Source organism: Chromobacterium subtsugae (genome assembly GCF_001676875.1).
In the GTDB taxonomy this organism is placed as follows: domain Bacteria; phylum Pseudomonadota; class Gammaproteobacteria; order Burkholderiales; family Chromobacteriaceae; genus Chromobacterium; species Chromobacterium subtsugae.
Map to the genome: position 1 here is coordinate 57,672 of NZ_JYKA01000012.1, position 56,388 is coordinate 114,059.

Consider the following 56,388-nt stretch of genomic DNA (forward strand, 5'->3'; position numbering starts at 1 on the left):
CTTCTGGCTCAGCACCGCCATCGGCGTGTCGTCGCCCATCGAGCCCACCGCCTCCTGGCCGTCCTCGGCCAGCACGCGCAGGATCTGGTCGCGCTCCTCGCGGCTGAAGTTGAACATCTTCTGCAGCCGCGCCAACTCATCCTTGGACAGCGGCTCGACGCCGGCGTCGTCCTCTATCGACAGCTCCAGGTACTTGGCGCTGTCCTTGATCCACTGCCGATAGGGTTTGGCGCTTTTCAGCTGGGCGTCTATCTCTTCCGGCAGCAGCAATTCGCCGTTGGCCAGGTCGGCGCCGAACAGTTGGCCCGGCTTGACCCGGCCCTTCTTCACCACGTCCTGCGCGCGGTAGTCCCACACGCCCACTTCGGAGGCGATGGTGAGAATATTGTCCTTGGTCAGCACCCAGCGCGCCGGGCGCAGGCCGTTGCGGTCCAGCATGCAGGCGGCGTAGCGGCCGTCGGTCAGCACGATGCCAGCCGGACCGTCCCAGGGCTCCATATGCATCGAGTTGAATTCGTAGAAGGCGCGCAGGTCCTTGTCGGTGCTATCGACGTTCTGCCAGGCCGGCGGCACCAACAGGCGCAAGGCGCGGAACAGCGGGATGCCGCCCATCAGCAAGCCTTCCAGCATATTGTCCAGGCTCATCGAGTCCGAACCGTCGGTCTGGACGATGGGCCGCACCGCGTCCATGTCCAGATGCGGCGAAGCCATGATGCGCTCGCGCGCGCGCGCCCAGTTGCGGTTGCCCTGCACGGTGTTGATCTCGCCGTTGTGGGCGAGGAAGCGGAACGGCTGCGCCAGCTTCCATTGCGGCCAGGTGTTGGTGGAGAAGCGCTGGTGGAACACCGCCAGGCTGGACTCGAAGCGCGGGTCGGCGAGATCGGGGAAAAACACTGCCAGGTGATCCGGCGTCACCAAGCCTTTATAGGAGATGGTATGCGGCGACAGCGTGGGCAGATAGAAATGCGGGTCGTCCTGGCGGTTGGCCTTCTCCGCCAGCCGGCGGCCCATGTAGAGCCGACGCTGGAAAGCCAGCTCGTCCATGCCGAACGGACAGTTCACGAACACCTGGACGATGGCCGGCAGCGACGCCAGCGCCGCCTCGCCGCAGGCGCTCACGTCGGTGGGCACCACGCGGAAACCGGCCACTTCCAGTTGCTGAGCTTCCAGCTGTTCGCGCAGACGCGCCAGGCTGCGTTCGCCCAGCGCCCGCTCCGGGTGGTGGAACACCAGGCCCGCGGCGTACACTGACTTCAGCGCGATGCCGGCCTCCAGGGCCACCTCGCGCAAAAAGCCGTCCGGTTTCTTGAACAGCAGGCCGCAGCCGTCGCCAGACTTGCCGTCCGCGGCCACCGCGCCGCGGTGGGTCAGCTTGGCCAGCGAGGAAATGGCGGTGGCCACCAGCCAGTGGCTGGGCTTGTCGTCCAGTTGGGCGATCAGGCCGAAGCCGCAGCTGTCCTGCTCGAACTCCGGTTTATACAATGTGCCTTGCAGGCGGCTCTGTCTGTCCATTTCTCTGCCCATTTATACTTTGTAGTGATGGCTTCGATTCTAAGGGCAAGATCGCGACAGCCGCAACCGCGTTTGGCGCAGCGCAACAAGCATTCAATTTCAACCACTTAATCAACAATTGATTGATTTTAAATGTAATTTCACTACCAAAAAACAGCTGCATTCTTGATTTTTTGAGACGTGAATTTTCAAAAAAACGACAGTCAATCAGGTCTGAAAGCAGATACAAACTGGTATTTTTCGCAATATTTTGTATTTTGTCAGACAAAATTCGAAAATAAAATGAACCACGACGACGCCTCCGCATCCACGCTGCAATTCGTCCGCCAACTGGCCGAACAGGCCTTGTCCCGCTCCGCCGGCGCGCCGCTGATCGGCGGAAACCAGGTGGATTTGCTGTACGACAGCGCCGACAACTTCCCGGCCTGGGAAAACGCCATCGCCGCCAGCCAGGATTCGGTGTTCATCGAAATGTATATTTTCGCCAATGACCAATTTGGCGGAAAAATCAGAAATATCCTGATAGATAAAGCCAAGCAAGGCATCCAAATTTGCCTGCTCTACGACTGGCTGGGCAGCTGGCGCGCGCATCTGTCGAGTTTTTTCAAGCCCTTGCACGAAGCCGGCGCCGAGGTGCGCGCCTATCATCCGCCCAGCCTGGGCGGCGGACTGAGCCTCCTGGGACGCAACCACCGCAAGATGATCATCGTCGACCGCCGGCTGCTGTTCGTGTCCGGCCTGTGCATCAGCGACAGCTGGCGCGGCCGGCCGGACAAGGGGCTGGCTCCCTGGCGCGACACCGGCCTGGCGCTGCGCGGCCCTTTGCTCGCGCCGGCGCTGGCCGCCTTCGCCGACAGCTGGGCCAGCTGCGGCGCCGCGCTGGACAACCGCTGGCTGCAACCGCTGGCGGTGAAAGCCGAAGGCGGCGCGGCGGCGGCGCGGCTGATCGCCACCACGCCGTCCACCGCCAAGATGATGCGGCTGGACCTGCTGGTCGCCAGCTTCGCCCGCCGCACGCTGTGGCTGACCGACGCCTACTTCATGGCCACCAGCCTGTATCTGTCGGCGCTGAAGCAGGCGGCGCGCGACGGCGTCGACGTGCGCCTCTTGGTGCCGCGCTCCAGCGACATCCGCTGGATCGCCGCCGTTTCGCGCACCCAGTACCGACCGCTGCTGGAAGCCGGGGTGCGGGTGTTCGAATGGAACGGGCCGATGATCCACGCCAAGACCGCCGTCGCCGACGGCCGCTGGGCGCGCATCGGCTCCACCAACCTCAATCTGTCCAGCTGGCTGGTCAACCGCGAGCTGGACATCGCGCTGGAAGACGAGGGCTTGGCCGGCGAGCTGGCGGAGCGCTTCCTGCGGGATCTGGAGCAATCCACCGAAATCGTGCTGCGCCAGGAGCGCCGCCGGCCGGTGCCGCGGCCGGTGGGCAAGCCGGAAAAACGCCCCCGCGGCACGCCCAAGGAGATGGCGCTCAGCGGCGCCAGCGCCGCCGCCCGCCAGGCGATACGCATCGGCGACGCGCTGGGCGCGGTGGTGCACGGCAGCCGCATGGTGGAAAGCAGCGAGGCGCCGGCCTTCCTCAGCATAGGCTTGGCCTTGTGCCTGCTGGCGCTGGCGATAGGTTATTTCCCTTGGCTGGCGGCCGCGCCGCTCACCCTGCTGCTGGGCATAGGCGGCCTGGGGGTGGTATTCCGCGCCATCGGCCTGTACCTGGCCAAGCGGAGAAAAAAACAACAGTCCGCGCCGCGCGCCGGCACAGATCAAACGCAATCGCCGCCGCCGCCCGACTGCCAATGAAAACAGCCGCTTACCCGACCAGAGGATCGCCGCGGCGGGCAGCCGCCCCGCTTCGGCAAGCGGCTAATTGGTCACACCCCGAAGTTTTTTGCGCATCCGGCCATGCTGCATAACAACATGACAGGCAAAAGGTCTACAATGCGCGCTTCTTGGGATGTTCTCCAGGCCGGCTGACGTGAAGCGACCTACGGTCGCCATGTACGGACCGCGGCGCAAAGCGACCCGTTTTATTCGCGCCTCAAGGCCAGCCTCCAGGGCGGCGGCGAAGACCCGTTCTTCAGCCCGTGCGTACAGAATCTGCGCCCCACGCGCACCGAGTGACGCTGCAGCGATGCAGGCCGCCAGGTGACGCCACCCGGCCCCGCCGCAGTGTCCGAGTTAACAGCAACAAGGACTCAGGTATGCGTTTTCATTTCCCCATCGTGATCATCGACGAGGATTTCCGCTCGGAAAACACCAGCGGCTCCGGCATCCGCGAACTGGCCGCCGCCATGGAGGCGGAAGGCATGAGCGTGATCGGCTACACCAGCTACGGCGACCTCACCTCTTTCGCCCAGCAGCAAAGCCGCGCCGCCGGCTTCATCCTGTCGATAGACGATGAAGAATTCCAGACCGAGGACTCGGCCCAAGAGTCGCTGGGCAATCTGTACGGCTTCGTCGCCGAGATCCGCCGCCGCAACCCGGACATCCCGGTCTACCTGTACGGCGAAACCCGCACCGCGCGCCACATCCCCAACGACATCCTGCGCGAGCTGCACGGCTTCATCCACATGCACGAGGACACGCCGGAGTTCGTCGCCCGCCACATCATCCGCGAAGCCAAGAGCTACCTGGACAACCTGGCGCCGCCGTTCTTCCGCGCGCTGGTCGACTACGCGCATGACGGCTCCTACTCCTGGCACTGCCCCGGCCACTCCGGCGGCGTCGCCTTCCTGAAGAGCCCGGTCGGCCAGATGTTCCACCAGTTCTTCGGCGAAAACATGCTGCGCGCCGACGTCTGCAACGCGGTGGACGAGCTGGGCCAGCTGCTGGACCACACCGGCCCGATCGCGGCCTCCGAGCGCAACGCCGCCCGCATCTTCAACGCCGACCACCTGTTCTTCGTCACCAACGGCACCTCGACCTCGAACAAGATCGTCTGGCACAGCTGCGTCGCCGCCGGCGACATCGTGCTGGTGGACCGCAACTGCCACAAGTCCAATCTGCACGCCATCATCATGACCGGCGCCATCCCGGTGTTCCTGATGCCGACGCGCAACCACTACGGCATCATCGGCCCGATTCCGAAGTCCGAATTCCAGCCGGACACCATCAAGAAGAAGATCCTGGCCAACCCGTTCGCGCGCGAGATGCTGGAAAAGCACCCCAACCGCAAGCCGCGCATCCTGACGCTGACCCAATCCACCTACGACGGCATCCTCTACAACGTCGAGGAGATCAAGGGCCTGCTGGACGGCGAGGTGGACACCCTGCACTTCGACGAAGCCTGGCTGCCGCACGCCTGCTTCCATGACTTCTACCGCGACTTCCACGCCATCGGCGAAGGCCGTCCGCGCTGCGAAGACAGCCTGGTGTTCTCCACCCAATCCACCCACAAGCTGTTGGCCGGCATCAGCCAGGCCTCGCAAATCCTGGTGCAGGACCCGCAGAACCGCCAGCTGGACACCGCCTGGTTCAACGAGGCTTACCTGATGCACACCTCGACCAGCCCGCAATACTCGATCATCGCCAGCTGCGACGTGGCGGCCGCGATGATGGAGCAGCCGGGCGGCCAGTCGCTGGTGGAAGAGTCGCTGGTGGAGGCGATGGAATTCCGCCGCGCGATGCGCAAGGTGGACGAGGAATACGGCCGCGATTGGTGGTTCAGCGTATGGGGCCCGGACAACCTGTCCGACGACGGCATCTGCGACCAGACCGACTGGACGCTGCGCCCGAACGAGCGCTGGCACGGCTTCGCCGGCATCGAGGACGGCTTCAACATGCTGGACCCGATCAAGGCCACCGTGCTGACCCCGGGCCTGGACGTGGACGGCAGCTTCGAGGAAATGGGCATCCCGGCCGCCATCGTCACCAAGTACCTGACCGAGCACGGCGTGGTGGTGGAAAAGACTGGCCTGTACAGCTTCTTCATCATGTTCACCATCGGCATCACCAAAGGCCGCTGGAACACGCTGATCTCGCTGCTGCAGCAGTTCAAGGACGATTTCGACAAGAACCAGCCGATGTGGCGCGTGATGCCGGAGTTCATCGCCAAATACCCGCAATACGAGCGTGTCGGCTTGCAAGACCTGTGCCAGCGCATCCACGGCTTGTACGCCAAGCACGACGTGGCGCGGCTGACCACCGACATCTACCTGTCCGACATGGAGCCGGCGATGCGCCCGGCCGACGCCTTCGCCAAGATGGCGCACCGCGAGATCGAACGGGTGCCGGTGGACCAGTTGGAAGGCCGCGTCACCGCGGTGCTGCTGACTCCGTATCCGCCGGGCATCCCGCTACTGATCCCGGGCGAGCGCTTCAACAAGACCATCGTCGACTACCTGCGCTTCGCCCAGGCCTTCAACCGCGAGCTGCCGGGCTTCGAAACCGACGTCCACGGCCTGGTGGCGGTGGAAGTGCAAGACCGCAAGGTTTACTGCGTCGACTGCGTCAAGCAATAAGGCTGCGGCGAGAAACGACCAAGGCGGGAGCGATCCCGCCTTTTTTCATGCCCGCTACAGCCGCACGCGCCAGGTGTTGCGGCCGCCGGCCTTGGCCTGGTACAGCGCCTCGTCGGCCCTGGCCAGCGCCGCCATCAGGTCGTCGCCGCCGCGCAGCAGGGTCATGCCGGCCGAACAGGTATAGGTAAAGGCCGGCGCCTCGGCCAACGGCCGCGAGGCCTGCACCTCGATCAAGATCGCCTGCAGCAGCGCCTCCGCCTGCTCCAGGCCGCTGCCCGGGGCCAGCAGCAGAAACTCCTCGCCGCCGAGCCTGCCCAGGCTGTCGTGCGGCTTCAGCAGCGGCTGCAGCCGGTGCGCGAAATCGCGCAGCACCGCGTCGCCGGCCAGATGGCCCTGCACGTCGTTGATCAATTTGAAATGGTCCAGGTCCAGGATGGCAATGGCTGCCGCTTGGCAGGCGCCATGGCCAAACTGCGCCAGCATGCCTTCCAGTTGCTGCAGGATGTGGCCGCGGTTGCCCAGGCCGGTCAAAGGGTCGGTCAGCGCCGCGCGCTGCGCCAGGTCGCGCGCCTGCCTCAGCTCACGCTCGCCGACGCGCAGGTCGGTGATATCGCTGCCGACGCACAGCATCCAGCCGCCCGGCTGGGTGGTTTCGGTCATCCAGATCCAGCGGCCGTCGGCCAGGTCGGTCTCGAAGGCGCGAAACGGCAGCTTGGCGCGCCGCGATTTCGCCGAAGCGAGCCAAGCTTCGAAGTCCCGGGTCTGGATCAAGGTGCCGCGGCCGTTGCGGTAATTGCGCCGCATCAGCTCCACCCAGCAAATGCGCTCGTCCGGCGCCACATCCAGCGCGGCGCAGAAGGCCGGATTGGCGTAACGCAGGCCATCGCGTTCGTCGAACAGGGCGATCAGCAACGGGCTGTCCAGCTGCAACGACAGCAGGCGGGCGGCGATGTCTTGGTCTTCATCGGCAGGCTTCATACACTGGCATCCGGCAATACCCGGGCCGGCGCGGCGCGGCCCGCCGCCGCCCGTTGCGGACGGCGCTCATAAGCCATGGTAGCGCAAAACCGCGGCGGCTAACGGCGCGCGCCGGCGCGCAAGCGCTGGATGATGAAGTAGGTCCACGCCAGCGTCGCGGCGCCGATCAGCAGCAGCACCGCGGCTGCGACGAATGTCCCTCCCAGCAACAGCAGCAGCGCCGCCAGCGTCAATATCAGGCCAAGCAGGCCCAGCAACGCCGCAGCCAGCCATCCCAACGCCGCCGGCAGCGGCGTCTGCGCCGACTGCGACTGCTGCCCTACCCGTTTGCGCGTGTCGCGATACGCCTCAATCGTCGGCAGCCGACCCAGCAACACGGCCAGCGCGCCCGGCAACAGAGCCAGGACCAGCAGCAGCGCCTTGACGCCGTAAGCGCCATTGCCGGACAAGCCTTGCAGCAGCAAACCGCCGAACAGCCCGTACAGGAACAAACCCCAAGCCAGGGTACTCAACGGCCGCCGCGTCGCCAAGGGCAGCAGCAAGAGCAGCGCGGCGATCAGCAAGGCCGCCTCCAGCATATAGCTGGCCCAGCCATGCAGATGCACGCCAGGCCCATGTTTGCCGGGCACGTAGAAATCGCGTTGCCAGCAGCTGAAACCGGCGTAGCCAGCCGTGGCGGCGGCCAGCAATGCCCGCTTCGCCTTGTCCTGCGGCGTCAGCGCCGGCTCGCGCCGTTCGATTTCTTCCATATCGCCCCCAAGCTCAACGCTGGCCGGCCGCCAGCAAGCGCAGCGCCAACCCGCCGAACACCGTCGCCAGCAGGTATTGCGGCCAGCGCCCCGCGCCCTGGCCCGACAAGGCCCTGCCCATCCTGCTGCTGGCGACGATCACCAGCGCGTTGACGGCAAAACCCACCGCGTTCAGCACCGTGGCCAACAGCATGATCTGCAGCGCCACCGGGCCGGCCTGCGGCTGCACGAACTGCGGAAACAGCGCCAGCACGAACAGCGCCATCTTGGGATTGAGCAGATTGGTGGTCAGCCCCTGCAGCGCGATGCGCGCCAGCGGCCGGCCGGGTTCGGCGGAGCCGGCCGCGCGCAGCACGCTCTTGCTCTTCAAGGTGGTCCAGGCCAGGTACAGCAAATAGGCGGCGCCGGCGATGCGCACCGCGTCATAGGCCATCGGCACCAGCATGAACAGCTGGGCCAGGCCCAGCGCCGCCAACAGGGCGTGGCAATAGGTGCCGAGCTGAATGCCGAACAGCGTGGCGAAGCCGGCGCGCAGCCCCTGGCCGGCGCTGCGGCTGGCGATCAGCAGCATGTCGGGGCCTGGCGTGGCGGCCAACGCGAGACAGGCGAGGGAGAATAGCAGCAGGGTGGACAAGGTGGGCATGGGCGAGGCTCCGCAATCGGTCACGAAGGCATTCATCATACCGACATCGTCAGGAGTCGAACAACCGTGAGCATACGGTTTGAAACGCATCGCCATTTCCGGCATAGCTATTTGTCCTAACCAGATGGAGCCCACGATGGACTTTCCCACGCTTCGCACCGAACGCCTGACGCTGCGCGAGATCACGCAGCGCGACGCGCCCGCGCTGCTGGCCATCCACGGCGACGCCGATGCGATGCGCTGGTACGGCACCGACCCGATTTCCAGCCTGGAGCAAGCGCGCGCGATGGTGGAGACATTCGCCGGCTGGAGAAGCTTGCCCGCGCCCGGCGTGCGCTGGGGACTGGCGCGCCGGGAGGATGACGCGCTGATCGGCAGCCTCGGCCTGTTCAAATGGAACCGGGGCTGGCGCAGCTGCACGCTGGGCTACGAACTGGCGCGCGCCTGCCAAGGGCAGGGCCTAATGGGCGAGGCGCTGCGCGCCGCGCTGGCCTGGGGCTTCGAGCATATGGAGCTGAACCGGATCGAGGCTCAGGTGCACCCCGACAACCAGGCCTCGCTCACGCTGCTGGAACGGCTTGATTTCAAGGTGGAAGGCCGCGCGCGCCAGGCCGGCTTCTGGCTGGGCCGCCATCAGGACTTGATCACACACTCGCTGTTGCGAGAGGACAGCGCGCTGGCCACCGCGTAACGGCGACGAGCGATCACGATTCGCTTGGCTGGCGGCGTCCCGCCGCGGAGCGTTGCCAGCCTACCAGCCGTTTTCCAGCACGATGTGGCCCGGCGCGTTCTGCCGGGTCATCCGGTAGCCCATTTTCATCAACTGGCGGTGGGTGTCCTCCACCATCTGCGGATTGCCGCACAGCATGAAGCGGCTATGCTCCGGCGACATCTCCACCCCGGCCCGCCGCGCCAGCCGGCCGTCGGCCAGCAATTGCGGGTAGCGGGCGTCCAGCATGTCCGCCGGCGCGTCCCGGGTCACCACCGGCAGGTAGTGCAGCTTGTGGCCGTGCTCGCGCCACAGCGGGTGCTCGCGCAGTTCGGCGATTTCGCGCTGGAACGACAACTCCGCGGCATCGCGCACGCAGTGCGACAGGATGATGCGCTCGAAACGCTGCCAGGCGTCCGGCTGGCGCAATATCGACAGATAGGGCGCGATGCCGGTGCCGGTGGCCAGCAGCCACAGGTCGCGGCCGGCCGGCAGCCTGTCCTCCTGGAAGAAGCCGAGCGCCTTCTTGTCCAGCATCACCTGGCCGCCGGGCGCGAGCTTGGCCAGCAAGGGGCTGAACTGGCCGGCCTCCACCACGATGGAGTAGAACTCCAGATGCTCGTCGTACACCGCCGAACACATCGAATACGCGCGCCACACCTGGCCGCCGTTCGCCAGCGGCAGGCCGAGCCGGGCGAACTGGCCGGCCGCGAAGCGGAAGCCGGCCGGCCGCGTCAGGCGGAAGCTGATCAGCTTGTCGGTCCAGCGCCGCATGTCGAGTATGGTTTCGGTGGTGTATTTTTGTTGGATCTCGGCTTCCAGTTCGGCATTCATCTCAGGGCGACCATTAGTTGAGTGATTTACTCAACAATTATGCGCCGCCGGCTCCTGTCTGCCAAGCCAGTCCGCCAGCTGCGGATGCAGCTCGTCCGCCGCCAGCGCCGTCAAGGCCGCCAGCGGCAAGGGCAGCAGCGCCGCCACCTCCGGGCCGAGACGCCAGCGCGCCGGCAGCGGCGCGTCGAACAATTCGCAGACTTCTCCGTCCAGCTTCATCCGCCCCAAAGGCCTGAGCGGCAGGTCCGCGATGCCCAGTTCCTCCTCCAATTCGCGGGCCGCGGCCGCCGCCGGCGTCTCGCCAGCCTCGATGCCGCCTCCAGCGGCGAAATCCAGCCGCCCCGGATGGCTGTCGTCGTCCCAGGCGCGGCGCTGCCACCAGCATTGGCTATCGTCGCGCAGGAAAATCAGTACACTGGTGGCTGCAACATCCATCTTGTCTCCATGCTGTCGCGCAAAGCGTCACATCCTGCCAGGCGGATGTCATGCAGACAACCACCCGACAAGGAAGCCAGCCATGCCCATCGCCATCGCCCTGCACGGCGGCGCAGGAACCCTGCGCCGCAGCGAAATGGACGCCGCCGCCGAACAAGCTTACCGCGCCGGCCTAGCCCGCGCGCTGGAGGCCGGCCATGCGGTATTGCGCGCCGGCGGCAGCGCGCTCGACGCGGTGTGCGCCAGCGTCTGCGCGCTGGAGGACGATCCGCTGTTCAACGCCGGCCGCGGCTCGGTGTACACGCTGGACGGCAAGCAGGAAATGGAGGCTGCGGTGATGGACGGCAGCCGCCAGGATGCCGGCAGCGTCACCGGCCTTGGCTGCGTGCAAAACCCGGTGCTGCTGGCGCGCGCGGTGATGGAGCGCAGCCCCCATGTGACGCTGGGCTTCGCCGCCGCCGAAGACTTCGCCCGCCGGGAAGGTTTGGACATGCGGCCGCCGGAATACTTCCACACCGACAAGCGCTGGCAAGCGCTGCTGCTGGAGAAAGAGCGGCTGGCCAGCGGCGGCAAGGACGAGGACATTCCCGAAGACCGCAAACACGGCACGGTGGGCGCGGTGGCGCTGGATGACCAGGGCCGCCTGGCCGCCGCCACCTCCACCGGCGGCCGCACCGCCAAGTGGCCGGGCCGCATCGGCGACACGCCGGTGATAGGCGCCGGCACCTGGGCCGACGGCGACTGCGCGGTATCGGCCACCGGCCATGGCGAATACTTCGTCCGCGCCGCCGCCGGCCATGAAATCTCGGCCCGGATCCGCTATCTGGGGGAAACGCTGGAACAAGCCTGCGCCGCGGTGGTGCAAGACGACCTGCCGCGGCTGGGCGGCACCGGCGGGGTAGTGGCGGTGGACAAGAACGGCCGGGTGGCGCTGCCCTTCAATTGCGAAGGCATGTACCGCGCCGCCATCGACGGCCAGGGCCGCGCCACGCTGGCCATCTACCGCGGGGAAGGCTAGCGGTAAGCCGCCTGCCATTCGGCCAGCAGCTGGGCGACCAATTCCGCCGCCGGCAGCTCGCGCGCCAGGGCCACGCCTTCGCCGGCCCACAGCGACATCAGGTCCCGGCGCCCGGCCTGGACCGCGGCGGCGCGCAGCGGGCCGGTCAGCGCGTTGGTCACCGGATAGGCCGGCAACTGGTCCTGCGACTTGGCCATCTCTTCCATGTAGCGGTTGTCCAGCCCGCGCGCCATCCGGCCGGAAAAAGCGCGCGTCAGCCGGGTCGCCCCGCTCTGCGCCGCCGCCAGCGCCTGCTTCCACGGCGCGGAAATGCCGGACTCCGGGCAACGCAGAAAAGCCGTGCCCAGCAAGCAGGCTTGCGCGCCGTGGCGCATCGCGCCGGCGATGTCCTTGCCGTTCATGATGCCGCCGGCGGCCAGCACCGGCACCGGCAGGTTTTGCGCCAGCTCGTACACCAGCGACAACATAGGCCGCAGCGACTGCTCCTGCGGCCCGATGAAGGTGCCGCGGTGGCCGCCCGCCTCGCGCCCTTGCGCGCACACCGCGTCCGCGCCCAGCTGCGCCCAGGCCAGCCCTTCGGCCAGGTTGGTGGCGGTGCCTATCACCTGGATGCCGGCTTGCTTCAACGCCTGCATCCGCGCGGCGTCCAGAATGTCGAAAGTGAAGCTGGCGAAAGCCGGCCGCAACGCCAGCAGCGCGTCGAACTGGCGATCGAACGGCTGGCAGAAACTGGCCGGAACCGATGGCGGCGCCAACCCCAGCTCCGCATGCCACGGCGCCAGCAGCTTCAGCGCCGGCTCCAGCTCGGCCACCGCCGGCGCCGGAGGGGCCTGAACGAACAGATTGACGCCGAACGGCCGGTCGGTCAGGGCGCGGATGCGCGCCGTCTCCTCGCCGATCTGCTCCGGCGACAGCATGGCGCCGGCCAGAAAGCCCAGGCCGCCGGCGCCGGACACCGCCGCCACCAATTGCGGCGTGGTCGCGCCGCCCGCCATCGGCGCCTGTATCACCGGCAGCTTGAGCTGCGACTTCTGCCAGAATGCTGAAGACATCACGCTCTCCTTGTCGCCGGCGCCGCGCCGGCCTGTGGTGTCGGATGTGCCGCCAATCCCGCTGGCCGGGCTCAGTCGCGCAGCGCCTGTTCCAGGTCGGCCAGCAGGTCGTCTATGTCCTCGATGCCTATCGACAGGCGCAAGCCGCCCTCGACGATGCCCAGCGCGGCCTTGTTGTCGGCCGGCATGCTGCCGTGCGACATGGTATAGCTGTGGTTGATCAGCGACTCCACTCCGCCCAGCGACTCCGCCAGCACGAACAGCCGCAGCCGGCTGGCGAAACGGCTGGCGGCCTCGCGGCTGTCGTCTCGCAGGCGGATGCTGATGATGCCGCCGAAACGCTTCATCTGCGTCTTGGCCAGCTCATGGCCCGGGTGGCCGGGCAAGCCCGGATAGAACACCTGGGCGATCCGCTCCTGGCCGCACAGCCAGGCAGCCACTTTTTCCGCATTGTCGCAGTGTCTCTCCATCCGCAAGGCCAGCGTCTTGATGCCGCGCAAGGTCAGGAAGCAGTCCTGCGGCCCCGGCACCGCGCCGGCGGCGTTCTGCACGAAGCGGATATCGTGGTAGAGCTTGTCGTCGCTGACCGCCACCAGCCCCAGCAGCACGTCGGAATGGCCGGCCAGATACTTGGTGGCCGAATGCACGACGATGTCGGCGCCGAGCGACAGCGGCTGCTGCAGGTAAGGCGTGGCGAAGGTATTGTCCACCGCCACCTTGACATCATGGCGATGGGCGATGGCCGACAAGGCCGCGATGTCAACCATGCCCAGCAGCGGATTGGTCGGCGACTCCAGCCACAGCAGGCGCGTCTGCGCAGTGATGGCGGCCTCCAGTTCGGCCGGCTCGCGCAGGTCGGCGAAGGTCACCTTGACGCCAGCCGGCGCCAGCAGCCGCGTCAGCAGCCGGTAGGCGCCGCCGTAGAGGTCGGCCACCGCCACCACCTCGTCGCCCGGTTTCAGGCAGGCCCGCAACACCGCGTCTATCGCCGCCATGCCGCTGGAGAAAGCCAGGCCGTGCTTGGCGTCCTCCAGGCTGGCCAGGCAGCTCTCCAGCGCGCTGCGGGTGGGGTTGCCGCTGCGGGCGTAGACATAAGGCATGCTCTCGCCGATGTGCTCATACGCAAACGCCGATGTCTGGTACAGCGGAGGCATGACCGCCCGGTTGTGATCGGCGCTGTGGTAGCCGACATGGATGGCGCGGGTCGCGAATTTCACAAAAACTCCTCAAAATCATCAACTTGGGCAAATTGCCCGACAATCGAACGCAAACGGCCGGCAAAGCATGCATTTGCCATGACCATTTCATCACAAAGCTAAAACTTCAACGCAATTGCGAACAAATATCAGCAAATTGCTATGATCTTCGCCAAGCCTGCACGGATTTTTACTTTACACCGACGCGCTTTAGGGCTATTTTGCTGCGTTTCGCATTAAAACTAACGTTTGCATGAAGACAAAACGCGTTTTCGACATCCTGTATCACCAGTTGGCCACCCATCCCCGCCAGGATTGCCTGGCCGCCAAATCCGGCAAGGCATGGCGGCAACTGTCCACCACCGAGGTACGGGACACGGTCAACCGCGTCAGTCTGGGCTTGCTTGAGCTGGGCATCGGCCCCGGCGACAAGGTGGCCATCGCAGCCGACAACAGCATCGAATGGGTGCTGGCGGACCTGGCGCTGCAGCAAGTGGGCGCCGTCAGCGTGCCGCTGTATCCCACCATCACCCTCGATGATGCACGCTATATCCTGTCTCATGCCGAGGTCAAGCTGGCTTTTGCCGGCAGTGCTGCATTGCAACGAAAACTGCACGAGGCATTGGGCAAGCTCGCTTGCCCCATTTACGGCCTGGCCGATATCGACGGCGTGCCCTCCTGGCGCGAAATCCGCGATCTGGGCCGCATCGAGCGCATGGCCGAACTGGAAGCGCTGCGCGACGGCATCCGCGCCGACGATGTTTACACCATTATCTACACCTCCGGCACCACCGGCCGTTCCAAAGGCGTGATGCTGTCGCACCGCAATGTGGTCAGCACCGTCACCGCCACCGCCGAATTCACCGGCCTGCCGCATGGCAGCTGCCGCGCGTTGAGCTTCCTGCCGCTGTCGCACATCTTCGAGCGCGCCGGCGTCTACTACTATCTGTACAGCGGCACCGGCATCTACTTCTCCAGCGTGGAGTGCCTGTCGTCGGCGATGGCCGACGTCAAGCCGCACACCTTCAGCGCCGTGCCGCGAGTGCTGGAGAAGGTGCATGAAAAGCTGGTGGCCAAGGCCCGCGACCTGTCCGGCGCCAAGCGCCGCATCTACCTGTGGGCGGTCGCTCGCGCCGAGAATTTCAATCCCAACCGCAAGCTGTCGCCGCTGGAGGCGATCAAGCACGCGCTGGCCGACAAGCTGGTGTACAGCAAATGGCGCGCGGCGATGGGCGGCCAGCTGATCTCGATCAACGTCGGCTCCGCCGCGCTGCAGCCGCGGCTGGCGCGGATGTTCTGGGCCGCCGGCGTGGCCGTGGCCGAGGGCTACGGCATGACCGAGAGCTCGCCGGTGATTTCCGCCAATCCGTTCAACGCCCGCGGCGTGCGCATCGGCAGCGTGGGCCTGCCGCTGCCCGGCGTGGAAGTGCGCCTGGCCGACGACGGCGAAATCCTGGTGCGCGGCGACAACGTGATGGTCGGCTATTACAAGGAAGCGCAGCTGAGCGCGGAAGCGCTGCAGGACGGCTGGCTGCACACCGGCGACATCGGCGTGCTGGAAAACGGCTACCTGCGCATCACCGACCGCAAGAAGGAAATGTTCAAGACCAGCAACGGCAAATACATCGCGCCGCAAGCGCTGGAGAACAAGCTGAAGGAATCGGCCTTCATCGACCAGATCATGGTGGTGGGCGACGGCCAGAAATACGCGGCCGCGCTGATCGTGCCGCTGTACGAAAAGCTGAAGGAATGGTGCAGCGAACACGGCATCGCCTACACCACCGACAGCGAAATGCGCAGCCACCCCAAGATCGTCGATCTGATAGACCGCGAGGTGAAACGTTTCAACCGCTACTTCGGCAGTTGGGAGCACATCAAGAAATTCGCGCTGGTCGACAAGCCCTGGTGCGTGGACGCCGGCGAGCTGGCGCCGACGCTGAAGCTGCGCCGCAAAGTCATCGCCGAGCGCTGCCGCGCGCTGATCGACAATCTGTACGTGCACGCCTGAGCCTGCCGCCAGACGTAAAAAAGCCCCGCGATGCGGGGCTTTTTTCTTGCCGCGCGAACCAGGATCAGCGCCGGTGCGCCAACTCCAGCCTGTCCTCCACCCGGCGCTGGATGCGCTCGAAAGCGGCGCTCAGCAGCCAGTAGATGGCGGCGGCGGCCAGGTACAGCGGCAAGGGCTGGAAGGTCTGGGCGATCACCTCTTTGGTCGCCAGCATCAGCTCGGTGACCGTGATCACCGACACCAGCGAAGTATCCTTGATCAGCGAGATCAGGCTGTTGGACAAGCTGGGCACCGACAAGCGCAGCGCCTGCGGCGCGATGATGTGGCGCATGGTCTGCCACCACGACAGGCCCAGCGAGAACGCGGCGTCCCACTGCCCCTTGGCGACGCCGGCGATGCCGCCGCGCAGGCTTTCCGACAGGTAGGCGGCGACGTTCAGCGTCAGCGCCAGCACCCCCGCCGGCACCGGCTCCAGTTCCAGCCCCACGCCCGGCAGGCCGTAGTAGATGACGAAAATCTGCACCAACAGCGGCGTGCCGCGCATCGCGCTGACGTAGAACGCGGCCAGCTGCGACAGCAGCGGCAGTTTCGCCACCCGCACCATCGCCACCGCAAAGCCCAAGGCCAGCCCCAGCACCATCGCCACCAAGGCGAAGGCCAGCGTGTAGCCCGCGCCCTTCAGCAGCACCGGCAACGCCGACTCGAACAGCGTCATCCAATCGCTCATGCCATCCCTTCCCTGAAAATACTACGCCCCCGCTGCGGCAGGGGCGTCTTCCCATCCTGATTCCAATACAGATTACTTCTTGGCCGCCGCCGGCGCCTTCGACACGTCGATGCCGAACCACTTGACCGAAATCTTCTTGAAGGTGCCGTCGGCCTTCATGCCGGACAGCGCTTGGTCGATGGCCGCCTTGAACTGCGGATTGCCCTTGGCGAACGGAATCGCCATCGTCGCCACTTCGCCGACCGGCGCGCCCGCCTTCAACGGCAGCTTGGCCTGTTTGATGGCGAACGGGATCAGCAGGCTGTCGTTCAGCGCCGCGTCCAGGCGGCCGGTGGCCAGGTCCTGCAGGTATTCCGGCGCGCCCGGGTAGGTTTTCACTTCCACGCCGGCCGCGGCCTTGGCCATGTCGGCGTAGTTGCTGCCCTGGCCGACACCCAGCTTCTTGCCCTTCAGGTCGGCCAGGCCCTTGAAGGCGCGGCTTTCATTCTTGCGCACGATCAGCTGCGCGCTGGAATAGGTGTAAGGCTGGCTGAAGTCGAACACCGCCTTGCGCTGCTCGGTCACGCCCACCTGGTTGACCACGATATCGAACTTGCCGCTTTGCAGGCCGGCCAAGAGGCCGCTCCACTCCGCGGTGGTGAACTCCGGCTTCACCTTCATCCGGCGCGCGATCTCGCTGGCGATCTCGACATCGAAGCCGGTCAGCTGTTGCTTGGCGTCCTTGAAGTTGAACGGCGGGTAGGTTCCCTCCAGCGCGATCTTCAGCGTGCCGCGCTGCTTCACCGCATCCAGCAGATCCGCCGCCAGCGCCTGGCAGCTCAGCCCCGCCAGCAGCAATACCGTCATCAGCTTGCGCATATCAATATAACCCAAAAGAATTTAGAATTGAAAAAATATTGGATGCAAGAATATCAGTAATTCGTGATATCAGACAAGCCTAAATGCGCGACGGTCCGCGCGGCGCCAACCGCGCGGACCGTCGCGACGACACGTCCCCAAACCAGCCTACGCGCCGGCTCTTCTGCTGAAACTCCTGCCGCGGTGCTGCAGCGCGATGACGGCCAATGCGACAAGCAGCAAACCGGCCATGCCGGACAACAGGACAATGATGATCCGTTTCGGCGCCGACTTTTCCAGCGGCGGCGCCGCGGGCAACACCACCTGCACATCCTGCGACGCCACCACCCGGGCAACCTGAAGCTGCTGCTGCAGCTCGCGGATCAGCGCCCGATTGAAGTAAAGATTGCGCAGGGCCAGCATCTGCCCGCTCGGCAACTGCCGTATCACGCGGTTGCTTCCCTCCAGCTCCTTGCGCATTTGCAGGATCGCGCTGCCCAGATTGCTGGACTGGCCGCCCTCGAGCTGCCCTTCCAGTCCTGCGAACCCGCTGATGATGCCGACTGTGGCCATGTCCAGCGACGCTTCGCCGCCCGGCACCCTGGCCGCCACTTCCGCTTCGGCCTGCTTCAGTTGCGCCCGCGCCGCAGCCAGCTTCTCCTGCAGCACATACTGCTTCCGGCCTTGCTCGGTAATATGCGCGTCCAGTATCTGCTGCCTGCTGATCTCCGCCAGGCCGTTGGCCAATTGCGCCGCCAATTCCGGGCTGGCATCGGTCACCGAGACCTCGAGCAGCCCTTCCTTGGTCGGGGAGAGCTTCAGCCGGCTGTTCACCAACTCCAGCTTGGCTTCCCGCGGCGAAGCCGACTGATAATGATCGACCAAAGCAAACTTATCCACCATCCGCTGCAGCACGCCATCGCTCTGCAACACGCTGGCGCCCCCTTGGGCGCCGATCGGCGCGGCGATCGTCAGCAAGGTTCTGGCGGTATACAGATTGGGCATTGCCAGACTCGCGGCCAAGCCCGACAACGCGGACAAACAAAAACCGGCCAGCAAAACTCGCCAATTGCGCGAACCGAACTGGCCGATTTTCAACAAGGCAATTTCGTTTTCTTCACGTTCCACCAGATGATCACCCGCAACGATTCAAACATGTAGTCAAACAAAAGAATGAACGGCGATGGACAGCTGTCGCCCACGGCAGAGCATATAACAAAAGTGGCGGCTCATCGCCACCACTTTTATCTGCCGCTTTAGACGTTGAACAGGAAGTTCATCACGTCGCCATCCTGAACGACGTAGTCCTTGCCCTCGGCCCGCATCTTGCCGGCCTCCTTGGCCTTGGCTTCGCCGCCCAGCGCGATGAAGTCGGCGTAGGCGATGGTTTGCGCGCGAATGAAGCCGCGTTCGAAGTCGGTGTGGATCACGCCGGCCGCCTGCGGCGCGGTATCGCCCACATGGATGGTCCAGGCGCGGACTTCCTTCACCCCGGCGGTGAAGTAGGTCTGCAGGCCCAGCAGCTTGTAGCCGGCGCGGATCAGGCGGTCCAAACCCGGCTCTTCCAGGCCCAGCGTCTCCAGGAATTCGGCTTTGTCGGCGTCGTCCAGCTCGGCGATTTCGGACTCGATGGCCGCGCACAGCGCCACCACCGGCGCGCCTTCGCTGTCGGCCAGCGCTTGCACCCGCTCCAGCAGCGGATTGCCGCTGAAGCCGTCTTCGGCCACATTGGCGACATACATCGCCGGCTTGATGGTGAGCAGGCACAGCGGCTTGATCAGCGTCTTTTCCTCATCGGACAGATCCAGCGAGCGCGCCGGCTTGCCCTGGTCCAGATGCGGCGCCAGCTTTTCCAGCACCTCGATCAGCGCGCGCGCGTCCTTGTCGCCGGACTTGGCCTTCTTGCCTTCGCGCTGCATCGCCTTTTCCACCGCGGACAGGTCGGCCAGCGCCAGCTCGGTCAGGATGGTTTCAATATCGGCGATCGGATCGACCTTGCCGGCGACGTGGACGATATTGTCGTCCTCGAAGCAGCGCACCACGTTGACAATGGCGTCAGTCTCGCGAATGTTGGCCAGGAACTGGTTGCCCAGGCCCTCGCCCTTGGAGGCGCCCGCCACCAGGCCGGCGATATCGACGAATTCGACGATGGCCGGCTGGATCTTCTGCGGATTGATGATCTTGGCCAGTTCAGCCAGGCGCTGGTCCGGCACTTCCACGATGCCGACATTGGGCTCGATGGTGCAGAACGGGTAGTTGGCGGCTTCGATGCCGGCCTTGGTCAGCGCATTGAACAGGGTGGACTTGCCGACATTGGGCAAACCGACGATACCGCATTTCAGACTCATGTCCGCTTCCTTGAATTTCTAAACAGTCAATCCATTATGGCGGCGGCCGCGCGGGCCGCCCGCCCTGATTTCACTTGGCCTCGGTATGCAGGGCCTTCATCGCCTCGGCCATTTTGCCGGCGATCGCGCGCGGCAATTCGCGCAACGATGCCAGGATGGCCTCGTCCAGCGCCTGCTGCTCTTCGCCGCGCGGCTTCTTCAGCACGAAGTTGGCCACTTCGTTGCGGTCGCCGGGATGGCCGATGCCCAGGCGCAGGCGCCAGAATGCCGGCGAGCTCAGACGAGCGGCGATGTCCTTCAGGCCGTTATGGCCGCCATGGCCGCCGCCCTGCTTGAAGCGGGCGGTGCCGGGCTGCAGGTCCAGTTCGTCGTGCACCACCAGGATCTGGTCCGGCAGGATCTTGTAAAACTGCGCCAGCGCCAGCACGGCCTGGCCCGACAGATTCATATAGGTCATCGGCTTCAGCAGCCAGACGTCCTGGCCGTTGATGTCCACCCTGGCGACGTCGCCATGGAATTTGCCTTCGCTGCGCCAGTTGCCCTTGAACTGCCAGCATAATTCGTCCACCAGCCAGAAACCGGCGTTGTGGCGCGTTTTTTCGTATTCGGGGCCCGGGTTGCCCAGGCCGACAATCAGGCGAATGCCGGACATATCGTCATTCCAAATTAAAAAGCCCGCTGCCCGCCACTTGGGCGCACAACGGGCTCTTCACCGTTACCGCCAGGCGGCACGGCAGCAGGGATCACACACGAGTGAAGTCGATGTGCATGACTTGCTGTTTGTACGGGTGCATCTGGAATGCAGCCACTTTGACTTGCTCTTTCTGACCGTCGATGACCAGATCCAGCACGGAGGCGTGGAAGGCTTCGTTCTTCAGAGCGTAGTACATGGTGTTGTGATCCAGCACCAGGGAAACGGCTTCTTTGCCGGCGCCGTAAACCACGGCCGGCACTTGGCCAGCGTGACGCAGGCGGCGGCTCGCACCCGTACCCAGATCAACACGCTTGCTAGCAATCAGTTCAAAAGACATTGTAAAACTCCAGTTTCAGTTAGAAGCACCCGGCCCGCCGCGACCAGCAGGCCAGATGTTTACGGCAGGCAGGCGCCCGTCGCAACCAGTTCCTCATTGAAGAGGTAGGACACCGATTCTTCGTTGTTGATCCTGCGCAGCGTCTCCGCCAGCAGGCCGGCGATCGAAGCCACCCGGATGTTCGGGCAGGCCTTGGCCGCGGCGGTCAACGGGATGGTGTCGGTCACCACCACCATATCGATGTCGGAATTCTTGATGCGGTCCACCGCTTGACCGGAGAAGATCGGGTGGGTCGCATAGGCCAGCACGCGTTGGGCGCCGCGCTCTTTCAGCGCGGAAGCCGCCTTGCACAGCGTGTTGGCGGTGTCGATCATGTCGTCGACGATCAGGCAGGTGCGGCCGGACACGTCGCCGATGATGTTCATCACCTCGGCCACATTGGCCTTGGGGCGACGCTTGTCGATGATCGCCAGATCAGTGTTCAGCGCCTTGGCCACCGCGCGGGCGCGCACCACGCCGCCGACGTCGGGGCTCACCACGATCAGATCGTCGAAGCGCTGGGCGCGGATGTCCTTCAACAGTACCGGCGTCGCGTAGACGTTGTCCACCGGGATGTCGAAAAAGCCCTGGATCTGGTCGGCGTGCAGATCGACGGTCAGCACGCGGTCGATGCCGGCGCTGGTCAGCATATTGGCCACCAGCTTGGCGGAAATCGGCACCCGTGCGGAACGCGGACGACGGTCCTGGCGGGCATAGCCGAAATAGGGAATCGCTGCGGTGATACGACCGGCGGAAGCGCGCTTGAGCGCGTCGGCCATGGTCAGGATTTCCATCAGGTTGTCATTGGTCGGCGCACAGGTGGACTGCAGGATGAAAACGTCGCGGCCGCGCACGTTTTCCAGCAACTCAACCGCCACTTCGCCATCGCTGAACTTGCCGACGTCGGCGCGCCCCAACGAGATATCCAAATGTTTGACTACGTTTTGAGCAAGTTCCGGATTAGCCGTACCGGTAAATACCATCAAACTGTCGTATGCCGCCATGATTCGCTTTGCCTTAGCTGGATAAAGAAAAAGCGTGTAAGGGACTCTTACACGCTTTTTTCATGCTCTCTCTTCATAAGGAGAAAGTCCTGGCTGGGGAGGTAGGGATCGAACCTACGAATGCCGGAATCAAAATCCGGTGCCTTACCACTTGGCGACTCCCCAGTAACCTTATTCAGCGCTGTCGAACAGGGGGTGGACATCGAGTCCTTGCGCTACAAATCCCTGATACTTTTCCGACAACACCCGGTAAACTTTATCGGCTTCGTCTTTCGACTTGAATTCCATGAACACGCAGGCTCCGGAACCAGTCATCAGCGGCGAACCATATTTTCTCAGCTCGCTCAGTACTTCATTCACCGCTGGAAACATGCCTGAAACAACGTTTTGCAGATCGTTTCGTCGCTGCTGCGTTGTTTCGAGGATTCGCATTATGCCGTCGACCCCTACCTCTGTCAACATGCTCTGCGAAAAATTGCGGAATATCGCCGCGGTCGGCACATGAACCTGTGGGTGAATTACCAAATACCAGGCCGGCTGCAAGGCGATCGGCGCCAAAACCTCGCCGACGCCGGTGGCCAGCGCGCTGCGGCCGAAGATGAAAACCGGCACGTCGGCGCCAAGCTGCAGGCTCAGCGCCTGCAGCCGCTCGCGCGGCCAACCCAGCCCCCACAACCGGTTCAGCGCGATCAGCACCGTAGCGGCGTCGGAACTGCCGCCGCCCAAGCCGCCACCCATCGGAATGCGCTTGTCCAGGCGGATGCTGGCGCCCAGCGCGCAGCCGCTCTCGCGCTGCAGCAGCCGCGCGGCGCGGACGGTCAGATCCTGCTCAGCCGGCACGCCGTCGGTGGGCGTCAGCAATTCGATCATGCCGTCGCCGCGCGCGGCGATCTCCAGCGTATCGCCGAAATCGATGAAACGGAACACCGTCTCCAGCAGGTGGTAGCCATCGGCGCGCTTGCCGACCACGTGCAGCAGCAGATTGAGTTTGGCCGGCGCCGGGAACGATTGAAACTGGAACGACATGATCTGAATGATTACCTTTGCAATGCGGAATCGCGCGGCCGGCTAGCGCCAGCTTTGCACCACGACCTTCACTGTCAGCCCTTCGCGCTGCATTTCCACCCGCTTGGGATGGTCGGCCTCGACATCGGCGTCGCGGATGAAGCGGATATGCCAACCCTGCTGCTGTAGATTGCCGTCGGCATCGACGCTGCTGTCGACCCCGGGAGCCGGCAGGCCGCGTATCCACCACACCAGGTTGGACAGCGGCAGCGGCCAGCCCATCACCTGTTGGGTCAGGCTTTCCACGTCGTCGGCCTGCCAGCTCTTGCCATCGGCCAGCAGCGTGACGCCGCCCGGCTCCCGCAGCACCTTGGCCACGGTGTTGCCTAGCGGGGAATTGATCGCCACTTCGTCGCGCGGCGGTTCATGCCGCCAATCGAAGTTGGCGACATGCCCCTTGCCGTCCAGATTGGCCGACAGCCTGCCGCTGACATTGAAAGGCTGATCCGCCGCCGCGGCAGGCGACTGCGGCGGCCGAAACAGCGCCTCGTTGGCGCAGCCGGCCAGCAGCAGCGCCAGCAGCAAGGCCAGGCACCTCGCCATCATAGCTTGACGCCCAGGCGCTGCACGGTCTCGGTCAGCACTTCATGGCCGGGATGCGCCGCCAGCTCCTTGTTCCATAGCGCGCGCGCCTCATCCTGGCGGCCCAGCCGCCACAGCACCTCGCCCAGGTGGGCGGCCACTTCCGGGTCCGGCATCGCCTGGTAGGCCTTGTCCAGATTCTTGCGGGCGGCTTCCAGCCGGCCCAGCTTGAATTGCACCCAGCCCATGCTGTCCAGGATCACCGGATTGTCCGGCTCCGCCTTCAGCGCCTTTTCGATATAGCCGTAAGCTTCCTTGTAGCGGGTGGTGCGGTTGGCCAGCGTGTAGCCCAGCGCATTGAGCGCCTGGGTGTCGTTCGGCTTGTCCTTCAGCACCAAGCGCAGATCGCGCTCGGCGTTGCCGGCATTGCCCAGCAGGTCGGACACCAGCGAGCGCTCGTACAGCAGCTCGCCCGACTTGGGATGGCTCTGCAGGGCCTTGGTCAGCAGCTCGTAAGCCTTGCGCGGCTGCTTGGCGTCGCGCGCCAGCTGCGACTGCAGCAGCGCCAACGACACCCGCTCCTGCTCGGTGCCGCCCAGCTGGCCCAGCCGGCTCAAGGCCTGGTCCAGCTGTCCTTCGCCCGCTTCCAGCAGCGCCAGCCGCGACTGCGCCGGCAGGTATTGCTGGCCCTGCCCGACCTGGCGGTACCAGCCCTCCGCGCGCGCCGCGTCGTGATCGTCTTCGGCGATCTGGCCCAGCGTGTAGCGGACAAAATCCTGGTCCGGGTATTGCTGCGCCAGCGCGCGCTGCAGCCGCTGATCCGCCACCTTCAGGTCGCGCATCTGGTAGGCCAGTAGGCCGGTCGCATACAGCAGGTCCGGATTGTCGGGATGGGTTTTCAGCAGCGCCTCGAAAGCCACCCGCGCCTCGACGAAGCGCTTGGCGCCGACCAGCAGGCGCGGATAGGCCGCCTGCAGCTCCAGGCCGGCGTCCGGGCGGCGCGCCAATTCGCGCCGCAGGAAGTCGGCCGCGCCCGGGATGTCCTGGCGGCGCAGCCGATCCACCTGCCAGGCCACCGGCAGATCCCATTTCGGCGCGATCTGCGCCAGGCGGTCGAACTCGCGGTCCACCGCCTTTTGATCGTTATTATCCGCCGCCGCGGCCAGCACCGCGAAGCGCGCCTCGGGCAGGTCGGGATAGCGGCTGGCCAGGTCGGCCACCAGCTTGTAGGACTCGGCCGAACCGCCGTCCTGGCGGGCGCTCAGCCTGGCCAGCTGCACGAAGATGGCCGGCGCGCGCGCCGGTTCCCTTTGCAGCAGGTCCTCGATCAGCGGCTTGCTTTCGGCCAGCTTGCCGCCGCGCATCAGCGTAATGAACAGCTGCTCGCGCGCCGGCAGCGAATCCGGATCCAGCTGGATCCACAGCGACAAGGCCTCCGCGGCTTCCTTCAACTGGCCGGACAGCAGGCAGAATTCGGCGGCGCGCTGCGCCATCCGCGGATCGCGGGTCTGGCGCGCCAGGTCAAGGTAGGTCAGGCCGGCGGAGCCGGCGCCGCCGCGGCGGGCGGCGACCTCGCCGGCCAGCACGCCGTAAAGGATCTCGGGCGTCAGTTCCTGCTTGGGCAGCTTGGCCTCGTCGGCCTTGGCGGAGGCATCGCCGTCGGCGTTGTCCTGCGCGGCGGCGACAGGCTGGGGCAGCGGCGGCTTGACGCTGGCGCAAGCCGGCAGCAGCAGCGCCAGCAGCAACGGGAGAGTTCGTTTCAGCGGTTTCATTCGCATGGAGTAAGTTGCCTGCTCAAAGCCTGTTGAACGCGTAGAATAGCATGTCCGGTTTTCATCTTTACACCATTTGCGAGCCACGCTTCCCGATGCCAGAACTGCCAGAAGTCGAAACCACCCGCCGCGGCGTGCAATCCCATCTTGAGGGCCGCGCCCTGCGCGGCGCCATAGTGCGCAACGGCAGCCTGCGCTGGCCGGTGCCGCCGGACCTGTCCGCGCGCCTCGCCGGAGAAACCGTGCGGGCGGTCAGCCGCCGCGCCAAATACCTGCTGCTGGAGTGCGACAGCGGCACCTTGCTGATCCACCTGGGCATGTCCGGCAGTCTGCGCATCCTGGCGGCGGACACCCCGGCGCAAAAACATGACCACATCGACCTGCTGTTGGACGGGCAGCTGCTGCGCTACCGCGACCCGCGCCGCTTCGGCGCGGTGCTGTGGCACATCGGCCCGATAGAAACGCATCCGCTGCTGCAAGCGCTGGGGCCGGAGCCGCTGTCCGCCGATTTCGACGGCGCCACCCTCCACCAGGCCATCGGCAAGCGCGGCAGCCCGATCAAGCTGGCGCTGATGGACAACCATGTGGTGGTGGGCGTCGGCAATATCTACGCCAACGAATCGCTGTTCTACGCCGGCATCGCCCCAACCCGCCCGGCCTCCAGCCTCAGCCGCGAAGAATGCGAGCGGCTGGCGGCCGAAATCAAGGCGGTGCTGGCCCGCGCCATCGAGGCTGGCGGCAGCACGCTGCGCGACTTCGTCGACAGCGAAGGCAAGCCCGGCTACTTCCAGCAAAGCTATATGGTGTACAACCGCCAGGAGGAGCCCTGCCGCCAGTGCGGCACGCCGATCCGGCAAATTCGCCAGGGACAGCGCAGCACTTACTATTGCCCACTGTGCCAGCCATGTTAGAGTGGCGGGCTGTCATCTCTCAGACATGAAATCTTAAAATCTTGAAGTCACCCGCCACAACCTCGTTTCCAACCCGCTGCGGCCGCGTATTGCGCCTGCTGAGCCACTTGGCCGTCGGCGTGCTCATCGTCGCCACCCGCTACTCCCGCCTGGCCCAGGCCGAGCGCGCGGTGGTCACCCGCCGCTGGGCGCAGCAGGCGTTGAAGATCCTGGGCGTCAGCATCAAGGTGCAGGGCGTCAATCCGGGCTTTTATCCGCCCAACACCCTGCTGGTGGCCAATCACGTGTCCTGGCTGGACATCGCGGCGCTCAACAGCTGCACGGTGTCGCGCTTCGTCGCCAAGCGCGAGATCCGCAGCTGGCCGCTGATAGGCTGGCTGGCCTATGTCGCCGGCACCCTGTTCATCGATCGCAGCAACCGCCGCGACGCCAGTCGCGTCAACCAGATCCTGGCCGACGCGATGAGCAACGGCGGCTGCATGGCGGTGTTCCCGGAGTCCACCACCTCGGACGGCAGCAGCCTGCTGCCGTTCAAGGCCTCGCTGTTCGAAGCCGCGCTGCTGTCCGGCGGCACGGTGCAGCCGGTGTCGCTGCGCTACCAGCGGCCAGACGGCAGCCTGCTGCTGGAGGCGGCCTATATCGGCCAGATTTCGCTGTTCCAGAGCATAGGCAAGGTGCTGAGCGTGCCGCAGATCGAAGTGGAGATTTGCTACGGCCAGGCGCTGCGCGCCGGCGACGCCGGCCTCGACAACCGCTTCCTGCTGGCCGAACAGGCCCGGCGCGAAGTGGCCCGCGGCCTGCGCATCAGCCTGGAAGACGCGCCGCAGGCCGCCGCGCCGGCGGAAACCAGCCGGGCCTGAGTCAGCGCCCCAGGCGCTGCATCAGGTTCAGGTAAAGGTCGTCAGCCAGGCGGGTGTAGCCCGGCGCGGTGAAGTGCACCAGATCGGGCCGGCCCAGCTGGTGCTGCTGCCACAGCCGCATGCTGCACGGCCCGCCCATCGCCTGCTCCCAATCCCAATACAACAGATGATTGTCGCGCGCCAACTGGCGCTGCGTCTGCTGCACCGCTGCCAGCATCAGCGGACGCTTGGGCCCCGCGCATTCCTGACTGACCGCCCCGCCCTTGCGGCGCGCGGAGTCAGGCGCGCCCAGCAGCAGAATGGCAGCCTGCGGCAGCTGCGCTCGCACCAGGCCGATGGCGCCCTGCAAGGTGGCGCGGTATTCGTCCAGGTCCAATTTGGCGTCGAAAGCCTCGTTGGTGCCGTAGGCCAGGATCACCAGGTCGGCGTCGCGCGCTGCCATCTGCCGGCCCCATATTCCGCCCCAGCGCCGCCATAGCGCCAGTTCGGCGCCATTGCTGCCTACGCTGTCCAGCACCACTCCCGGCGCCAGCTTTTCCAGTTCGAACCCGCCCAGTTCCGGCGCCGGCAGGCTGTCCGCCCGCAGCGTGAACGGCAGCTTCAGCTTCATTTCCACCCGCTGCCAGCCGGCGCCGGCGGCGGCCTGGATGCGCCGCGGCCCATTGCCGTCGTCCACAGTCAGCGATGCCGCGTCGCTTGCCTGGCGCAGCCAGACCCGCACCCGCCACAAGCTATTGTCCGCGGCGCGGGCCTGCACGCTCACCAGCGCGCCCGGACGCTGCGCCGCGCCGATGTAGCCGCCCAGCGGAAAGTCGGGGTCGTCGTCGCGGCGGCTGTTACGCAGGCTCCAGCCCTCGCTGCGCACCAGCCCCAGCGCGTTGCGCTGGCCCGGCACGTTGAGCGGCGGCAGCCAGCCTATGCCGGCGTCGCCGAAACGGGCTTGCAGCCGCGCGCGCAACTCGCCGCTGAGGTAGTCGGCGGCGGTATGCGAATCGCCGAACTGGATGATGCGCACTGGCTGCTGCGCATCAGCCTGCAAGCTCAGGCGCGCCGCCAGCCGGCTCAGGTTGGGTTCGCCGAAATCCTGCACCGGCGCGGCCTGGGCCTGGCCCGCCAGCGCGCCGGCCAGCAGCCAGCCCACAATGAATTTAGCTGTCATTCAAACCTCAATTCCGCCAGGACGCGGCGCGCCAGCAGCAGCTGGCCTTGCCGGGTGAAATGCACGCCGTCGGCGGTGCGCACCGCCACCTCGCCCTGGTCGGGCAATGTCATGAATTTGTTGAAACTGTCGTCGCGGCTGCCCAGCACCTCGCGGGTGGCGATGAAGCGCTGGCCGGCGGCCGCGGCTTCCTCGCGGTACAAGCGGTTCAAGTAGTGCGCGCCGTCGTTCAGCTTGTCCCGGCCCATATTGGGCAGGCCCAGCCACAACACCTTGATCTTGCGTTTATTCGCGCTCGCGTAAATGCTGCGGATGCGCTCGCGGTAACGCTGCTCCCACTCCGGCGAGGCGAAGCGGATGTAATGGCTGCCGCCTACCATGTCCCAAGTATCATTGGCGCCGATGAACATCACCAGCAGCTGTACTTTGGGATTGGCCGTCAATTGCCGCTCTATGGTAGCCGGCCAGTTGAAGAAGTCCGGATAGGTGAGGCCGGTGCTCTGCTTGCTGACGTCTATCGCCTTCACCTGGTGCTGGCGGAACAGCGGCGGCAGCAAATGCAGCGCCACCCCCTGCATCATGGAATCGCCGGCCAGCAACACCGGCAGGCCCGGCTGCAACGCCAGCCGGGGATCCAGCGCCTTGGCGGCGGCGGCCGGCGCCGAAGCCTGCGGCGGCTTCTTGGCGGCAGCGGCAACCGGCGCGGGCGTCTGGGCCAGGCAGCAGGCGTTCAAACGCTCCACCATCCGGCGGTCCCACATGCCCACCTGTTGCTGCAAAGCCACGCTTTGCTGGCGCAGGCCGCCGCCCAATTCGCCGCCCTCGCGCCACGGCGACAGTTCCTCCAGCTTCTCCAGCAGGCTGGGACTATGGAAAGTCTGCCGCCAGTAAGCATTGATGGCGGCCTGTTCCACCCAGAACAGCAGCAGCATGGAGCTGAGCAGGATGACGAGGATGCGGCGGTGCGGATAGGCGGCTAGCATGGCGGACGATCAGAATTGGTAGTAAATGAAGGCGGGAATGCCCGACGGCGCCAGCGAAATCACCAGCAGCGCGCAGGCGCTGAGCAATAGCGGCTTGCCCCACCAGGGCAAGGCCGCCAACTGGACGATGCAGCGTTCGCGCAGCGGCGCCAGCCTGGGCAGCGCCGCCAGCCACAAGGCCAGCAGCAACAGCAGGCCCGGCGCGTTCAGCGTCAGCGTCTGGCCGGTGCCAGCCATCGCGCGCAGAAAGTCCATCGCCTCATCCAGCGACTGGGCGCGGAAGAACACCCAGGCCAGGCAGACGTAGTGGAAGGTGATCAGCCGCGCCAGCCACGGCCAGCGCTGGCTGACGCCGTCGCGCCGCCACAGTTTGTCGCCGATGTTCAGCCCCACCACGCCCAGGCCATGCATCGCCCCCCACGCCAGATACTTCAGGCTGGCGCCGTGCCACAGGCCGGACAACAGCATCGCCGCCAGCAGATTCGCCTGGCCGCGGGCGAAGCCGCCACGGTTCCCGCCCAGCGGAATATAGATGTAGTCGCGGATCCAGCTGGACAGCGAAATATGCCAGCGCCGCCAGAAATCGCGCAGGTTGAGCGCCAGGTAGGGACTGTCGAAATTGCGCGGCAGCTGGATGCCCAGCAGCAGCGCCAGCGCGGTGACCAGGTCGGTATAGCCGGAGAAGTCCAGGTAAATCTGCAGCGCGTAGGCATAGAACGCCGCCCACACTTCCAGCGTATGGAAGGTGTCCGGCGCGGCGAATACCGGGTCGACCCAGGCGCTGGCCAGCCAGCCGGCCAGCCACAGCTTCTTCAGCAAGGCCAGCACGATCAGGCCCAGCGCGCGGTCGAAATTCGCCGCCTGGCGCAGAGCCGGGCTGCGCAATTGCTCCAGCAGGTCGCGCGCGCGGCAGATCGGCCCAGCCAGCAAGGTGGGGAAAAACACCAGGAACAGCGCGAACTGCGGCAGGCGCGCCGGCGCCATCTCCTTGCGGTACACCGAAACCAGATAGCTGACCGACTGGAAGGTATAGAAAGAAATCCCCACCGGCATCAGGATGTCCAGCGCCGGCAGCATCGCCGATATCCCCAGCGCGTGCAGGCCGGCCTGCGCGCTTTCGCGGAAAAAGTCGAAATACTTGAACAGGGCCAGATTGAACACCGCCAGGGCCAGCGCCAATTGCAGCCAGCGCCGCGGATGGGCCGAGGCCAGCATCTTGCGGCTCAGAGCATGCTGGACCAGCGTGTAGCAGGCCAGGATGGCGGCGAAGCGCCAGTCCAGCTTGATGTAGAACAGGTAGCTGGCGACCAGCAGCAGCAAGTTCTGCAAGCTGGGCATGCGGCGGCAGCCCCAGTAGGCGGCGAAAAAGCCGACAAATGCCAGGGCGAATTCAATGGACAGATAGCTCATGCTGAAGGTGAAAGCTGGCGGAGGGCGCAATTATGACAACAAGGCCAGCCTCGCACCAGCTTCCGTAAAACTTTATTTATCTGCCGGCGGGAAGCAAAATCTCCCGGTAAGCCGGGCATGGCAGAGAAAACAGCTGCCTGTCATCCAGCCGCAGCGCCGACAGGCTGCCGCCCCACAGGCAGCCGGAGTCTATCGCCAGCACATCATCGTCCAGATGCACCCCCAGCGCTGACCAGTGGCCGCAGACGATGGGCGTGCCGCCATGGCGGCGGTTCGGCGCCTCGAACCACGGAATCAGGTTGGCCGGCGCGCCGTCCAGCTCGCCCTTGTAGCTCAGGTCGAGCTCGCCGTCGCGGGTCAGGAAACGCATCCGCGTCATCACGTTGACGATCAGCCGCAAGCGGTCAGCCCCTTTCAGATCATCGCTCCAGCGCACCGGCTTGTTGCCGTACAAACGGCCGAGAAACTCGCGGTGGCGCGCGCCGGACAAGCCGAACTCGACCTCCTCCGCCAGCCGGAGCGACTTGGAGATGCTCCACTCCGGCAACAGGCCGGCGTGCACCATCGCATAGCCCTGTCCCTCCAGCATCATCGGCTGGCAACGCAGCCAGTCCAGCAGCACCTTGCCGTCGGCGGCATTGAGAATATCGCCTATGGTGTCGTCGCGATGCAGCTTGCCGAAGCCTTCCGACACCGCCAGCAGATGCAGATCATGATTGCCCAGCACCATCTCCACCTGGTCCTGGTGCTGATAGACCCAGCGCAGCACGTCCAGCGACTGCGGGCCGCGGTTGACCAGGTCTCCGGTCAGCCACAAGGTATCCTTGCCGGGATTGAAGTCGATTTGCCGCAGCAGCTGCTGGAACGGCGCGAAACACCCCTGGATGTCGCCGATTGCGTAGATGGCCATGTTCTTTCCCTGAGAAGCGGATCGGGATTGCCGCCCATCCGCGATGAGCCATGATACCGCATGCTACAATGCACGGTCCTGATTACCGATTTGCTACGCCCGCCCGGGCGCCACCGCCATGTCCGCACCCCTGCTCAATCCGCCGCAACGCGCGGCCATCCATTACCTAGACGGCCCGCTGCTGGTGCTCGCCGGCGCCGGATCCGGCAAAACCCGGGTGATCACCTACAAGATCGCCCATCTGGTGCGCGAAGGCGGCATCCCGGCGCGACACATCGCCGCCATCACCTTCACCAACAAGGCCGCGCGCGAAATGCTGGAGCGGGTGAGCAAGCTGATGACGCCGGCCGAGATCCGCGGCATCACCGTCTCCACCTTCCACTCGCTGGGCATGCACATCCTGCGGCAGGAGGCGCCGCACCTGGGCTACAAGACCCAGTTCTCCATCCTGGACGCCTACGATGCCGGCAAGATCATCGCCGACATCCTGAACACCACTTCCAAGGACGAGATCCGCAAGGTGCAAAGCCAGATCTCGCTGTGGAAAAACGACCTGAAAACCGCGGACGACATGATGGTGAGCGCGGATGGCCAGTGGGAGAGCGTCTGCGCCCGCACCTACCTCGCCTATCAGGACACCCTCACCGCCTACCAGGCGATGGACTTCGACGACCTGATCCGGCTGCCGGTGCAGCTGTTCCGCACCCACCCTGAAGTGCTGCTGAAATGGCAGGGCAAGCTGCGCTACCTGCTGCTGGACGAATATCAGGACACCAACACCTGCCAGTACCAGATGGTGAAGCTGCTGGCCGGCGTGCGCGGCCTGTTCACCGCGGTGGGCGACGACGACCAGTCCATCTACGCCTGGCGCGGCGCCAATATGGAAAACCTGCGCTTGCTGCAGCAGGACTTCCCGGCATTGAAGGTGATCAAGCTGGAGCAGAACTACCGCTCCACCGCCCGCATCCTGCGCGCCGCCAACAGCGTGATCTCCAACAACCCCAAGCTGTTCGAAAAGCAGCTGTGGAGCGAGCTGGGCCTGGGCGAGCCGATACACGTGGTGCAATGCAAGGACGAGGAGCACGAGGCGGAAACCGTGGTGCAGCGCCTGCTGGCCCACAAGTTCGAGCACCGCACCGACTTCAAGGACTACGCCATCCTCTACCGCGGCAACTACCAGGCGCGCATCTTCGAGCAATCGCTGCGCAACCAACGCATCCCCTACCAGATGGCGGGCGGCCAGAGCTTCTTCGACAAGCCGGAGATCAAGGACCTGCTGTCCTACATGCGCCTGATCACCAACCCCGACGACGACCCGGCCTTCATCCGCGCCATCACCACGCCCAAGCGCGGCGTCGGCGCCGGCACGCTGGAAAAGCTGGGCGCCTGGTCCGGCCAGTACGGCAAGAGCCTGTTCGCCGCCGCCCATGATGCCGGCCTGCGGGTGCAGATCCAGGCCGCCCAGTTGGCGCCGCTGGAGCAATTCTGCGAATTCATCAACCAACTGCAGTACCGCGCCACCCGCGAGCCGGCAGGCCAGCTGTCGCTGGAGCTGTTGCAGGCGATAGGCTACGAAGCCTGGCTGTACGACAGCGAGGACAGCCCCAAGATCGCCGAAACCAAGTGGAAGAACATGCTGGACATGGTGGGCTGGCTGGCGAAAAAGGGCGAGGCCGACGGCAAGAACCTGATCGAGCTGACCCAGACCATCGCGCTGATCACCATGCTGGAAGGCCGCGACGAAGGCGAGGTGGACGCGGTGAAGATGTCCACGCTGCACGCGTCCAAGGGGCTGGAGTACCCGCATGTGTTTCTGGTCGGCTGCGAGGAAGGCATCCTGCCGCACAGCGAATCGGTGGACAACGGCATGGTGGAGGAAGAGCGGCGGCTGATGTACGTCGGCATCACCCGCGCGCAGCGCAGCCTGACATTGAGCTACTGCGTCAAGCGCCGCCGCGCCGGCGAATGGCAGTTCATCGAACCGTCGCGCTTCATCAACGAAATCGACGGCGAGGATCTGCGCCACTTCGGCAAGCCCGGCGCCGAGCCTTTGGTCAGCAAGAGCGAGGGCAAGAGCAAGCTGGCCAGCCTGACCGCGATGCTGGCCAGCAAGGACAAGTCCGGGGAGCCGCCGGCACAGTGAGCCCCAACAGAAGCGCGCAGCGTCCGCCAAAAGAAAAATGGCGCCGAAAGGCGCCATAAAGAAGAATGAGGAACATCTCTGGGTGAAGCGAGGCTGGGGAACCTCACCTGACTGGCAAGCCTGAACCGCTAACCGGTCAATCAGATGAGCTAATGATGCCGCAACTCCGGCCGGTTGCCACCTGTCCTTTCTATCCGGTCACATTTATTGACATTTCTCCGCCAACCAGCGGACATAAAAAAACACCCCGCTGCGGCGGGGTGTTTCGCGTCTGGCGGCCGGGTTTACTTGGAGTTATTGACCATATACTCCACCGCGGCGCGAAACTCGGCGTCGCTGCCGGTGTAGCCGCCCTTCGGCGGCATCGCGTTCAGGCCCTTGGTGGCGATTTTCACCGCTTCGTCCAAACCCGGCTTCAGCCTGACCGCCCAGGCCGCCTTGTCGCCGAACTTCGGCGCGCCGGCTATGCCTGCCGCATGGCAGGTGGTGCACACGGTGTCATAAATCTTCTTGCCCACCACCGCCGGGTCGGCGGCGGCCGTGGCGCCCGCCGCGCCGCCCACCGCAGGCTCGGTGAACTTGGCGCCGCCGGCATTGCCCATATAGGCGACCGCGCGCTTCACTTCGTCATCGGTCAGGTCGGTTGCGCCGCCCTTGGCCGGCATCGCGTTGAAGCCGTGCAGCGCGTGATCCACCAGCGTCTCCCAGCCCTTGGCGATATGCGGCGCCCAAGCGCCGGCGTCGCCGAACTTGGGCGAACCCGCCAAGCCCGCGCCATGACAGGAAATGCAGATGCCCTTGTACACCTGCTCGCCGGTGCGCATGCCCGGCGGCGCGTCGCTGGCTCTGGATTCGCCGACAGGCTTCAGACGAGCGGCGACCGCCTCCTTGGTCATCACCTCGGCATCCACATTGAAACCACTGGTCGCCAGTTTGGCCAGAAGCCAAATCGCCACGACAAGAAAGACAACGATGCTGACCAGAACCTTTATGATCTGGCCGGGGGCCATTCCGTTCTCATTACTCATCCCAAGCCTCGCCTGAAAAAATGACAATTAAAACCGGTTGATTATAAGGTATGCATGTACGCAAGGCAAAAAACCATACTCTGGACTCGGATTAACTAATTGAGGTATGATGCGTCGGTTGATAGCAGTTCTGCAGCGCACCCGTAGCTCAGTTGGATAGAGTGTCAGTTTCCGAAGCTGAAGGTCACAGGTTCGATCCCTGTCGGGTGCGCCAACAAAATCAAGGGTTTGCAAGCGTACCGCTGCAAACCTTTTATTTTTTCCGCATCGTTTCGCATTTCATTTCCCTTTCCGTCCATAAACCGCAAAATTGCCGGAAGCACCGGTCTTTTGGCCAGAAGCGGCCTTGACGCATCCGCATCAAGCTTTTTTTTTGAGCGGAAACTTGATTTGGATCAGCTTGGCGTCGCGATTCGCCAACTTAAATGATGTCGTTCTGCAACGCTTTTTGCCCCCCCGCCCCATTGGACAAACCTTGCGTCGTCACCAGCCAGGCAGACGCCAGCGAAAAATCGTCCGACATCCCGCCATCGGCGCTGCGACGCGGCCCTCACCGCCAGAAAAACTCGACGCGCTGATCGCTGCCGCCATATGTCGGATGATAGGCGATGAATCGCCATAAGCGACAGGCGGCATGACCCGTCCCCCGCAAAAAATCCCTTTCCCCCGTCAGCGTGGTTGCGCCGGCCAGGCGCGGGCGCCGAGTAGAAAAGTCATCGATCAGGCTAGTGTCCGGCAGCTTCACTTCTGTTTCCAGACCTCGAACCAGGGATCGACATGTTCTCCCCCGGCACATTCAGCCCGCGCCGTCCATCGCGCGCCCCTCTCGACCATGCAGAAAAAACCCCTGCGGCGGCTGCGGCAGGGGTCGGTTCACATCATCCCATCAACGAGACTTGCTCGTCCTGATCGTCGTCCTCTTCGCCGAGGAAGCCGCCGCTCTGGTGCGACCACAGCCTGGCATACAGGCCGCCGCGGGCCAGCAGCTGCTGATGGCTGCCCTCCTCCACCACGCAACCGCGGTCCAGCACGATCAAGCGGTCCATCGCCGCGATGGTGGACAGCCGGTGGGCGATCGCCACCACGGTCTTGCCTTCCATCAGCCGGTACAGGCTGCTCTGGATCGCCGCTTCCACTTCGGAGTCCAGCGCGCTGGTGGCTTCGTCCAGCAGCAGGATAGGCGCGTCCTTCAACATCACCCGGGCGATGGCGATGCGCTGGCGCTGGCCGCCGGACAGCTTGACGCCGCGCTCGCCGACATGGGCGTCGTATCCGACGCGGCCCTTCGGATCGGTCAGCGTCTGGATGAAATCGTCGGCCTCGGCGCGGCGCGCCGCGGCGACCATGTCCGCGTCGTCGGCGTCGGGACGGCCGTACAGCAGGTTTTCGCGCACCGAGCGGTGCAGCAGCGAGGTGTCCTGAGTCACCATGCCCACCTTGCCGCGCAGGCTGTCCTGAGTGACGTCGGCGATATCCTGGCCGTCGATCAGGATGCGGCCGCCGTCCAGATCGTAGAAGCGCAGCAGCAGATTGACGATGGTGGACTTGCCGGCGCCGGAGCGGCCGACCAGGCCGATCTTCTCGCCCGGCCGTATCGTCAGGTTCAGCCCGCTGATCACGTTCCTGGCGCCGCCATAGGCAAAGTCGACATTGTCGAAGCGGATCTCGCCGCGCGGCACCTGCAGCTTGACCGCGTCCGGCTTGTCCACCACCGCCACCTTGCGCGACAAGGTGGAGATGCCGTCCTGCACCGTGCCGATGTTCTCGAACAGGCTGGACATCTCCCACATGATCCAGTGCGAGATGCCGTTCAGCCGCAGCGCCATCGCGCTGGAGGCGGCCACCGCGCCGATGCCGACCTGGCCCTGGCTCCACAGCCACAAGGCCGAGCCGGCGGTGACGCCGATCAGCAGCATGCTGCTGAGCTGGTTGACGATCTCGAAGCCGCTGACCAGGCGCATCTGGCGGTAGGCGGTGGCCAGGAACTCCTGCATCGCGCCCTTGGCGAAGCGCGCCTCGCGCTGGCCATGCGAAAACAGCTTCACGGTGGCGATATTGGTGTAGGCGTCGGTGATGCGGCCGGTCATCAGGCTGCGCGCGTCGGCCTGGCGGCTGGCGGCCTTGCCCAGCCGCGGCACGAAGAACCACAGCGTGGCGACGTAGAACGCCAGCCAGCCGAGGAAAGGCGGCAGCAGGTGGGCGTCGAAATGGCCGAGCACCGCGATCATGGTGACGAAGTAGATCACCACGAACACCAGGATGTCGGTGATGATCAGCACGGTGTCGCGCACCGCCAGCGCGGTCTGCATCACTTTGGCCGACACCCGGCCGGCGAATTCGTCCTGGTAGAAGCTGAGGCTCTGCCCCAGCAGGTGGCGGTGGAAATTCCAGCGCAGCCGCATCGGAAAGTTGGAGAACAGGCCCTGGTACTTGCTCATCGCCTGCAGCGCCACCAGCAGCACGCTGCCGAGCAGGATGGCCGCCAACAGCCATAAGTGGCCGCTCTCGCGTTGCAGCAGTTGATCAGGCGGGACCTTGGACAGCCAATCCACCACCGATCCCAGCATCGAGAACAGCAAGGCTTCGAAAGCGCCGATGCAGGCGGTCAGCAGCGTCATGCACAGGATCAGGCCGCGCAAACCTTGGGTGCAGAACCAGATGAAGGAAAAGAAGCCCTGCGGAGGCTGGGCCGGAGGCGTGTCCGGATAGGGAGATATCCGGCGTTCAAACCAGGAAAACATAAAGATCGCTCCATTGTCTGGAACCAAGCCGGTTCCGGATAAGGGGTTCAAGTGGAGCGATGACGGTAGCGTATCCTAGCCTGGTTCGCAATGGGAAAGTTGCCCTTGAGCCGAAAAAAAGCGCCGATTCCGGCTGGGCGGCGGCGCATTCCGGCGCATCATGCCATCGGCACCATTTTGACGTAGACCTCCTCCAGCTTCTCCGAGGTCCTGGCCTTCAGGTCCACCTTGTGCACCTCGGCCCGCACGCGCCCCTTGTAGACCTGCAGCATCAATTCGGCGGCCCTGCGCGCCTGCTCCTGGGTGGGGTGCAGCGGACCGCTGTCGTCTATGCCGAAATCCGGAGAGATCAGTTTCAACCGATACATTATTATTGTCTCAAGATAAAACGGCGTGATTGAAGTTTTTATACTAAATGCATTTCCTCAAGCCCATTCTACATGAGTTTATTTGACAGAAACTATTGTCATGTTTCTGTAAAAAACCAGAAAAATACGTCAATAATTCATACATAACAGCGAGATGGCGAACCCGCCTGCCTACAGGGGAAGTGAGCAAAGCGCATGCCAGGCCCGAATAAGCGAAAACCCGGCTTCGGCCGGGTTTTCTCGTTGCGCATCACACCGCGCCGAACAAGCGCCGTTTAGGCCGGCGTCGCCAGATCGCGTGACTGCCCGTGGCGTATCCGCGCGAGCGCCGCCGCCACCTGGCCGTTGCCCTGCTGCCAGTAACCCAGCCGGCACAAACAGTCTAGGCTGACCAGCGCGGCGTCTATCATGAAGCGCTCCGCCACCAAGAGCTGCTCCACCTCGGCCAGCGGCAGCAACAGATGCTCGGCCACCTCGCCGTCCTGACAAGCCGGCCGCTGCCCCTGCGGCAGCCACAGATCGTAGGCATGCAGCCATTCCCGGTGCAGCCCGCGCGCCACCGGCCGCTCGGCCAGCAGCAGCGACTCCGGCCGCAAGCCCAGCAACGCCTCGCGCGCGATGCCGGCCTCTTCCCAGCCCTCGCGCTCCAACGCCAGCTCCAGCGTCTCGCCGGCGGCCACGCCGCCGCCCACCAGATTGTCCATGCGGTTGGGGTCCACCGCCTTGTGCGGGCTGCGCCGCCCCACCCACATCCGGATTTCGCCATCGTCCAGCCGGCACAGACCGTTGACGTGGACCGCGCGGCTGGTCAGGCCCAGCGGGCGGAAAGCCGCGCGCTCCAGCTCGAAATAAGCGGAGCCGTCATGGCGAAAGGCGGTGAAATTCTCGTTGCGCCAGCCGTTGAGCCAGCCGGCCTGCTGCCAGCGCCGCGCCGCCTGCGCCAGCGCATGGCTGATGCTGCGGTAGCTGCCGTCAAGCCGGCAGAGCATGCCCTGATAGTTTTCCTCGAACAGCGCCGCCTCGTGCCGGAGCAAGCGCTCCTTCCATTGCGCGTTGACGCAACCCATGCGCTCGGTGCCGATGTAGAGCGGCGTGAACTGTTGCGCATCGAAACGGCTTACCTTGTCCAGATAGCCCAATACGGCATCCACCTGCATGACGACTCCCCCTGCGGTTTTTCCGGGAAGGCTGCATATTAGGATGTCTGATCCGGCTTGACTATCCTTGGGCGCACAAAGCCGGCAAGTGTTGCATTCCGGCCATCGCGCCTCAGCGCAGGCGGTCGGCCAGGCCGGAATGGCGCTGCGGCGCCAGCTCGACGCCGCGCAGCCACACCTCCCCGCTTCCCGCCGCGGCGAAGCGCTGGCGCGCCCGGGTGATGGCGGTGTACAACAAGGCCCGGTTCAGCAGCGCGCCCGGCTGCGACGGCAATTGCAGCCACACTTCGTCGTACTCCGAGCCCTGGCTCTTGTGAACCGTCATCGCGAAAACCGTGTCGTGCGCCGGCAGCCGGCCGGGGGCGAATTCGCGCCAGCCTCCGTCGCCCGCCGGGAACACCACCCGCAGCCCCTGGGCGCGCGGCAGCGCGAAACCGATGTCGCCGTTGAACAGGCCCAGGCCGTAATCGTTCTCGGCTATCATCACCGGCCGGCCGGCATACCAGTCCCGTCCCGGCTGCTTCAATCCGGCCAGCTCCAGCTGCCGCTCCAGCTCGCGGTTGCAGTCCGCCACCTGGCGCCGCTCCGCCGCCAGCAGCATGAAGGCGGAAAAGGCGCGCTGCACCGCGTCCGGCTCGGCGCCGGCGGTCGCCGCCTGCAGATAGCCGCGGCGCTTGTCCAATAGCGCCGCGGCCGCCACCGCCGGCTGCAGGCCGATGTCCGGATGGCCGCCCGCCTGCAGCAAATCCAGCGAGCCCCGCCCGTCGCCGCCGTTGACCAGGCGCGCCAGTTCGCCGATGCCGGAATCGGCGCCGAAGCGGTGGCTGTGGGTCAGCAAGGCCACGCAATCGGTGAGCCGTCCGCCTTCCGCGCCGTCGTCCGGCAGGCTGTCGCCGCACACCCGCCGCAGCCATTGCCGCGTCTCCTCGCGGTAGGCGATCCGGCCGCACAACTCGCCCAACACCGCGCCGGCCTCCACCGACGACAGCTGGTCGCGATCGCCCAGCAGGATCAGCCGCGCCTGCGACGGCAGCGCCGCCACCGCGCGCGCCATCAGCGCCAGGTCTATCATCGACGCCTCGTCCACCACCAGCACGTCCAGCGGCAGCGGATTGCCGGCGTGATGGCGCGGCGCCTCCGCGCCGGGACGCAGGCCCAGCAGGCGGTGCAGGGTTTCCGCCTGCGCCGGCAATTGGCGCCGCACCGCCTCGTCGACATCCAGCCGGTCGCGCGCGCCGCGCACCGATTCGGACAGCCGCGCCGCCGCCTTGCCGGTGGGCGCCGCCATCGCCATCACCAGCGGCCGCGGCGACAGCGCCGCCAGCAGGGCCAGCAAGCGCACCACGGTCGTGGTCTTGCCGGTGCCCGGCCCGCCGGAAATCACCATCAGCCGCTGCCGCGCCGCCAGCGCGGCGGCCAGCTTCTGCCGGTCCGGCCCGGTGTCGCCGCCGGGAAACAGCCGCGCCAGCAGCGCCGCCAGCGCGGACTCGTCCGGCGGCGGCAGCGGCTCGGCCAGCCGGGCCAGGTCCCGCGCCAGGATGTCTTCATCGTGCCAATGGCGGGCGAAATACAGCCGGCCGGCGTCGTCCAGGATCAGCGGCGCGTAATCGCCGGGCCTGCCGACCAGCTGGCTGCGCTGCAGGGCTTTGCGCTCGGCGCGATGCGCGAGCGGCAGGCAGACGTGGCCGGCCTGGTTGGCGGCGCTCAACTCGCGCACCAGCGCCAGCACCGCGTCGTCGGCGTCGGGAAACAGCCGCAGGAACAGGCTGGAAAGTTGGTCGGGCAACAGGGAGATGGCGGAATTCATATGGCGGTCAGCGGTTGGCGGCCTGCGCGCAGGCGTCGGTTATTTCGCGGCGAACAGCGGCTTGAGCTTGCCTTGGCCGTTCAGGGTCTGGATGGCGCGGTTCAGCCTGGGCAGCAGCTCGCGGTATTGCGGATGCAGGCGCAGCATCACCGGCAGGCTGCCGGCCGACTCGCCCGGCTGGCAGCGCCGGCCTTCGGTCTGGCGGCTCCAGTAGCGCGCGCGGCCGCGCTCCAGCACCACCGCCTGCACCCGGCCTTCGCGCAGCTTGTCCAGCAGTTCCTCTTCGTTGCCGGACACGTCGCGCCGCAAACGCTGGCTCTGGAAGGCCGGCTCCAGCAGAGGGTACTGCTGGCCGGGCAAGGTGCCCACCGTTCCGCTTTTCAGCTCCGCGGCCGGCGTCCTCCCCTTGGCCAGCGGCAGGCACAACACGAACTCCACTTCGCCGAACGGCTGGGTGTAGAAGCCGGCCACCGGCGACAACGCGCGCCAGGCCGGATTGACGCCGGCCTCCATGTCCAGCCGCCCCACCTGGAACAGCTGCTCCAGCCGCTGGGTCGGATAGTAATCCAGCTGGAAGCGGATGCCGCTTTGCTGGGCGATCAGCGCCAGCGCCTGGCGGTAGGTTTGCAGCAAGCCGCCCTCCTCCGCCTGGCGCAGGGGTTCGGTGGTGTCGTTGGCCACGCCGGCGCGCAGGGTTTGCGCCGGCGCCGACGCGCACGACAACAGCAGCAGCAGACCGCACAGCCTATTCACTCAGTCTCGCCTCCAGCGCGTCGCAGATGGTGGTCAATATCTTGATGCGCGCGAAATACTTGTTATTGGCCTCCACCAGCGTCCACGGCACCTTGCTGGTGCTGGTGCGGTCGACCATGTCGCTGACCGCCTGGCGGTAAAGATCCCACTTGTCGCGGTTGCGCCAGTCCTCGTCGGTGATCTTGAAGCGCTTGAAGCCGGTTTCCTCCCGGCCCTTGAAACGCTGCAGCTGCTCGTCCTTGCTGATCGCCAGCCAGAACTTCAGCACGATGGCGCCGTTTTCCGACAACTGGTGCTCGAAATCGTTGATCTCGTAATACGCCCGCAGCCAATCGGCTTCCGGCGCGAAGCCCTCCACCCGCTCCACCAGCACCCGGCCGTACCAGCTGCGGTCGAAGATGGTGATGCCGCCCTTGCCCGGCACATTGCGCCAGAAGCGCCACAACCACGGCTTGTCCCTTTCCTCCTGGGTCGGCGCCGCCACCGGCACCACCCGGTAGCGGCGCGCGTCCAGCGCCTGGGTGATGCGGCGGATGCTGCCGCCCTTGCCGGCGGCGTCGTTGCCTTCGAACACCAGCACCAGCGAATGGCGGGCGAAGCGGGCGTCGCGCGTCAGCTTGTTGAGCCGGCCCTGCAGCTGCTCCAGCTTGGCGCGGTAGGCGTCCTTGTCCAGCTTGCGGTCCAGCTCCAGCGCGTCCAGCACCAGCTTGTTGTCTATCGGCGCCAGCAGCGGCGGCGCCTCGACGCGGTCGGTGCTCAGCATCGGCTGGCCGATGCGGTTGCGCATCGCTTCCAGGATGGTGTTGGCCACCGTCAGGCTGCGGTAATTGGCGTCCTCGCCGTCTATCACGATCCACGGCGCGTGCGAGGTGTTGGTCAGCCTGAGCATGTGCTCGCCGTATTTGCGTATCTTGTCGTAGCGCTCGTAGTGCTCCCAGTCGCTCTTGGTGACGCGCCAGCTGGTCGCCTGGTCCTGCTCCAGCTGCTTCAGCCGCTGTTTCTGCTTGTCGCGGCTCAGGTGGAACCAGAACTTCAACACCACCGCGCCGTCCAGCGTCAGCATGCGCTCGAAGCGCAGGATGTCGAAGATCTGCCGGTCGAAGGCGTCGCGGTCGCTGCGATTGAACACCCGGTCGAACAGGGTGTCGGAATAATAAGAGCCGAAAAACATGCCGATGCGGCCTTTGGCCGGCAGCTCGCGCCAGTAGCGCCACATCCATGGCCGCGCCCTCGCCTCGTCATTGGGTGCGTCGAAGGCCACGGTGTGGATCAGCCGCGGGTCCAGCCACTCGTTAATCAGATTCATCGTCTCGCCGCGGCCGGCGCCGTCGAAACCGTGGATCAGGATCAATACCGGGAAGTCGGCCTTTTCCTTCAAATCGTACTGCACATCCAGCAATGCCTCTCGCAGCGAGGGCATCATCTTGCGAAAGGTTTCCTTGTCGATGCGGTGGCCGATCTCGGCGGATTCAAACATGCGTCACCATCCTTATCCCCTTGCTTAGCTTAGTTGCAGTCCCCGGTAGGCCACACTGCGTAGAACTACCGAGCCTTCCACGATTCAATGCCCGCCCAGCAGGCCGTCCAACGCGTCCAGCAGCGCGGCGCAAGGCGCATCGGCCCATATTCCGCCGCCGCCCTCCGCGCCCATGCCGCGCAAAAACAGGTAGCGCACGCCACCGAAGCGGCTGTCCCAATCGACGCCGCGCGCGCGCAGGTAGCGCCGCAGCGCCACCAGGTAGATCAGGTACTGCAGATAGTAGTGCTCGCGCGCCACCGCGGCGGCCAGGCTGTCGCCGCGGTAATCGCCGAACTCGCCGCCCAGGTGGTTGGACTTGTAGTCGATCAGGTAGAAGCGCCCGCCCATCTCGCACACCAGGTCAATGAAACCCTTGAGGAAACCCTGCACGGCGGCGAAATCCAGCCCCGCCGCCGCCTGGCGCAGCGGCTCCGCCAGGCCGTGCGCCGGGTCCTGCAGCGCCGCGATCAGCGCCGCCACGTCCAGCCGCGTCACCGGCAGCGTGAATTCCAGTTCGATCAGCCGCTTACCGTCCGCCACCTCGCGCAGGCGCGCGCCCGGCGCCAGCTCCGCCTCCAGCGTGGAAACGATCAGCTCGCAGCCGGCGTCCAGCCATTCCTCGCCGAAGCCATGGCGCGCCAGCGCCGTCGCCACCGCCTCGCGGATGGCTGCCGGATCGGCGCCGAAGCTGATGCGCTCGAAGATTTCGTGCAGGCAGATGCCGGCCTTGGCCCCGCGCGGAAAACTGAAGCGGTCGCGCGCCGGCGCCTCGGTCGGCGACGCCGGCTCGGGCCGCGGCTCGCGGTCGTGGTCTGGCGCTTCGGCCAGGTGGCCGCCGGCCGCGTGGGTCAGCGAGGTGAAGCTGGCGATTTTCCACGGCGTATACAGTTTGCGCGCAAACGGCCGCGCGGCGTAGCGACGCTCGGCCGCCTCCGCAGCCGCCAGCGCGTGCCAGCCCTCGTCGGCCAGCACCGCCATCGCGCCGCCGCGGCCGGCGGCGAAAGCGCGCAGCTGGCCCTCCACCTCCGGACCATCCAGCTTCAATTGCTCCAGCGCGGCCAGGTCCGCCGCGCCCGGCGCGTGCAGCAGCCAGGACAGCGCCGCGGTCTGCATGTCCTTGACCCAGCCCCAGCCCAGGTATTGCCGGTACTGCGCGCGGGTCAGCGCCACGTACAGCAAGCGCAGCTTCTCCGCCAGCATCTCGCTGCGCGCCGCCAGCCGCACGCCCTCGTTCGCCACCACGTCCGGCGCGAGCCAGGGCGCGTCGCCGCGGTGGTAGCTCCAGAAGCTGGCGCCGCGCCGCTCCAGCGCGCCGTGCCACAGGAAGGGGCAGAACACCACCGGGTACTGCAGGCCCTTGGAGGTATGCACGGTGACGATCTTCACCAGCGCGGCGTCGCTCTCCAGCCGCAGCACCGCCTCCTCGCCGCGCGGCGGGTCGGCCACCCGCGCGGCGAACCAGGCCAGCAGCGGCGCCATGCCCTGGCGGCTTTCGCTTTCCTGCTGGATCAGCTCGGCCAGGTGGCCCAGATTGGTCAGCCGGCGCTCGCCGTCGGGAAGCGGCAGCAGCCGCGCCGCCAGCTGTTCGCGGGCGAAATAATGGCGCCAGGCGGCCATGAAGCCGTGTTCGCGCCAGCGCTGATGGTCGCCGGCGTTTCGCAGCAGCTCCGCCTCCCAACTGGCTTCGTCCTCCAGCCGCGCCTTCAGTTCGGCGGCATCCAGGCCGCCCAGCTCGGTGGCCAGCGCCAGCCGCAGCCGCGACTCGCTGGCCGGCTCTGCCCAGGCGTGCAGCAGCGCCAGCATCTCGCCGGCTTCGACGCTGGCGAACACGCTCTCCTGGGTCAGCGCCACGCTGGCCACGCCGCGTTCGCGCAGCGCCAGCCGGATCCGGTCGCCCTGCTTGTGGGTGGCCACCAGCACCGCGATGTCGCCGCCCTTCAAGCGCCGGCGCGCATCGCCCTTGACGATGGAAGCGCGGTCGGCGACTGCCAGGCTCAGCAAGCGGGCGATCTCGTTGGCGCAGGCGACGGCGGCGGCCTCCTCGGCCGCCTCCTTGCTCAACGCCTTGTCCCCGGCGGCCAGCCATTGCGCGTTGAACGGCGCGCGGTCGTCCTCCACCTCCAGGCGGCCGCCGGATGAAGGCTGCGCCGCCACCGGCTGGTAGGCGATGCCCTCGATCAGGAAAGGCAGCTCGCGGCCGAACAGCGCGTTGACGGTGGACACCAGCGGCGCGTCGGAACGGCGGTTGGTGTCCAGCGTGTAATGGCGCTCGGCGTCGCCGCGGGCGGCCAGGTAGGCGAAGATGTCGGCACCGCGGAAGCTGTAGATCGCCTGCTTGGGGTCGCCGACCAGGAACACCGGCCGCGCCTGCTCGACGAAGCAGCGGCGGAAGATCGCGTACTGGGTGGGGTCGGTGTCCTGGAATTCGTCGATCAGCGCCGCGCTGAAGCTGCGCGCCACCTGGGCCGCCAGCAGCGGGCCGCTGTCCGGATGCGCCAGCGCCGCGCCCAGGTCGGTGAGCAGGTCGTCGAAGCTGCGGCTGCGCTCGACGCCGCGCCGCCGCGCCAGCTCTTCATCGGCCCAGGCGATCAGCTCCAGCTTGAGGCCGGCCAGCGAGTTGGCCACCTGCGCCATATAGCCGTCCCAGGCCGCGAGCCAGGCGTCAACCCGCTCGAACAAAGGGTGGGCCGGCGGCGCGCAATCCTTCTTCATGCCCTTGGCCAGCGCCTCCGGCCTGAGCTTGTCCAGCGTCTTGCGGCTGTCGCTGTCCAGCTCCGGCAGGCCGTCCGGCTGCGCCAGCCAGCCGCGCAGCGCCGCCGCCGCGCGTTCGAGAATGGCGGCGCTGTAGACATTGCCCTTGTAGCCGGCATGTTCGGCGAACAGCCGCAGTCCCTCCTCCGCCAGCTCGGGTTCGGCCGCCAGCGCCTGCCAGCGGCTTTGCGCCAGCCGCTGCGCGGCCTCTAGGCCGGCGGCGTCCGGCGCCTGCAAGTTGAGGTAGGGCTTGGACAGATAGGGGCGGATTTCCGCCAACCACTGCTCCGGCGTGGCGCGCTGTTCCACCAGCACCTGCGCCAGCAGCGGCTTCGACACGATGCGGCGGCGCCAGAAGTCGTCGACGATCTCCACCAGCCGGCCGGCGTCGTCCTCCATCAGTTCGGCCTGGAAGGTCTGGCCGCTTTCGAAGGCCGCGTCGGTCAGCACCCGCTGGCAGAAGCCGTGGATGGTATAGATGGCGGCGGCGTCGAAACCGGCGATGGCGGCGGCCAGCCGCTGCCGCGCCAGTTCGCGCGCGGCGCCGGCGGGAAAGCGCGCGGCCAGCGCCCGCAGGAAGTCGTCGCCCCCGGCCTTGTCCTCAAGCGCCGCCAGCATCTCGCCCAGCCGGCGGCGCAGGCGTTCGCGCAACTCGGCGGTGGCGGCCTTGGTGTAGGTCACCACCAGCAGCCGGTCTATCGTCGGCGGCGGCTGGCCGTCGCTGTCCTCCAACAGCAGCCTGGCGAACAGCGCGGCGATGGTCCAGGTCTTGCCGGTGCCGGCCGAGGCCTCGATCAGGTTGACGCCGCCCAGCGGACAATTGAGCGCGTCCAGCGCCGTGGCTTCCATCGTCGTCATCGCTCTTTTCCGCCCAGGCGCTCGGCCAGCGGCAATAACAGGGTTTCCGCCAGCTGGGCGAACAGCGGGTCGTCCAGCGGCTGTTGATGGCGGAAGGCCAGCGCCAGCGCCGGCTCGTCGCGCTGCGCCATGCCGCCCTCCAGCACGAAGCCGGGTTGCCATTTCTGCCAGGCGGCGGCCAGCGCCGCCTCGCGCGCGTCCGGCGCCTTGGCCAGCGCCTCGGCGTAGGCCCAGCTGGTGCGGCCGAAAAAGGGCAGCGGCTGCGCTTGGCCCTGGCGCCAGCGCGCCAGCCACGGCGCCAGCAGGCCGGCGGCGTCGATCTCATCGGCCAGCGCGGTGCTGCCGGCGTCGTCGTAAACCGCGCTGTGGCAGGCGATGCCCGCCGGCCGCGCCGCGCACAGGATCAGGTGAGTCAGCCACAATTCGATGCGCTGGGCGGCGTTGAGCTTGCCGACGATGAAGCTGAGCCGGCCCTCCGGCCGCAGCCCGTACAGCTCCCCCACCAGGGTGAAGCCGCCCAGGCTCAGGTGCACCGGCTGCGGCGGCAGGGTTTCCTCCGCCAGCGCGCGCGGCAGTCTGCCGGCCAGCCGCACGCTGGCGCGGCCTTCCTCCTGCAGCCAGGCCTGGCCCAGCTCGCCGCAGGGCAGCAGGCCGGCGGCGGCGGCCCGCTCGCGCAGCGGGGCCTGCGGCCGGCGGTGCAGCATCGCCTCCACCAATTGCTGGCGCAGCGCCCGGCTGGCGTCGGCCTCCATGCTGAACGGCTCGCGCGCGGCCAGCTCGTCCTCGCGGCCGGACAGCCGGATCGCCAGCCGCTCGGCCAGCCAGGCGCGCGGCGGATGTTTCCAGAAACGGATGAAATCGTGCAGGTTGAGCACGCTGGCCGGCTCCTCCGGCGGCAGCGGCGCGAGGAAGGGCCGCGGCTCGGCCTGCGGCGCCGCCAGCGCGGCGGCGAAGGCCGGCTCGAAGCTGGCCAGCCGCGCGTCGGCGCCGTCATAGGCTTGCGGCGCGAACGGCTGCAGCGGATGGCGCAGCGTCAGCCTGGCGGCCAGGTCCTCGCCGCACATCGCCGACAGGCTATCCATCAACTCCGCCACCAGCGGCGACGGCGGCAGCGTTTCGCCGCTGCGCGCCGACTGGCCGACATAAGACAGGTACAGCGTCTGCCGCGCCGACAGAATGGCTTCCAGGAACAGGTAGCGGTCGTCGAAGCGGCGCGAGCGGTCGCCGCGGCGCGGGTGGCGCGCCACCAGGTCGAAGCTGACCGGGCGCTCGTCGCGCGGGTAGGCGCCGTCGTTCATGCCGATCAGGCACAGCGCCTTGAAGGGGATGGAGCGCATCGGCACCATCGCGCAGAAAGTGACGCCGCCGGACAGGAAGCCCTGCGCCGAGGCCACGCCCAGCTGGCGCAGCAGCCAGTCGCGCGCCACCGGCAAGCCCACCGCGGCGTCGAAGCCGGCCAGCTCGGCGTCTTCGGCCAGTTCGGCGAAGACGCCGCGCAGCGTCTCCAGCGCGGCCTCGTCGTCGCCATCGGCCAGGAACAGCCGCTCGCAGGCCTGGTGCAGGCGCTCGGCCCATTGCCGCGGCGAAGCCGGGGCTTGCCATTCGCGCGCCAGCGCGTCCAGCGCGTCGTAGCAGTTGGCGAAACGCGCCAGCGCCTCGCCCAACTGCCCCTGCGCGCCGCCGTGGGGCAGCAGCCCGGCGAACAGGCCGGCGGCGTCGCCGGCCAGCGCCGGCGGCAGCACCGTGCCCAGCAGCAGCCTATCCAGCCCCCAGCGCCAGGTGTAGAGCGGGTCGGCCGGCAGGCCCAGCTGCGCCTTGTGCCCGGCGTCGCGACCCCAGCGGATGCCGGCGTCGCGCACCCAGTCCTGGATGAAGGGCAGATCGGCTTCGGAGAGGTCGAAACGCGCCAGCAGCGCCGGGCTGTCCAGCAATGCCAGCACCGCGTCGGCGGCGAAGCGCGAATCGGCCAGCCGCAGCACCGCGGCGAAGGTGGACAGCAGCGGCTGTTCGCGCTCCACCCGGCGGTCGGCGATGCTGTAGGGGATATTGGGGGCGTCGTCGCGGCGGCCGAACACCGCGTCGATATACGGCGCGTAGCGGTTGATGTCCGGCGTCAGCACCGCCACGTCGGCCGGGCTGAGCTTGGGGTCGTCGGCGAACATCGCCAACAGCCGGTCCTTCAATACCTCCAGCTCGCGCATCGGACCGTGGCAGGCGTGCAGCTGCACCGAGTGATCGTCCGCCGCCATCGGCGCTGGCGCGGCGGCCGGGTCGTTCAGCTCCAGGATATCGCGCTGCAGCCGCGCCAGCAGGCTGCTTCCCTTGGGCGCGGCGAACAGCGGCTTGGCGTCCAGCTCGGCGTCCTCGGCGATCAGCTCGAAGAAATCGCGCCCCTGCTTGCCCAGCGAGGCCAGCAGCGGGTGGCCTTCGCTGGCGAACAGGTCGCCGGCCTGGCGCAGCCTGAGCTTGCGGCGGGCGTCGACGATGTCGCCCCAGTAGGCCTCGCAGGGATTGAGGGTGAACAGGCAGACGTCGGTCAGTTCGGACAGCCGCTTGACCAGCGCCAGGTACATCGGCGCCAGGCTGGCGATGCCGAACAGCGTCACCCGCGCCGGCAGGTGCTCGCTTTTGAGCTGGGAGAAGAATTCGTCCAGCATCCGTACCCGGTGGCGGCCGGGGTCGCTCTCGGCCAGCCGACGCCACAGCGCCGCCTGCCAGGCTTCGTCCTCGCCCAGGCCCAGCAGCGCGCCGCTCTCCCAGGCCCGGATCCAGTCGGGGCGGAACACCAGGTATTGGTCGAAAATGTCGGCGATCTTGCCGGCCAGCTCGAAAGCTGCGCTCTCGCCGCCTTCCAAGTAATGGCGCACCGGGCCGAAGGGCTCGCCGTCCAGCGTCGGCAGCAGCGCCAGCAGCCGCCAGGCCAGCACTTCGGGCACGAAGGCGGATTTCCTCGGCAAATCCGGCATCACCTTCTGCATCAGCCGCCAGGCGAAGGCCGCCGGCAGCACGAAATCGACATTGGCCGCCACCCCGGCCTTGCGCGCCAGGTCCAGCGTGATCCAGCGCCCCATGCCGCGGCTTTGCACGATCACCGTCTCCGCCGCGAACGGGTCGGCGAGCGGCATCGCCTGGGTCATGCCGCAGAACAGCTCGCCCAGTTGCTCCAGACGGTTGGATTGGTAGAGAAACAGCATGGAAGGTGGCGGCAGTCATCGGATGCGGATATGGCCCGATTGTAGCATCGCGCGCCGCCCGCGCCCGCATCGCATCGCTGGCGGCCCTTCCATGCCATCGGGCTTGCCGCTTGACGGCCATCAATGCCCGCCCGCGCCGGAAAGCATTCAATAGGCGGATGGAAATGCCAAAGTCATATCCAATGCGCGGCAGCTCAGCCGCCTCGGCTATAAATCGCCGCCGCCGCCGTGTACCATGGCGGGCATCGGCGCCCTCGGCGCCTCCCCGGGCTCCTGGCCATGTATCCGTACCTGATCGTCAAACACGCCCACATGGGCTTCGCCTTTCTGTCCATCCTGCTGTTCGCCGCCCGCGGCGGACTGGTGCTGAGCGGCCGGCAACACCTGCTGGCGACCAAGCCGCTGCGCATTCTGCCGCACCTGATCGACACCCTGCTGCTGGCCTGCGCCATCGCGCTGGTGGTGATGGGCGGCTGGCCGATACTGCACAGCCCTTGGCTGCTGGCCAAGATCGCCGGCCTGGTCGCCTACATCGCGCTGGGCAGCATCGCGCTGCGCTACGGCGCCACGCCCAAGACCCGCTGGCTGGCCTTTGTCGCCGCGCTGGCGGTGGTGGCCTACATCCTGCTGGTGGCCGCCACCAAAACGGCGCTGCCCACGCTGTAAGCGCCGCCGCCCTTGACTGTGCCCGATGCGAACGCTAGGACACAGTAGGGGCGCGGCGTCCGCGCCGGCCATCCCGCGCCCCGTCCCGGTAATCGACGTCGGAGCCCGCGGCCAGATGATTTCCCCGGCACGCCCCTTCCTTCCCCGCGCGCGCGGTTTTTCGCTGCTGGAATTGCTGATCGCGCTGGCGCTGGCCGCGCTGATCGTCGGCTTCGCCGTGCCCGGCTACCAAAGCCATATGCAGCGCAGCCGGCGCGGCGACGCGCTGGAGGCGCTGTACCAGCTGCAGCAGGCGCAACTGCGCTACCGCGGCTTCCATCCCGGCTACGCCAAGAGCCTGGCGGAACTGAACACCCCGTTCGGCAATGGCATCAGCCGCCAGGGCTACTACCAGTTGAGCACCGGCATCGTCGACGACGACGCCTCCGGCTATTTCGTCCAGGCCGCCGTCCGCGCCGGCGGCGCCCAGGCCGGCGACGGCGAGTGCCGGCAGATCGTCCTCACCCAGCGCAAGCACACGCTGAGCCTGACGCCGCTGCCCTGCTGGGGCAAGCGATGAGGGCGGCCGCGCGTGGCATCACGCTGATCGAGCTGATGATGGTGATCGTCCTGGCCTCGCTGCTGCTGACGCTGGCGCTGCCGGCGCTGGGGCGCTGGATCGCCGGCCAACAGCTGCAGGGCGCGCTGGACGACGTAGGCAGCCAGCTGGAGCTGGCGCGCAAAACCGCCACCACCCGCCAGCAGCGGGTGTGGGTGGAGTTCAGCCAGGACGGCCCCGGCTGGATGATGCGAGTGTCGGAGCTGCGCGACGGCAAAGGCTGCGAGCCGGGCCGCGACCTGAGCTGCGTCGGCAGCGCCCAGCATGCCGGCATCGCCCTCAGCCTGCCGGGCAAGCCGCTGGCGCTGAAGCTGGCCTTCTCGCCGATGCGAGGCCTGCCGCAAAACCCCGACGGCACCCTGCTGAGCGAAACCGTGCTGCAGCTGGGCCGGCCGGCCTGCCGCCCCGCCCGGCTGCGACTCTTGGCCACCGGGCTGATCAGCAGCGAGGCCGGCTCATGCTCCTGAAACCTGCGCGCGGCATCAGCCTGCTGGAGCTGCTGGTGGGCATGACCGTCAGCCTGCTGCTGCTGCTGGCGATATCCAGCCTGCTGGCCGGCCTGCTGGGCAACCAGGCGCGCGAACGGCGCCAGGCCAGGCTGGGCGCGATGATGGACGCCTCGCTGTCGCTGATGGCGATGGAGCTGCGCCGCGCCGGCTACTGGAACAGCAATGGCGAAACCGGCGTCAATCCCTACGGCCGCATCTATATCGAGCAAAAAGGCGGCTGCCTGCGCTACGGCTACGACACCCCGCCGGGACAGACCGGCGGCGGCCCTCGCTACTTCGCTTTCCGGCTAACAAGCGACAGCGCCGGCCGCGGCCGCATCCAGCGCCGCGCGTCGAACGCGGCCGGCTGGAGCTGCGATGCCGACGCCGCCGGCTGGGACGACCTGAGCAAACCCGACATCGGCGTGATCGACACGCTGCGCTTCCGCCGGGACGGCGCCGGCCAGGCCATCGCGCTGGAGGTGGCGGCGCGCACCCCGCCGGGCGGCGAGGAGGAAACGCTGAACATCCACACCAGCATCGCGCTGCGCAACCATCCCGCGGTGGAAAACCAATGACCGCCCCGCGCCAGCGCGGCCTGGCCACGCTGTTCACCGTGCTGACCTTGCTGGCCATCGCCAGCCTGGCGCTGATCGCCGCTTCGCGCCAGCTGCTGCTGGCCCACGCCAACGCGCAGAACCAGCACCGCTACCACCAGGCGCTGGATTACGCCGAAGAAGGGCTGAACCAGGCGCAAGCGGCGCTGGCCGCCGGCGCGCCGCTGCTCGACACGCCGCGCTACCAACTGAAGCGGACCGACATCGCGCCTGACCTGGTGCGCCTGGCCAGCACCGGCCTGTACGATCAGCACCGCGTCACGGTGCAGCGCATGCTCCGCCTGGGCCGCGCTGGCGGCGACTCCCCGGTGGCGCTGGCCATCGTCGGCGATCTCGACCTCAGCGGCGCGGTGAATCTGCTCAGCGACAAGCCGGTGGACATGACGGTGGACGGCAAGGTCAGGCTCAGCGGCTCGGTCAACGGCATCGGCACGCTGCAAAGCACCGGCGACATCTTCGTCAGCGGCCCGCAGACCATCGGCGCGCTGCACTCCAACGGCAATATCGAGCTGGCCAACGGCAGCTACGGAACGGTGAAGGCGGCGGGCGACCTGACGCTGCGCGGCGACGCCGCCATCACCCGATTGGCGCGGGTCAACGGCAACGCCCGCTTTTTCTCCAGCCCCGGCGCGGAGCCGGCGGTGCGCGCGGCAGAAGTGAAGGGCGACGTGGAAATCAATATGGGCGGCGCCCGCTTCGGCCGGCTGGACAGCGAAGGCAAGGTGGACATCCGCCAGTTCGGCGGCATGGAGGCGCTGCAGGCGCTGGGCGACCTGAGCATCCAGGGTTGGGGCGCGCCGCTGGCCGGCGTCGTCGCCGGCCGCGCCAATTTCAACGCCAATAATCCCGACATCCGCGTCAATCAGGACCCCAAGCTGCGCCTGAAACTGGAGCCGGTGCCGCTGCTGCAGGTGGGCCGTCCGCGCATCGACGCGTTCGACTTCAAAAACGAAGCGCATTACCGCTTCGAGTTCGACCGCGCCGGCCGCATCCTGGTGACGGTGCGCAAGATACACGGCCTGGCCGACGGCGCTTACCGGCTGGGGCTGTCGCCCGACAGCCAGCTGCCCAACTACCTGTGCCGCGACGCCGACAGCCAGGGCCGCTGCCGGAGCGGCGCGCCGGCGCAACTGATCTGCAAGGGCCATTCGCCGCAGAACGACTGCTTCGCCGGCAGCCGCCCCGGCCACTGGAAGCTGGACGGCCAGACCATGGCGCCGGGCGTGCTGTGGTTCGACGGCGATCTGGAAGTGGGCAGCGGCGTCTACCACAACAGCTTCCTCGCCAGCGGCGACATCGCCACCAGCGGCCAGCATGTCAGCTACGCGGTGAACTACGCCGGCGCGGTGGGCGTCTGCCGCAACAGCGACTTCCCCGCGCTCTACCCGGAAGACGATTGCCGCCAGGGCCTGTTCAAGGGCCGGCCGATAGGCAACGCGGCCCTGCTGGCCGGCGGCTATTCCGCCGGGCGCTACCAGGGCGGCAACATCACGCTGGGCGCGTCCAGCCAGATCCACGGCAACGTTTGGGCCGGCAACATGCTGTTTTCCGGCGGCAGCACCACCATACACGGCTACATCGCCGCCGCGCTGCAAGGCGCCGCGGCGGCGGAGCCGCACCGCTGGGGCGCCAGCACCACCATAGACCTGCGCGGCCTGCCCGAAACCTTCCAGCCCGGCAGCCAGCCCGGCGATCCGGGAAGCGGCGGCAAGCGCGGGGTGGAGGCGCTGCCCTACAGCTGGATGGACAGCGGAGCCGACTCGTGAGCGCGCGCCGGCACCGCGGCTTCACGCTGCTGGAAATGATGATCAGCCTGCTGGTGCTGGCGGTCGGCGCGCTCGGCCTGCTGCGGCTGGAGACCGAGCTGCTGCACAGCCAGATCGCCGCCAACGACTACAACTCCGCCACCAATCTGGCCCAGGCCGCGCTGGAGCAGCAGCATGTCGGCAGCGGCGCCGACTGCCGCCGGGCGGACTTCGCCCCGGCCGCCGCCAGCGGCACGCTGGCGCGCTTCCAGTGCCGCAGCCGCGTCGCCAGCGGCACGGTCAGCGTCGACGTGCAATGGCGGGACAGCCAGGGCGATGGCGAAACCCTCAGCCTGAGCGCGCCGCAGCATCTGGCCGGAGACTGAGCCGGCGCGCTTGACCCAGAGCAAGGGCCGGCGGCGGCGCATCTGCTACTGTCGCCGCATTTCCTCAACCAGCGACTTCCCATGCCTGCCAGTCAGCGACTGCCGGAACTGGTGTGCCCGGCGGGCAGCCTGCCCGCGCTGAAGGCCGCCGTAGACAACGGCGCCGACACCGTGTATTTCGGCCTGAAGAACGATACCAACGCCCGCAACTTCGCCGGGCTCAACTTCGACGACCATACCGCCCGCATCGGCATCCGCTACGCGCGCGAGCGCGGCCGCCAGGTGCTGATGGCGATCAACACCTATGCGCAGGGCGGCGATATCAGCCGCTGGCAGCGCGCGGTGGACCAGGCCGCCGACCTGGGCGTCGACGCGGTGATCCTGGCCGACCTCGGCCTGCTGGACTACGCCCGCCGCCGCCATCCCGCGCTGCGCCTGCACCTGTCGGTGCAGGGCTCGGCCACCAATCACGAAGCCATCCGGCTGGCGCATGAGCTGTTCGGCATCCGCCGCGCGGTGCTACCGCGCGTGCTGACGCTGGAACAGGTGCGCCAGGTGATCGCGCGCAGCGAGGTCGAAATCGAGGTGTTCGGCTTCGGCAGCCTGTGCGTGATGGTGGAAGGCCGCTGCCTGCTGTCCAGCTACGCCACCGGCGAGTCGCCCAATTCCCACGGCGTCTGCTCCCCGGCCAAATTCGTCGAATGGCGGCACACGCCGGCCAGCCTGGACGCCCGGCTGTCCGGCATCCTGATCGACCAGTACGGCCCGGACCAGCCTGCCGGCTACCCGACGCTGTGCAAGGGCCGCTTCGCGGTGCAGGGCGATACCTATTACGCGCTGGAAGAGCCCACCAGCCTGAACGTGCTGGCCATGCTGCCGCAACTGCTGGATGCCGGCGTGGCCGCCATCAAGGTGGAAGGCCGCCAACGCAGCCCGGCCTATGTCGCCCAGGTCACCCGCATCATGCGCGAGGCGCTGGACGCCGCCGGCCGCGAACGCCAGCGCTTCACGCCGCAGCCGGCCTGGCAGCACGGCCTGGCCAAGGTCGCCGAAGGGCGGCAGCAGACGCTGGGTGCCTACGACCGGCCATGGAAATGAGCGCGCCCATCATGGAAACCGTCATGCCCCCCCTCCCGTTGAAACTCTCGCTCGGCCCGGTGCTGTTTTTCTGGAGCCGCGACGAGATCCTGCGCTTTTACGCCGAGGCCGCCGAATGGCCGCTGGACGCCATCTATCTGGGCGAAGTGGTGTGCGGCCGCCGCCAGCAACTGCGCGGCCAGGACTGGATCGCGCTGGCCGCCGACCTCGCCGCCGCCGGCCATGAAGTGGTGCTGTCCTGCCAGGCGCTGATAGAGAGCGAATCCGACCTCAAGCGGCTGGCCAGATTGGCGGACAACGGCCAGCTCACGATCGAAGCCAACGACCTGGGCGCGGCGCGGCTGGCCAGCGAGCGCAAGCTGCCCTTCGTCGCCGGCCATCACCTCAATATCTACAACACCGACACGCTGGCGCTGATGCTCCGCCTGGGCGCCCGCCGCTGGCTGCCGCCGGTGGAAATGGGCCGCGACGCGCTGGCGGCCATCCTGGCAGAAGCCGCGCGTCGGCAACTGGACATCGAAACCGAGGTGTTCGCCTGGGGCCGGCTGCCGCTGGCGCTGTCCTCGCGCTGCTTCACCGCCCGCCACTACAACCTCAACAAGGACGACTGCCGCTTCCGCTGCCTGGAGCACCCGGACGGCCTGCGGCTAGCCACCCGCGACGGCCAGGGCTTTCTCGCCATCAACGGCACCCAGACGCTGTCCGACGGCTGCCAGGCGCTGCTGCCGCACCTCCCCGCCATGCCGCCCCTGGGCGTGGACCGGGTGCGGATCAGCCCGCAGGCGCAGGGAACCGCCGCGGTGGTCAGCGTCTTCCGCCGCATGCTGGACGGCCACGGCGACGCCGCGGCGTTGATGGCCGAACTGGCCCCGCAGGCCCCCGGCGCGCCGGTGGACGGCTATTGGCGCGGCCTGGCCGGCATCCTTCCCCTGGAGACTTCCGATGCGCATCCCTGAACTGACCCTGCCCGCAGGCGCCGCCGCCCTGCTGTCGCGGCTGCCCGCCGCGCCGCCCGCCTGGCTGCTGGCCGCCGGCCTCAACCAGCTGCTCCGGCGCGGCATCCTGCCTGCCGATATGGCGCAGCTGGCCGGCAAGCGTTTCCGCGTCCGGCTGGAAGACGCCGGGCTGCAGCTGGACTTCCGCGCCGATGGGGGGCGCTTTCACCCCAGTCGCGGCGAGCCCGACCTCAGCCTGGCCGCCAACTGTTGTGATTTCGCGCGCATGCTGCTGCGGGAGGAAGACCCAGACACCCTGTTTTTCCACCGCAAACTGCGCATCGAGGGCGACACCGAGCTG

49 protein-coding genes and 2 tRNA genes (2 of these 51 running past the window's edge) are annotated in these 56,388 nt (G+C 66.8%); 18 read left to right on the plus strand and 33 right to left on the minus strand.

What is annotated here, in order from left to right; translation table 11 throughout:
• A protein-coding gene (gene gltB / locus MY55_RS14960) for a glutamate synthase large subunit (protein WP_047238205.1) crosses the window boundary here: on the minus strand, positions 1 to 1,512 show its 5' portion. It extends 2,937 nt beyond the left edge of the window; the window shows 1,512 of its 4,449 coding nt (coding positions 1-1,512); it begins with the start codon at positions 1,510 to 1,512; its stop codon lies off the left edge, out of view.
• Positions 1,513 to 1,794: 282 nt separating this feature from the next.
• Between gltB and MY55_RS14965 the strand changes: the two genes are divergently transcribed.
• Together MY55_RS14965 and MY55_RS14970 are read left to right on the plus strand one after the other, a co-directional pair.
• Positions 1,795 to 3,315 (plus strand): phospholipase D-like domain-containing protein, encoded by a 1,521-nt coding sequence (locus tag MY55_RS14965; RefSeq protein WP_065202616.1) that lies wholly within the window; start codon positions 1,795 to 1,797, stop codon positions 3,313 to 3,315.
• 401 nt (positions 3,316 to 3,716) lie between these two features.
• The gene (locus MY55_RS14970; protein ID WP_065202617.1) at positions 3,717 to 5,975 is read left to right on the plus strand and encodes an arginine/lysine/ornithine decarboxylase; all 2,259 of its coding nucleotides are present in this window, start codon (positions 3,717 to 3,719) and stop codon (positions 5,973 to 5,975) included.
• Positions 5,976 to 6,029: 54 nt separating this feature from the next.
• On the opposite strand, the gene MY55_RS14975 is transcribed toward MY55_RS14970, so the two are convergent.
• From MY55_RS14975 to MY55_RS14985, 3 genes are all read right to left on the minus strand, one after another.
• Positions 6,030 to 6,953, minus strand: a complete 924-nt coding sequence (locus tag MY55_RS14975; protein WP_043579317.1) for a sensor domain-containing diguanylate cyclase — start codon at positions 6,951 to 6,953, stop codon at positions 6,030 to 6,032.
• Between the two features lie 98 nt (positions 6,954 to 7,051).
• The gene (locus MY55_RS14980; RefSeq protein WP_047244184.1) at positions 7,052 to 7,702 is read right to left on the minus strand and encodes a hypothetical protein; all 651 of its coding nucleotides are present in this window, start codon (positions 7,700 to 7,702) and stop codon (positions 7,052 to 7,054) included.
• A 13-nt stretch (positions 7,703 to 7,715) separates the two neighbouring features.
• Positions 7,716 to 8,345 carry a LysE family translocator gene (locus MY55_RS14985; RefSeq protein WP_065202618.1) on the minus strand — a complete coding sequence of 210 codons (630 nt, stop codon included), beginning with the start codon at positions 8,343 to 8,345 and terminating at the stop codon, positions 7,716 to 7,718.
• 136 nt (positions 8,346 to 8,481) lie between these two features.
• Here MY55_RS14985 and MY55_RS14990 point away from each other — a divergent pair, with 136 nt between their 5' ends.
• Positions 8,482 to 9,036 (plus strand): GNAT family N-acetyltransferase, encoded by a 555-nt coding sequence (locus MY55_RS14990; protein ID WP_043579323.1) that lies wholly within the window; start codon positions 8,482 to 8,484, stop codon positions 9,034 to 9,036.
• Between the two features lie 60 nt (positions 9,037 to 9,096).
• On the opposite strand, the gene MY55_RS14995 is transcribed toward MY55_RS14990, so the two are convergent.
• Both MY55_RS14995 and MY55_RS24090 read right to left on the minus strand, forming a co-directional pair.
• Complete coding sequence (locus MY55_RS14995) at positions 9,097 to 9,888, minus strand: ferredoxin--NADP reductase (protein WP_047236611.1); 792 nt, start codon at positions 9,886 to 9,888, stop codon at positions 9,097 to 9,099.
• A gap of 30 nt (positions 9,889 to 9,918) precedes the next feature.
• Positions 9,919 to 10,323: an NUDIX domain-containing protein gene (locus MY55_RS24090; protein WP_052258311.1), complete on the minus strand. Its 405-nt coding sequence runs from the start codon at positions 10,321 to 10,323 to the stop codon at positions 9,919 to 9,921.
• Between the two features lie 82 nt (positions 10,324 to 10,405).
• On the opposite strand from MY55_RS24090, the gene MY55_RS15005 reads away from it, so the two are divergent.
• Positions 10,406 to 11,341, plus strand: a complete 936-nt coding sequence (locus MY55_RS15005; RefSeq protein WP_043579330.1) for an isoaspartyl peptidase/L-asparaginase family protein — start codon at positions 10,406 to 10,408, stop codon at positions 11,339 to 11,341.
• Here MY55_RS15005 and MY55_RS15010 read toward each other — a convergent pair.
• The gene (locus tag MY55_RS15010) at positions 11,338 to 12,393 is read right to left on the minus strand and encodes an NAD(P)H-dependent flavin oxidoreductase (RefSeq protein ID WP_047236612.1); all 1,056 of its coding nucleotides are present in this window, start codon (positions 12,391 to 12,393) and stop codon (positions 11,338 to 11,340) included. The genes MY55_RS15005 and MY55_RS15010 overlap by 4 nt on opposite strands.
• A gap of 71 nt (positions 12,394 to 12,464) precedes the next feature.
• The gene (locus MY55_RS15015; RefSeq protein ID WP_043579333.1) at positions 12,465 to 13,610 is read right to left on the minus strand and encodes a trans-sulfuration enzyme family protein; all 1,146 of its coding nucleotides are present in this window, start codon (positions 13,608 to 13,610) and stop codon (positions 12,465 to 12,467) included.
• Between the two features lie 232 nt (positions 13,611 to 13,842).
• Here MY55_RS15015 and MY55_RS15020 point away from each other — a divergent pair, with 232 nt between their 5' ends.
• Complete coding sequence (locus MY55_RS15020) at positions 13,843 to 15,597, plus strand: AMP-dependent synthetase/ligase (RefSeq protein WP_043579338.1); 1,755 nt, start codon at positions 13,843 to 13,845, stop codon at positions 15,595 to 15,597.
• Between the two features lie 64 nt (positions 15,598 to 15,661).
• Here MY55_RS15020 and MY55_RS15025 read toward each other — a convergent pair whose 3' ends face one another.
• From MY55_RS15025 to MY55_RS15075, 11 genes are all read right to left on the minus strand, one after another.
• Positions 15,662 to 16,324: an amino acid ABC transporter permease gene (locus MY55_RS15025; RefSeq protein ID WP_047258356.1), complete on the minus strand. Its 663-nt coding sequence runs from the start codon at positions 16,322 to 16,324 to the stop codon at positions 15,662 to 15,664.
• Between the two features lie 72 nt (positions 16,325 to 16,396).
• A complete protein-coding gene (locus MY55_RS15030) occupies positions 16,397 to 17,182 on the minus strand; it encodes a transporter substrate-binding domain-containing protein (protein WP_043579342.1) in 786 nt (261 codons plus the stop codon).
• Between the two features lie 147 nt (positions 17,183 to 17,329).
• A complete protein-coding gene (locus MY55_RS15035) occupies positions 17,330 to 18,166 on the minus strand; it encodes a GumC domain-containing protein (RefSeq protein WP_146008421.1) in 837 nt (278 codons plus the stop codon).
• 251 nt (positions 18,167 to 18,417) lie between these two features.
• The gene (ychF, locus tag MY55_RS15040) at positions 18,418 to 19,509 is read right to left on the minus strand and encodes a redox-regulated ATPase YchF (protein ID WP_043579349.1); all 1,092 of its coding nucleotides are present in this window, start codon (positions 19,507 to 19,509) and stop codon (positions 18,418 to 18,420) included.
• Positions 19,510 to 19,579: 70 nt separating this feature from the next.
• Positions 19,580 to 20,161: an aminoacyl-tRNA hydrolase gene (gene pth / locus MY55_RS15045; RefSeq protein WP_043579351.1), complete on the minus strand. Its 582-nt coding sequence runs from the start codon at positions 20,159 to 20,161 to the stop codon at positions 19,580 to 19,582.
• 91 nt (positions 20,162 to 20,252) lie between these two features.
• Positions 20,253 to 20,540 carry a 50S ribosomal protein L25 gene (rplY, locus tag MY55_RS15050; protein WP_043579352.1) on the minus strand — a complete coding sequence of 96 codons (288 nt, stop codon included), beginning with the start codon at positions 20,538 to 20,540 and terminating at the stop codon, positions 20,253 to 20,255.
• Positions 20,541 to 20,599: 59 nt separating this feature from the next.
• Entirely contained in the window at positions 20,600 to 21,583 is a 984-nt protein-coding gene (locus tag MY55_RS15055) for a ribose-phosphate pyrophosphokinase (RefSeq protein ID WP_043579354.1), read from the minus strand.
• Positions 21,584 to 21,673: 90 nt separating this feature from the next.
• Positions 21,674 to 21,748: transfer RNA gene (locus MY55_RS15060), tRNA-Gln, on the minus strand.
• A 6-nt stretch (positions 21,749 to 21,754) separates the two neighbouring features.
• The gene (ispE, locus tag MY55_RS15065; protein WP_043579356.1) at positions 21,755 to 22,609 is read right to left on the minus strand and encodes a 4-(cytidine 5'-diphospho)-2-C-methyl-D-erythritol kinase; all 855 of its coding nucleotides are present in this window, start codon (positions 22,607 to 22,609) and stop codon (positions 21,755 to 21,757) included.
• A gap of 42 nt (positions 22,610 to 22,651) precedes the next feature.
• Positions 22,652 to 23,194 carry a lipoprotein insertase outer membrane protein LolB gene (gene lolB / locus MY55_RS15070; protein WP_172670367.1) on the minus strand — a complete coding sequence of 181 codons (543 nt, stop codon included), beginning with the start codon at positions 23,192 to 23,194 and terminating at the stop codon, positions 22,652 to 22,654.
• Positions 23,191 to 24,948, minus strand: a complete 1,758-nt coding sequence (locus MY55_RS15075) for a tetratricopeptide repeat protein (protein ID WP_047236614.1) — start codon at positions 24,946 to 24,948, stop codon at positions 23,191 to 23,193. Before MY55_RS15075 ends, lolB begins: the two co-directional genes overlap by 4 nt.
• A gap of 89 nt (positions 24,949 to 25,037) precedes the next feature.
• On the opposite strand from MY55_RS15075, the gene mutM reads away from it, so the two are divergent.
• A complete protein-coding gene (gene mutM, locus MY55_RS15080; protein ID WP_047258355.1) occupies positions 25,038 to 25,853 on the plus strand; it encodes a bifunctional DNA-formamidopyrimidine glycosylase/DNA-(apurinic or apyrimidinic site) lyase in 816 nt (271 codons plus the stop codon).
• A 41-nt stretch (positions 25,854 to 25,894) separates the two neighbouring features.
• Entirely contained in the window at positions 25,895 to 26,713 is an 819-nt protein-coding gene (locus tag MY55_RS15085; RefSeq protein WP_043573319.1) for a lysophospholipid acyltransferase family protein, read from the plus strand.
• 1 nt (position 26,714) lies between these two features.
• On the opposite strand, the gene MY55_RS15090 is transcribed toward MY55_RS15085, so the two are convergent.
• The 4 genes from MY55_RS15090 to MY55_RS15105 all read right to left on the minus strand — a co-directional run bounded on the left by MY55_RS15090 (position 26,715) and on the right by MY55_RS15105 (position 31,175).
• Entirely contained in the window at positions 26,715 to 27,872 is a 1,158-nt protein-coding gene (locus MY55_RS15090) for an SGNH/GDSL hydrolase family protein (RefSeq protein WP_081284706.1), read from the minus strand.
• Positions 27,869 to 28,855, minus strand: a complete 987-nt coding sequence (locus MY55_RS15095) for an SGNH/GDSL hydrolase family protein (protein ID WP_043573316.1) — start codon at positions 28,853 to 28,855, stop codon at positions 27,869 to 27,871. Before MY55_RS15095 ends, MY55_RS15090 begins: the two co-directional genes overlap by 4 nt.
• A gap of 9 nt (positions 28,856 to 28,864) precedes the next feature.
• Positions 28,865 to 30,265 carry an MBOAT family O-acyltransferase gene (locus tag MY55_RS15100; RefSeq protein WP_047236617.1) on the minus strand — a complete coding sequence of 467 codons (1,401 nt, stop codon included), beginning with the start codon at positions 30,263 to 30,265 and terminating at the stop codon, positions 28,865 to 28,867.
• Positions 30,266 to 30,341: 76 nt separating this feature from the next.
• Positions 30,342 to 31,175 (minus strand): symmetrical bis(5'-nucleosyl)-tetraphosphatase, encoded by an 834-nt coding sequence (locus MY55_RS15105; RefSeq protein ID WP_043573311.1) that lies wholly within the window; start codon positions 31,173 to 31,175, stop codon positions 30,342 to 30,344.
• Positions 31,176 to 31,293: 118 nt separating this feature from the next.
• On the opposite strand from MY55_RS15105, the gene MY55_RS15110 reads away from it, so the two are divergent.
• On the plus strand, positions 31,294 to 33,318 hold the full coding sequence (locus MY55_RS15110; RefSeq protein ID WP_043573308.1) for a UvrD-helicase domain-containing protein: 2,025 nt from the start codon (positions 31,294 to 31,296) through the stop codon (positions 33,316 to 33,318).
• Positions 33,319 to 33,602: 284 nt separating this feature from the next.
• Here the strand turns inward: MY55_RS15110 and MY55_RS15115 are convergent, their stop codons facing one another.
• The gene (locus tag MY55_RS15115; RefSeq protein WP_047236618.1) at positions 33,603 to 34,346 is read right to left on the minus strand and encodes a c-type cytochrome; all 744 of its coding nucleotides are present in this window, start codon (positions 34,344 to 34,346) and stop codon (positions 33,603 to 33,605) included.
• 137 nt (positions 34,347 to 34,483) lie between these two features.
• Here MY55_RS15115 and MY55_RS15120 point away from each other — a divergent pair.
• Positions 34,484 to 34,560: transfer RNA gene (locus tag MY55_RS15120), tRNA-Arg, on the plus strand.
• A gap of 336 nt (positions 34,561 to 34,896) precedes the next feature.
• Here MY55_RS15120 and MY55_RS23615 read toward each other — a convergent pair.
• The 9 genes from MY55_RS23615 to recC form a co-directional block, all read right to left on the minus strand.
• The gene (locus tag MY55_RS23615; RefSeq protein ID WP_157889332.1) at positions 34,897 to 35,091 is read right to left on the minus strand and encodes a hypothetical protein; all 195 of its coding nucleotides are present in this window, start codon (positions 35,089 to 35,091) and stop codon (positions 34,897 to 34,899) included.
• A 133-nt stretch (positions 35,092 to 35,224) separates the two neighbouring features.
• Positions 35,225 to 37,087, minus strand: a complete 1,863-nt coding sequence (locus tag MY55_RS15125; protein ID WP_043573303.1) for an ABC transporter ATP-binding protein — start codon at positions 37,085 to 37,087, stop codon at positions 35,225 to 35,227.
• Positions 37,088 to 37,245: 158 nt separating this feature from the next.
• Positions 37,246 to 37,455 carry a hypothetical protein gene (locus MY55_RS15130; protein WP_043573301.1) on the minus strand — a complete coding sequence of 70 codons (210 nt, stop codon included), beginning with the start codon at positions 37,453 to 37,455 and terminating at the stop codon, positions 37,246 to 37,248.
• A gap of 275 nt (positions 37,456 to 37,730) precedes the next feature.
• A complete protein-coding gene (locus MY55_RS15135; protein WP_047236620.1) occupies positions 37,731 to 38,612 on the minus strand; it encodes an NUDIX hydrolase in 882 nt (293 codons plus the stop codon).
• 112 nt (positions 38,613 to 38,724) lie between these two features.
• Positions 38,725 to 40,419: an exodeoxyribonuclease V subunit alpha gene (gene recD / locus MY55_RS15140; protein WP_047236621.1), complete on the minus strand. Its 1,695-nt coding sequence runs from the start codon at positions 40,417 to 40,419 to the stop codon at positions 38,725 to 38,727.
• 39 nt (positions 40,420 to 40,458) lie between these two features.
• Entirely contained in the window at positions 40,459 to 41,172 is a 714-nt protein-coding gene (locus MY55_RS15145) for a substrate-binding periplasmic protein (protein ID WP_043573297.1), read from the minus strand.
• Positions 41,165 to 42,649 (minus strand): polyphosphate:AMP phosphotransferase, encoded by a 1,485-nt coding sequence (gene pap / locus MY55_RS15150; RefSeq protein WP_047236622.1) that lies wholly within the window; start codon positions 42,647 to 42,649, stop codon positions 41,165 to 41,167. The genes MY55_RS15145 and pap overlap by 8 nt, the downstream gene beginning before the upstream one ends.
• Positions 42,650 to 42,733: 84 nt before the next feature.
• Positions 42,734 to 46,300, minus strand: a complete 3,567-nt coding sequence (gene recB, locus MY55_RS15155; protein ID WP_244270689.1) for an exodeoxyribonuclease V subunit beta — start codon at positions 46,298 to 46,300, stop codon at positions 42,734 to 42,736.
• Positions 46,297 to 49,494 carry an exodeoxyribonuclease V subunit gamma gene (gene recC / locus MY55_RS15160; RefSeq protein ID WP_065202620.1) on the minus strand — a complete coding sequence of 1,066 codons (3,198 nt, stop codon included), beginning with the start codon at positions 49,492 to 49,494 and terminating at the stop codon, positions 46,297 to 46,299. Before recC ends, recB begins: the two co-directional genes overlap by 4 nt.
• Before the next feature lie 279 nt (positions 49,495 to 49,773).
• On the opposite strand from recC, the gene MY55_RS15165 reads away from it, so the two are divergent.
• From MY55_RS15165 to ubiT, 9 genes are all read left to right on the plus strand, one after another.
• Positions 49,774 to 50,160: a SirB2 family protein gene (locus MY55_RS15165; RefSeq protein WP_047236623.1), complete on the plus strand. Its 387-nt coding sequence runs from the start codon at positions 49,774 to 49,776 to the stop codon at positions 50,158 to 50,160.
• A gap of 115 nt (positions 50,161 to 50,275) precedes the next feature.
• The gene (locus MY55_RS15170) at positions 50,276 to 50,719 is read left to right on the plus strand and encodes a type IV pilin protein (RefSeq protein ID WP_047236624.1); all 444 of its coding nucleotides are present in this window, start codon (positions 50,276 to 50,278) and stop codon (positions 50,717 to 50,719) included.
• A complete protein-coding gene (locus MY55_RS15175) occupies positions 50,716 to 51,225 on the plus strand; it encodes a GspH/FimT family pseudopilin (protein ID WP_053006650.1) in 510 nt (169 codons plus the stop codon). The genes MY55_RS15170 and MY55_RS15175 overlap by 4 nt, the downstream gene beginning before the upstream one ends.
• Positions 51,216 to 51,824 (plus strand): hypothetical protein, encoded by a 609-nt coding sequence (locus tag MY55_RS15180; protein WP_047258352.1) that lies wholly within the window; start codon positions 51,216 to 51,218, stop codon positions 51,822 to 51,824. Before MY55_RS15175 ends, MY55_RS15180 begins: the two co-directional genes overlap by 10 nt.
• A complete protein-coding gene (locus MY55_RS23620; RefSeq protein WP_065202621.1) occupies positions 51,821 to 53,629 on the plus strand; it encodes a DUF4097 family beta strand repeat-containing protein in 1,809 nt (602 codons plus the stop codon). The genes MY55_RS15180 and MY55_RS23620 overlap by 4 nt, the downstream gene beginning before the upstream one ends.
• Positions 53,626 to 53,994: a type IV pilus modification PilV family protein gene (locus tag MY55_RS23625; protein ID WP_065202622.1), complete on the plus strand. Its 369-nt coding sequence runs from the start codon at positions 53,626 to 53,628 to the stop codon at positions 53,992 to 53,994. Before MY55_RS23620 ends, MY55_RS23625 begins: the two co-directional genes overlap by 4 nt.
• 81 nt (positions 53,995 to 54,075) lie before the next feature.
• Positions 54,076 to 55,092, plus strand: a complete 1,017-nt coding sequence (ubiU, locus tag MY55_RS15195; protein WP_065202623.1) for a ubiquinone anaerobic biosynthesis protein UbiU — start codon at positions 54,076 to 54,078, stop codon at positions 55,090 to 55,092.
• Between the two features lie 23 nt (positions 55,093 to 55,115).
• Positions 55,116 to 56,048, plus strand: a complete 933-nt coding sequence (locus MY55_RS15200) for a U32 family peptidase (RefSeq protein ID WP_065202630.1) — start codon at positions 55,116 to 55,118, stop codon at positions 56,046 to 56,048.
• Positions 56,035 to 56,388: the 5' portion of a ubiquinone anaerobic biosynthesis accessory factor UbiT gene (gene ubiT / locus MY55_RS15205; RefSeq protein WP_047250017.1), read on the plus strand. It continues 75 nt past the right edge of the window; 354 of the gene's 429 nt are visible here — the first part of the coding sequence; the start codon lies at positions 56,035 to 56,037; the stop codon falls past the right edge of the window. The genes MY55_RS15200 and ubiT overlap by 14 nt, the downstream gene beginning before the upstream one ends.

Excerpts from the sequence above, each read along its gene's own strand:
- MY55_RS23620 (WP_065202621.1), top strand. The coding sequence starts at position 51,821 with ATGACCGCCCCGCGCCAGCGCGGCCTGGCCACGCTGTTCACCGTGCTG.
- MY55_RS15035 (WP_146008421.1), bottom strand. The coding sequence starts at position 18,166 with ATGCCCAATCTGTATACCGCCAGAACCTTGCTGACGATCGCCGCGCCG.
- recD (WP_047236621.1), bottom strand. The coding sequence starts at position 40,419 with ATGAATTCCGCCATCTCCCTGTTGCCCGACCAACTTTCCAGCCTGTTC.
- MY55_RS14965 (WP_065202616.1), top strand. The coding sequence starts at position 1,795 with ATGAACCACGACGACGCCTCCGCATCCACGCTGCAATTCGTCCGCCAA.
- MY55_RS14995 (WP_047236611.1), bottom strand. The coding sequence starts at position 9,888 with ATGAATGCCGAACTGGAAGCCGAGATCCAACAAAAATACACCACCGAA.
- MY55_RS15095 (WP_043573316.1), bottom strand. The coding sequence starts at position 28,855 with ATGCTAGCCGCCTATCCGCACCGCCGCATCCTCGTCATCCTGCTCAGC.
- MY55_RS15025 (WP_047258356.1), bottom strand. The coding sequence starts at position 16,324 with ATGAGCGATTGGATGACGCTGTTCGAGTCGGCGTTGCCGGTGCTGCTG.
- MY55_RS15055 (WP_043579354.1), bottom strand. The coding sequence starts at position 21,583 with ATGGCGGCATACGACAGTTTGATGGTATTTACCGGTACGGCTAATCCG.
- MY55_RS24090 (WP_052258311.1), bottom strand. The coding sequence starts at position 10,323 with ATGGATGTTGCAGCCACCAGTGTACTGATTTTCCTGCGCGACGATAGC.
- MY55_RS15090 (WP_081284706.1), bottom strand. The coding sequence starts at position 27,872 with ATGACAGCTAAATTCATTGTGGGCTGGCTGCTGGCCGGCGCGCTGGCG.
- MY55_RS14985 (WP_065202618.1), bottom strand. The coding sequence starts at position 8,345 with ATGCCCACCTTGTCCACCCTGCTGCTATTCTCCCTCGCCTGTCTCGCG.
- MY55_RS14970 (WP_065202617.1), top strand. The coding sequence starts at position 3,717 with ATGCGTTTTCATTTCCCCATCGTGATCATCGACGAGGATTTCCGCTCG.
- MY55_RS15075 (WP_047236614.1), bottom strand. The coding sequence starts at position 24,948 with ATGCGAATGAAACCGCTGAAACGAACTCTCCCGTTGCTGCTGGCGCTG.
- mutM (WP_047258355.1), top strand. The coding sequence starts at position 25,038 with ATGCCAGAACTGCCAGAAGTCGAAACCACCCGCCGCGGCGTGCAATCC.
- MY55_RS15010 (WP_047236612.1), bottom strand. The coding sequence starts at position 12,393 with ATGTCTTCAGCATTCTGGCAGAAGTCGCAGCTCAAGCTGCCGGTGATA.
- pth (WP_043579351.1), bottom strand. The coding sequence starts at position 20,161 with ATGTCCGGCATTCGCCTGATTGTCGGCCTGGGCAACCCGGGCCCCGAA.
- MY55_RS15125 (WP_043573303.1), bottom strand. The coding sequence starts at position 37,087 with ATGTTTTCCTGGTTTGAACGCCGGATATCTCCCTATCCGGACACGCCT.
- MY55_RS14975 (WP_043579317.1), bottom strand. The coding sequence starts at position 6,953 with ATGAAGCCTGCCGATGAAGACCAAGACATCGCCGCCCGCCTGCTGTCG.
- MY55_RS15135 (WP_047236620.1), bottom strand. The coding sequence starts at position 38,612 with ATGCAGGTGGATGCCGTATTGGGCTATCTGGACAAGGTAAGCCGTTTC.
- MY55_RS15175 (WP_053006650.1), top strand. The coding sequence starts at position 50,716 with ATGAGGGCGGCCGCGCGTGGCATCACGCTGATCGAGCTGATGATGGTG.
- MY55_RS14990 (WP_043579323.1), top strand. The coding sequence starts at position 8,482 with ATGGACTTTCCCACGCTTCGCACCGAACGCCTGACGCTGCGCGAGATC.
- MY55_RS14980 (WP_047244184.1), bottom strand. The coding sequence starts at position 7,702 with ATGGAAGAAATCGAACGGCGCGAGCCGGCGCTGACGCCGCAGGACAAG.
- recC (WP_065202620.1), bottom strand. The coding sequence starts at position 49,494 with ATGCTGTTTCTCTACCAATCCAACCGTCTGGAGCAACTGGGCGAGCTG.
- lolB (WP_172670367.1), bottom strand. The coding sequence starts at position 23,194 with ATGATGGCGAGGTGCCTGGCCTTGCTGCTGGCGCTGCTGCTGGCCGGC.
- MY55_RS15115 (WP_047236618.1), bottom strand. The coding sequence starts at position 34,346 with ATGAGTAATGAGAACGGAATGGCCCCCGGCCAGATCATAAAGGTTCTG.
- MY55_RS15180 (WP_047258352.1), top strand. The coding sequence starts at position 51,216 with ATGCTCCTGAAACCTGCGCGCGGCATCAGCCTGCTGGAGCTGCTGGTG.
- MY55_RS15100 (WP_047236617.1), bottom strand. The coding sequence starts at position 30,265 with ATGAGCTATCTGTCCATTGAATTCGCCCTGGCATTTGTCGGCTTTTTC.
- MY55_RS15030 (WP_043579342.1), bottom strand. The coding sequence starts at position 17,182 with ATGCGCAAGCTGATGACGGTATTGCTGCTGGCGGGGCTGAGCTGCCAG.
- MY55_RS15165 (WP_047236623.1), top strand. The coding sequence starts at position 49,774 with ATGTATCCGTACCTGATCGTCAAACACGCCCACATGGGCTTCGCCTTT.
- MY55_RS15170 (WP_047236624.1), top strand. The coding sequence starts at position 50,276 with ATGATTTCCCCGGCACGCCCCTTCCTTCCCCGCGCGCGCGGTTTTTCG.
- ychF (WP_043579349.1), bottom strand. The coding sequence starts at position 19,509 with ATGAGTCTGAAATGCGGTATCGTCGGTTTGCCCAATGTCGGCAAGTCC.
- MY55_RS15105 (WP_043573311.1), bottom strand. The coding sequence starts at position 31,175 with ATGGCCATCTACGCAATCGGCGACATCCAGGGGTGTTTCGCGCCGTTC.
- MY55_RS15110 (WP_043573308.1), top strand. The coding sequence starts at position 31,294 with ATGTCCGCACCCCTGCTCAATCCGCCGCAACGCGCGGCCATCCATTAC.
- ispE (WP_043579356.1), bottom strand. The coding sequence starts at position 22,609 with ATGTCGTTCCAGTTTCAATCGTTCCCGGCGCCGGCCAAACTCAATCTG.
- ubiU (WP_065202623.1), top strand. The coding sequence starts at position 54,076 with ATGCCTGCCAGTCAGCGACTGCCGGAACTGGTGTGCCCGGCGGGCAGC.
- pap (WP_047236622.1), bottom strand. The coding sequence starts at position 42,649 with ATGTTTGAATCCGCCGAGATCGGCCACCGCATCGACAAGGAAACCTTT.
- MY55_RS15130 (WP_043573301.1), bottom strand. The coding sequence starts at position 37,455 with ATGTATCGGTTGAAACTGATCTCTCCGGATTTCGGCATAGACGACAGC.
- MY55_RS15005 (WP_043579330.1), top strand. The coding sequence starts at position 10,406 with ATGCCCATCGCCATCGCCCTGCACGGCGGCGCAGGAACCCTGCGCCGC.
- recB (WP_244270689.1), bottom strand. The coding sequence starts at position 46,300 with ATGACGACGATGGAAGCCACGGCGCTGGACGCGCTCAATTGTCCGCTG.
- MY55_RS15200 (WP_065202630.1), top strand. The coding sequence starts at position 55,116 with ATGCCCCCCCTCCCGTTGAAACTCTCGCTCGGCCCGGTGCTGTTTTTC.
- MY55_RS15020 (WP_043579338.1), top strand. The coding sequence starts at position 13,843 with ATGAAGACAAAACGCGTTTTCGACATCCTGTATCACCAGTTGGCCACC.
- rplY (WP_043579352.1), bottom strand. The coding sequence starts at position 20,540 with ATGTCTTTTGAACTGATTGCTAGCAAGCGTGTTGATCTGGGTACGGGT.